The organism is Victivallis lenta, assembly GCF_009695545.1.
Lineage (GTDB): Bacteria > Verrucomicrobiota > Lentisphaeria > Victivallales > Victivallaceae > Victivallis > Victivallis lenta.
In genome coordinates this window covers 1-55,637 of sequence record NZ_VUNS01000004.1, presented here as the reverse complement: position 1 = coordinate 55,637, position 55,637 = coordinate 1, and the positions used below count along the sequence as shown (strand labels likewise).

At 60.7% G+C, this 55,637-nt stretch carries 53 protein-coding genes, 3 tRNA genes and 1 pseudogene (1 of these 57 running past the window's edge); 29 read left to right on the top strand and 28 right to left on the bottom strand.

From position 1 onward, the window contains the following. Together FYJ85_RS05410 and FYJ85_RS05405 are read left to right on the top strand one after the other, a co-directional pair. A protein-coding gene (locus FYJ85_RS05410; RefSeq protein WP_106054589.1) for an ABC transporter ATP-binding protein crosses the window boundary here: on the top strand, positions 1-253 show its 3' portion. Its footprint begins 1,784 nt before the window's first position; 253 of the gene's 2,037 nt are visible here — the last part of the coding sequence; the start codon falls outside the window, past its left edge; the stop codon is at positions 251-253. Then, the gene (locus tag FYJ85_RS05405; protein ID WP_154417216.1) at positions 246-1,514 is read left to right on the top strand and encodes a UDP-N-acetylmuramate--L-alanine ligase; all 1,269 of its coding nucleotides are present in this window, start codon (positions 246-248) and stop codon (positions 1,512-1,514) included. The genes FYJ85_RS05410 and FYJ85_RS05405 overlap by 8 nt, the downstream gene beginning before the upstream one ends. A 493-nt stretch (positions 1,515-2,007) precedes the next feature. On the opposite strand, the gene FYJ85_RS05400 is transcribed toward FYJ85_RS05405, so the two are convergent. The 5 genes and pseudogenes from FYJ85_RS05400 to FYJ85_RS05380 form a co-directional block, all read right to left on the bottom strand. After that, positions 2,008-2,904, bottom strand: coding sequence for an EamA family transporter (locus tag FYJ85_RS05400; RefSeq protein WP_154417215.1), 897 nt, complete (start codon positions 2,902-2,904; stop codon positions 2,008-2,010). A 635-nt stretch (positions 2,905-3,539) separates the two neighbouring features. Beyond that, positions 3,540-4,043 (bottom strand): annotated as a pseudogene (locus FYJ85_RS24370) (GH39 family glycosyl hydrolase); the annotation flags it as partial. A 190-nt stretch (positions 4,044-4,233) separates the two neighbouring features. Further along, complete coding sequence (locus FYJ85_RS05390) at positions 4,234-5,538, bottom strand: glycoside hydrolase family 28 protein (protein WP_154417213.1); 1,305 nt, start codon at positions 5,536-5,538, stop codon at positions 4,234-4,236. A 31-nt stretch (positions 5,539-5,569) separates the two neighbouring features. After that, positions 5,570-7,516, bottom strand: coding sequence for a hypothetical protein (locus tag FYJ85_RS05385; RefSeq protein ID WP_154417212.1), 1,947 nt, complete (start codon positions 7,514-7,516; stop codon positions 5,570-5,572). A gap of 14 nt (positions 7,517-7,530) precedes the next feature. Continuing rightward, positions 7,531-8,832: a GH39 family glycosyl hydrolase gene (locus FYJ85_RS05380; protein WP_154417211.1), complete on the bottom strand. Its 1,302-nt coding sequence runs from the start codon at positions 8,830-8,832 to the stop codon at positions 7,531-7,533. A gap of 134 nt (positions 8,833-8,966) precedes the next feature. Between FYJ85_RS05380 and FYJ85_RS05375 the strand changes: the two genes are divergently transcribed. The 5 genes from FYJ85_RS05375 to queC all read left to right on the top strand — a co-directional run bounded on the left by FYJ85_RS05375 (position 8,967) and on the right by queC (position 14,930). Next, entirely contained in the window at positions 8,967-10,049 is a 1,083-nt protein-coding gene (locus tag FYJ85_RS05375; RefSeq protein WP_106054595.1) for a GntR family transcriptional regulator, read from the top strand. Between the two features lie 106 nt (positions 10,050-10,155). Further along, positions 10,156-11,673: a sodium/proline symporter PutP gene (gene putP / locus FYJ85_RS05370; RefSeq protein WP_206212984.1), complete on the top strand. Its 1,518-nt coding sequence runs from the start codon at positions 10,156-10,158 to the stop codon at positions 11,671-11,673. A 13-nt stretch (positions 11,674-11,686) separates the two neighbouring features. Next, the gene (locus FYJ85_RS05365) at positions 11,687-13,369 is read left to right on the top strand and encodes a hypothetical protein (RefSeq protein WP_154417210.1); all 1,683 of its coding nucleotides are present in this window, start codon (positions 11,687-11,689) and stop codon (positions 13,367-13,369) included. A 39-nt stretch (positions 13,370-13,408) separates the two neighbouring features. Then, entirely contained in the window at positions 13,409-14,152 is a 744-nt protein-coding gene (locus tag FYJ85_RS05360; RefSeq protein ID WP_206212983.1) for an SIR2 family NAD-dependent protein deacylase, read from the top strand. Between the two features lie 91 nt (positions 14,153-14,243). Continuing rightward, positions 14,244-14,930, top strand: a complete 687-nt coding sequence (queC, locus tag FYJ85_RS05355) for a 7-cyano-7-deazaguanine synthase QueC (RefSeq protein WP_106055770.1) — start codon at positions 14,244-14,246, stop codon at positions 14,928-14,930. 80 nt (positions 14,931-15,010) lie between these two features. Here queC and FYJ85_RS05350 read toward each other — a convergent pair whose 3' ends face one another. Together FYJ85_RS05350 and FYJ85_RS05345 are read right to left on the bottom strand one after the other, a co-directional pair. Next, entirely contained in the window at positions 15,011-15,655 is a 645-nt protein-coding gene (locus tag FYJ85_RS05350; protein ID WP_106054598.1) for a GntR family transcriptional regulator, read from the bottom strand. Between the two features lies 1 nt (position 15,656). Beyond that, a complete protein-coding gene (locus FYJ85_RS05345; RefSeq protein WP_154417208.1) occupies positions 15,657-16,466 on the bottom strand; it encodes a nitroreductase family protein in 810 nt (269 codons plus the stop codon). A 644-nt stretch (positions 16,467-17,110) separates the two neighbouring features. Here FYJ85_RS05345 and FYJ85_RS05340 point away from each other — a divergent pair. Next, positions 17,111-17,893: an alpha/beta hydrolase gene (locus FYJ85_RS05340; RefSeq protein WP_106054600.1), complete on the top strand. Its 783-nt coding sequence runs from the start codon at positions 17,111-17,113 to the stop codon at positions 17,891-17,893. After that, positions 17,890-18,834, top strand: coding sequence for a sulfite exporter TauE/SafE family protein (locus FYJ85_RS05335; RefSeq protein WP_154417207.1), 945 nt, complete (start codon positions 17,890-17,892; stop codon positions 18,832-18,834). The genes FYJ85_RS05340 and FYJ85_RS05335 overlap by 4 nt, the downstream gene beginning before the upstream one ends. 45 nt (positions 18,835-18,879) lie before the next feature. On the opposite strand, the gene FYJ85_RS05330 is transcribed toward FYJ85_RS05335, so the two are convergent. The 9 genes from FYJ85_RS05330 to FYJ85_RS05290 all read right to left on the bottom strand — a co-directional run bounded on the left by FYJ85_RS05330 (position 18,880) and on the right by FYJ85_RS05290 (position 26,569). Then, positions 18,880-19,254: a CD225/dispanin family protein gene (locus FYJ85_RS05330; protein ID WP_106054602.1), complete on the bottom strand. Its 375-nt coding sequence runs from the start codon at positions 19,252-19,254 to the stop codon at positions 18,880-18,882. Positions 19,255-19,263: 9 nt separating this feature from the next. Continuing rightward, a complete protein-coding gene (locus FYJ85_RS05325; RefSeq protein WP_154417206.1) occupies positions 19,264-19,404 on the bottom strand; it encodes a hypothetical protein in 141 nt (46 codons plus the stop codon). Between the two features lie 83 nt (positions 19,405-19,487). Continuing rightward, on the bottom strand, positions 19,488-21,317 hold the full coding sequence (locus FYJ85_RS05320; protein WP_154417205.1) for a polysaccharide deacetylase family protein: 1,830 nt from the start codon (positions 21,315-21,317) through the stop codon (positions 19,488-19,490). 40 nt (positions 21,318-21,357) lie between these two features. Beyond that, positions 21,358-22,203, bottom strand: a complete 846-nt coding sequence (gene rfbD, locus FYJ85_RS05315) for a dTDP-4-dehydrorhamnose reductase (RefSeq protein ID WP_154417204.1) — start codon at positions 22,201-22,203, stop codon at positions 21,358-21,360. Positions 22,204-22,220: 17 nt separating this feature from the next. After that, on the bottom strand, positions 22,221-22,766 hold the full coding sequence (gene rfbC / locus FYJ85_RS05310; RefSeq protein ID WP_106054604.1) for a dTDP-4-dehydrorhamnose 3,5-epimerase: 546 nt from the start codon (positions 22,764-22,766) through the stop codon (positions 22,221-22,223). A 4-nt stretch (positions 22,767-22,770) separates the two neighbouring features. Continuing rightward, positions 22,771-23,637, bottom strand: a complete 867-nt coding sequence (gene rfbA, locus FYJ85_RS05305) for a glucose-1-phosphate thymidylyltransferase RfbA (RefSeq protein ID WP_106054605.1) — start codon at positions 23,635-23,637, stop codon at positions 22,771-22,773. After that, positions 23,634-24,707: a dTDP-glucose 4,6-dehydratase gene (gene rfbB, locus FYJ85_RS05300; protein ID WP_154417203.1), complete on the bottom strand. Its 1,074-nt coding sequence runs from the start codon at positions 24,705-24,707 to the stop codon at positions 23,634-23,636. Before rfbB ends, rfbA begins: the two co-directional genes overlap by 4 nt. A 122-nt stretch (positions 24,708-24,829) precedes the next feature. After that, on the bottom strand, positions 24,830-26,014 hold the full coding sequence (locus FYJ85_RS05295; RefSeq protein ID WP_154417202.1) for a DUF362 domain-containing protein: 1,185 nt from the start codon (positions 26,012-26,014) through the stop codon (positions 24,830-24,832). 3 nt (positions 26,015-26,017) lie between these two features. Next, on the bottom strand, positions 26,018-26,569 hold the full coding sequence (locus tag FYJ85_RS05290) for a hypothetical protein (protein WP_106054607.1): 552 nt from the start codon (positions 26,567-26,569) through the stop codon (positions 26,018-26,020). Positions 26,570-26,730: 161 nt separating this feature from the next. Between FYJ85_RS05290 and FYJ85_RS05285 the strand changes: the two genes are divergently transcribed. The 6 genes from FYJ85_RS05285 (at position 26,731) to FYJ85_RS05260 (ending at position 35,583) form a co-directional block, all read left to right on the top strand. Next, positions 26,731-29,730, top strand: a complete 3,000-nt coding sequence (locus FYJ85_RS05285; RefSeq protein WP_154417201.1) for a hypothetical protein — start codon at positions 26,731-26,733, stop codon at positions 29,728-29,730. A gap of 593 nt (positions 29,731-30,323) precedes the next feature. Beyond that, the gene (locus tag FYJ85_RS05280; protein WP_154417200.1) at positions 30,324-33,248 is read left to right on the top strand and encodes an autotransporter outer membrane beta-barrel domain-containing protein; all 2,925 of its coding nucleotides are present in this window, start codon (positions 30,324-30,326) and stop codon (positions 33,246-33,248) included. A gap of 27 nt (positions 33,249-33,275) precedes the next feature. Next, positions 33,276-33,416, top strand: a complete 141-nt coding sequence (locus tag FYJ85_RS05275) for a hypothetical protein (RefSeq protein ID WP_154417199.1) — start codon at positions 33,276-33,278, stop codon at positions 33,414-33,416. Then, complete coding sequence (locus tag FYJ85_RS05270) at positions 33,413-34,444, top strand: radical SAM protein (protein WP_154417198.1); 1,032 nt, start codon at positions 33,413-33,415, stop codon at positions 34,442-34,444. Before FYJ85_RS05275 ends, FYJ85_RS05270 begins: the two co-directional genes overlap by 4 nt. Beyond that, a complete protein-coding gene (locus FYJ85_RS05265; protein ID WP_154417197.1) occupies positions 34,441-35,316 on the top strand; it encodes a hypothetical protein in 876 nt (291 codons plus the stop codon). The genes FYJ85_RS05270 and FYJ85_RS05265 overlap by 4 nt, the downstream gene beginning before the upstream one ends. 12 nt (positions 35,317-35,328) lie before the next feature. Then, the gene (locus tag FYJ85_RS05260) at positions 35,329-35,583 is read left to right on the top strand and encodes an HPr-rel-A system PqqD family peptide chaperone (RefSeq protein WP_106054612.1); all 255 of its coding nucleotides are present in this window, start codon (positions 35,329-35,331) and stop codon (positions 35,581-35,583) included. 100 nt (positions 35,584-35,683) lie between these two features. Here FYJ85_RS05260 and rplQ read toward each other — a convergent pair whose 3' ends face one another. The 6 genes from rplQ to FYJ85_RS05230 all read right to left on the bottom strand — a co-directional run bounded on the left by rplQ (position 35,684) and on the right by FYJ85_RS05230 (position 39,010). Beyond that, entirely contained in the window at positions 35,684-36,235 is a 552-nt protein-coding gene (gene rplQ / locus FYJ85_RS24365) for a 50S ribosomal protein L17 (protein WP_154417196.1), read from the bottom strand. 2 nt (positions 36,236-36,237) lie between these two features. Continuing rightward, positions 36,238-37,254: a DNA-directed RNA polymerase subunit alpha gene (locus FYJ85_RS05250; RefSeq protein ID WP_106054614.1), complete on the bottom strand. Its 1,017-nt coding sequence runs from the start codon at positions 37,252-37,254 to the stop codon at positions 36,238-36,240. A 159-nt stretch (positions 37,255-37,413) separates the two neighbouring features. Then, complete coding sequence (rpsK, locus tag FYJ85_RS05245; RefSeq protein ID WP_106054615.1) at positions 37,414-37,860, bottom strand: 30S ribosomal protein S11; 447 nt, start codon at positions 37,858-37,860, stop codon at positions 37,414-37,416. A gap of 102 nt (positions 37,861-37,962) precedes the next feature. Then, complete coding sequence (rpsM, locus tag FYJ85_RS05240; protein WP_106054616.1) at positions 37,963-38,361, bottom strand: 30S ribosomal protein S13; 399 nt, start codon at positions 38,359-38,361, stop codon at positions 37,963-37,965. A 41-nt stretch (positions 38,362-38,402) separates the two neighbouring features. Continuing rightward, the gene (gene rpmJ, locus FYJ85_RS05235) at positions 38,403-38,519 is read right to left on the bottom strand and encodes a 50S ribosomal protein L36 (protein ID WP_106054617.1); all 117 of its coding nucleotides are present in this window, start codon (positions 38,517-38,519) and stop codon (positions 38,403-38,405) included. Positions 38,520-38,608: 89 nt separating this feature from the next. Further along, positions 38,609-39,010: a hypothetical protein gene (locus FYJ85_RS05230; protein ID WP_106054618.1), complete on the bottom strand. Its 402-nt coding sequence runs from the start codon at positions 39,008-39,010 to the stop codon at positions 38,609-38,611. 36 nt (positions 39,011-39,046) lie between these two features. On the opposite strand from FYJ85_RS05230, the gene FYJ85_RS05225 reads away from it, so the two are divergent. Together FYJ85_RS05225 and speE are read left to right on the top strand one after the other, a co-directional pair. Then, positions 39,047-40,495, top strand: a complete 1,449-nt coding sequence (locus FYJ85_RS05225) for an amidophosphoribosyltransferase (protein ID WP_154417195.1) — start codon at positions 39,047-39,049, stop codon at positions 40,493-40,495. Between the two features lie 15 nt (positions 40,496-40,510). Next, positions 40,511-41,344: a polyamine aminopropyltransferase gene (gene speE, locus FYJ85_RS05220; RefSeq protein WP_106054620.1), complete on the top strand. Its 834-nt coding sequence runs from the start codon at positions 40,511-40,513 to the stop codon at positions 41,342-41,344. A gap of 248 nt (positions 41,345-41,592) precedes the next feature. Here the strand turns inward: speE and FYJ85_RS05215 are convergent, their stop codons facing one another. The 4 genes from FYJ85_RS05215 to recJ form a co-directional block, all read right to left on the bottom strand. After that, positions 41,593-42,894 carry a TRAP transporter large permease gene (locus FYJ85_RS05215; protein WP_154417194.1) on the bottom strand — a complete coding sequence of 434 codons (1,302 nt, stop codon included), beginning with the start codon at positions 42,892-42,894 and terminating at the stop codon, positions 41,593-41,595. Next, positions 42,887-43,372: a TRAP transporter small permease gene (locus tag FYJ85_RS05210; RefSeq protein WP_154417193.1), complete on the bottom strand. Its 486-nt coding sequence runs from the start codon at positions 43,370-43,372 to the stop codon at positions 42,887-42,889. Before FYJ85_RS05210 ends, FYJ85_RS05215 begins: the two co-directional genes overlap by 8 nt. Then, a complete protein-coding gene (locus FYJ85_RS05205; protein ID WP_106054623.1) occupies positions 43,372-44,391 on the bottom strand; it encodes a TRAP transporter substrate-binding protein in 1,020 nt (339 codons plus the stop codon). The genes FYJ85_RS05210 and FYJ85_RS05205 overlap by 1 nt, the downstream gene beginning before the upstream one ends. Before the next feature lie 198 nt (positions 44,392-44,589). Then, positions 44,590-46,299, bottom strand: a complete 1,710-nt coding sequence (recJ, locus tag FYJ85_RS05200; protein WP_154417192.1) for a single-stranded-DNA-specific exonuclease RecJ — start codon at positions 46,297-46,299, stop codon at positions 44,590-44,592. Positions 46,300-46,500: 201 nt separating this feature from the next. On the opposite strand from recJ, the gene FYJ85_RS05195 reads away from it, so the two are divergent. From FYJ85_RS05195 to FYJ85_RS05170, 6 genes are all read left to right on the top strand, one after another. Beyond that, positions 46,501-46,586 (top strand) — tRNA-Leu (locus FYJ85_RS05195). A gap of 38 nt (positions 46,587-46,624) precedes the next feature. Continuing rightward, positions 46,625-46,698 (top strand) — tRNA-Gly (locus FYJ85_RS05190). 6 nt (positions 46,699-46,704) lie between these two features. Continuing rightward, a tRNA-Tyr gene (locus tag FYJ85_RS05185) sits at positions 46,705-46,789 on the top strand. A 489-nt stretch (positions 46,790-47,278) separates the two neighbouring features. Next, on the top strand, positions 47,279-47,995 hold the full coding sequence (locus FYJ85_RS05180) for a hypothetical protein (RefSeq protein ID WP_154417191.1): 717 nt from the start codon (positions 47,279-47,281) through the stop codon (positions 47,993-47,995). Then, positions 47,992-48,327 (top strand): hypothetical protein, encoded by a 336-nt coding sequence (locus FYJ85_RS05175; RefSeq protein ID WP_154417190.1) that lies wholly within the window; start codon positions 47,992-47,994, stop codon positions 48,325-48,327. Before FYJ85_RS05180 ends, FYJ85_RS05175 begins: the two co-directional genes overlap by 4 nt. Before the next feature lie 20 nt (positions 48,328-48,347). Beyond that, a complete protein-coding gene (locus FYJ85_RS05170; protein ID WP_154417189.1) occupies positions 48,348-49,691 on the top strand; it encodes a beta clamp domain-containing protein in 1,344 nt (447 codons plus the stop codon). 6 nt (positions 49,692-49,697) lie between these two features. On the opposite strand, the gene FYJ85_RS05165 is transcribed toward FYJ85_RS05170, so the two are convergent. Both FYJ85_RS05165 and FYJ85_RS05160 read right to left on the bottom strand, forming a co-directional pair. After that, the gene (locus tag FYJ85_RS05165; RefSeq protein ID WP_106052074.1) at positions 49,698-49,907 is read right to left on the bottom strand and encodes a BrnA antitoxin family protein; all 210 of its coding nucleotides are present in this window, start codon (positions 49,905-49,907) and stop codon (positions 49,698-49,700) included. A gap of 1 nt (position 49,908) precedes the next feature. Beyond that, the gene (locus tag FYJ85_RS05160) at positions 49,909-50,190 is read right to left on the bottom strand and encodes a BrnT family toxin (protein WP_106053551.1); all 282 of its coding nucleotides are present in this window, start codon (positions 50,188-50,190) and stop codon (positions 49,909-49,911) included. 66 nt (positions 50,191-50,256) lie between these two features. On the opposite strand from FYJ85_RS05160, the gene FYJ85_RS05155 reads away from it, so the two are divergent. From FYJ85_RS05155 to FYJ85_RS05130, 6 genes are all read left to right on the top strand, one after another. Next, entirely contained in the window at positions 50,257-50,688 is a 432-nt protein-coding gene (locus FYJ85_RS05155) for a hypothetical protein (protein WP_154417188.1), read from the top strand. After that, on the top strand, positions 50,673-51,491 hold the full coding sequence (locus FYJ85_RS05150; RefSeq protein ID WP_154417187.1) for a RecB family exonuclease: 819 nt from the start codon (positions 50,673-50,675) through the stop codon (positions 51,489-51,491). Before FYJ85_RS05155 ends, FYJ85_RS05150 begins: the two co-directional genes overlap by 16 nt. 1 nt (position 51,492) lies before the next feature. Next, complete coding sequence (locus FYJ85_RS05145) at positions 51,493-52,221, top strand: DUF932 domain-containing protein (RefSeq protein WP_154417186.1); 729 nt, start codon at positions 51,493-51,495, stop codon at positions 52,219-52,221. Positions 52,222-52,752: 531 nt separating this feature from the next. After that, positions 52,753-53,049 carry a helix-turn-helix transcriptional regulator gene (locus FYJ85_RS05140; RefSeq protein ID WP_154417185.1) on the top strand — a complete coding sequence of 99 codons (297 nt, stop codon included), beginning with the start codon at positions 52,753-52,755 and terminating at the stop codon, positions 53,047-53,049. Further along, the gene (locus FYJ85_RS05135) at positions 53,046-54,233 is read left to right on the top strand and encodes a hypothetical protein (RefSeq protein WP_154417184.1); all 1,188 of its coding nucleotides are present in this window, start codon (positions 53,046-53,048) and stop codon (positions 54,231-54,233) included. Before FYJ85_RS05140 ends, FYJ85_RS05135 begins: the two co-directional genes overlap by 4 nt. 124 nt (positions 54,234-54,357) lie before the next feature. Then, positions 54,358-55,494 (top strand): hypothetical protein, encoded by a 1,137-nt coding sequence (locus tag FYJ85_RS05130; RefSeq protein WP_154417183.1) that lies wholly within the window; start codon positions 54,358-54,360, stop codon positions 55,492-55,494. Positions 55,495-55,637 lie beyond the last annotated feature (143 nt).

Here is a 55,637-nt window from a genome sequence, read left to right as displayed (position 1 = left end):
CCTGATTCTCGACGAAGCGACGAGCGCGCTCGATACGGTGACTGAAAAGCTCGTGCAGGAGGCGCTGAATCGGGTGATGGCGAACCGTACGGTTTTCGCCATTGCGCACCGTCTTTCGACGATCCGCAACGCGAACCGCATCATCGTGCTCGAGAACGGCCGAATCGCCGAGGCGGGGACGCATGACGAGCTGATGGCGAAACACGGAATTTACTGCAAACTTTACAATACGCAGTTTCAGCTTGATGAGTGACCTGGCGCAGAAGATTCATTTCGTCGGGATCGGCGGAGCCGGAATGGCGCCGCTGGCCGAAATCATGCTGTCGCGCGGCGCGGCGGTCAGCGGTTCGGACCGGGAGTTGAACGCGAAGACCGCACTGCTTGCGGCACGCGGCGCGGCTGTCCGGGAAGGACATTCCGCCGGCTTCCTGCCGCCTGATGCGGGGCTTCTGGTCTACTCTTCGGCGGTGACCCCGGAGAATCCGGAACGGATGCGCGCGGCGGAGCTCGGCATCCCACAGATCCGCCGCGGCGAATTTCTGGCCCGGCTCGCGGCGCAATACCGGCGGCCGGTCGCCGTCTCCGGTTCCCACGGCAAGACCAGCATTTCCGCGATGCTGACCCATATCCTCGTCCATGCCGGGCGCAGGCCGGGGTTCCTGATCGGGGCGGCGGTGAAGGGCGCCCCTTCGGCTTCGGCCGGAGAGGGGGACGACCTTTTCGTGACGGAAGTGGATGAGTCGGACGGGACTCACACGCTCGTGCATCCGTATCTCGGCGTTGTGCCGAACGTCGAGGACGACCACAGTTGGAGCGTCGGCGGCGAGGCGCAGCTGTTTGCGAATTTCCGCCGCTTCGCGTCGCAGTGCAAACACCTGGTCTACTATGCCGGACTCCATACCGATGAATTGTTTGCATCGCACCCGGATGCGCTCCGTCTTGAATACCCGCTTCCCGGCAGCTTCGGCAGACGGTGGATCGGCTATCAGGCCTGGAATGCGCATCTGGCGATCCGGGCGGCGGTTTTGCTCGGCGTCGATGCGGCGGAGGCGGAGAAGGCGCTTGAGAGTTTCGGCGGCGTAGCACGCCGCATGGCGACCCGGTTCCAGTCGGAAAGGGTGACGGTTATCGAGGATTACGCACACCATCCGACCGAGCTGGCCAGTTCGATCGGGACGCTACGGGCCGGATATCCGGGGCATCATCTCCGGGTGGTTTTTCAGCCGCACCGTTATGCGCGGCTGCGGAAATATCTGCCGCAGCTCGCGGCGGAGCTGGCGAAGGCCGATTCGGCCATCGTGGTTCCGGTGTTCGCCGCCTGGTGCGAATCGGGTCCGGTCGGAGGTGCCGAGCTGGCTGCCGCCGCCGGAGCGGGAGCGCGCTATCTCGATGCGGAGTGGAAAGCGATTGCGGAAGCGGCGCTCGATTACCGGGGGACGCGGCCGCTGCTGCTTGCCGTGATCGGAGCCGGCGACATCGAACACATCTTTGAATATCTGCCCGGCGGAGAGTGACGGAACATTTTGCGGTTCCGACGCTTTTTTGTGCGGCCGCCTGTACACGCATAAAGGCGGCGGAGCCGCCGGCGGCTCCGGCACCTTGCCGGTCGGGGGTCCGGGGGCGACGCGCCCCGGCCGCCGGAGGCGAACTGCGGTCTGCCCGACCGGCTCACAAACCGAATCGAAGATTCGGACGGGGAGCCCGCACGGTCTGCTGCGCGGATGCGCAGAAAGACCGCGCCCCGGAAGGGGCGCGCCTCCCCAAAGCATGATATTGACCGGGCGCAGTTTAACGTGATGAGCTATCCCCAGCCGCAGTTGCGTGAAGTGGGCCGATCTGCCTGCACTCCCGTCAAGGCGGCGTAGCCGCCGGCGGCCCCGGCACCTTGCCGGTCGGGGGTCCGGGGGCGACGTCTTCAACTATATTATCTGGGCGAGATCGGCATTCCGGAATGTATGCCAGTCCGCAGACAACGCCGTGCGTACCGCCGACGCGCCTTCGGCGGCGTTACTTCAGCGAGATCAGCACGATGCCGCAAAGCGCGAGGCCGAGGCCGCCGAGCTGCAGAGGCTTCGGTTTCTCCTTCAGAACGAAGATGCTGTACAGCGTGAATGAGACGATGCAGCTCGACACCAGAACCGGATAACTGATCGCTCCCGCTCCCGCTTCAGCTACCAGATTCAGCCCGCGGTACATCAGCAGATACCCTGTGACCAGCCCGCTTCCGGAGAGGCATGCAATGTAACGCCACATCAGCGGATTCTTCAGCGCTGCCGTCCGGGCCGGCAGCGTCCGCCAGTCGGCGATCAGGAACGCGGTCAGCGTCCCGAGCGACGCCGCCAGGGAGCGGCTCACGCTGCCGACCGCCGCCGCTTCCGGAAAGTAGCTCGGCAGATTCGACAGATTCTGATTGATTCCGGCCAGCAGCAGCGAACCGACCGCAGCCCATTTCCAGCCGCTCCCCTGCACGCGGTTGTCGCGGGCCAGTCCGAAGAGCGCGAGCGCCGTCACGATCGCCGCCAGTCCGCCGAGGCGCGGTATGGTCAGCGCCACGCCGAAACAGAGCACGCCGACCAGGAACGGAAAGATCAGCGCGGACTGAATCGTCGCCCAGACGATCCCGTTCGGCCCGGTTTTCATCGCCCGGCTCATCAGCTGGATGACGAAGTAGTTGAAGAATCCCGAGCCGAAAATCGACGCCATCGTCCAGAATCGGATTGAAAACGCGCATTCAGGATCGGGACGGCAGTACAGCACCGCGCTGCTGATCAGCACCGACAGCACGGCCGAACACGCCTGCACCGTTCCGACCGGAAGATTCCGGCGCGCGGCGTGTCCCGCCACCGCGCCGATGATGACCCAGCAGGCGCCGGTGATGGCCAGCAGAATGATTCCGAGGATCATTTTCCGGCTGCAATCCCCGGGAGAAACCAGACGTTCGAGCTTGCGGTCGGCGTCAGGATCAGCTTGCCGTCCCGGAACTCCGGTTCAACCGGTTCGAGATCAAGTTCGCAATCGAGGCGCAGAAGCCGCATTGCGGAGAGGTCGGCGCCGGAGATGCCGAGTTCGATCGGTTCCGCATTTTTGAAGGAACTGACCAGGAGCGCCGCGTTTCCGCCCGGATCGCATCCGGCCAGCAGCCGGACGTTCTCCCGGTCCGAACCGGTCCGGCGGCGCTGCGGGAAATCGGTCAGGTCTCCGAACGCCTTCAGCGCGTAGTAGGTCTTGTACGGAACCGCGTATTTGTCGAAGACGCCCCAGCAGAGGCCGGCGGTGTAATAGCAGCCCATTGTGATCGGACCGTCCTGCCAGCCGGTCATCACCGAGGTCAGGAACGCGGCGGAGTCGATGCCGTGCAGGCCGTCCATCGCGCGATTGGCTTCGCGGCAGTAGAGCCGGTCGTTCCGGTATTGGCGCCAGTCCGCATTGAAATAATGCCATTCGTTCAGGTGCAGTTCGGTTCCCGGAAAGCCGCATTCGTCGAGCACGCGCCGCGCGATGCGGGGCTGTTCAAGCATCCAGCCGATATCGGCCGTATAGCTGTGCCAGCTGAAGAAGTCGAGCGGCGCGCCGGTTCTGCGGCACTCGGCGGCCAGGAGCCGCAGCTGGTGTTCGTTGAGCCCGCAGAAGGCGGGGCCGCCGATCATGAGCTTCGGGAAACGCCGCTTGATCCGCGCGGCGACGATGCCGTAGAACCGGATGAACTCCTCGAGGTCGGCGTTCCACATATTGTCGTGCAGATCGGGCTCGTTCCAGATCTCCCAGTAACGGATGTTCCAGTTGAAGCCGTTGTTCCACCCCTCGTTGTAGTGGCGGATGATGTGGATGCAGATGTCGGCCCACTTTTCGTAATCGTCGGGCGGATAGCTGTAATAGCGTTCGTTCGAGTGTTCGATGCTGGTGCCGAGCCGGTAGATGATGTCGGTTCCGCAGCGGCGGCAGTTCGCGATGTAGTCGTCGGTCTGCCGGAAATAGTAGCTGGAAGGATCGTCCGCGTCGGCCCCGGCGTTGCAGAAGATCTGCTGAATGTCGACGAGGCGCATGCCCGGATTGTCGAGCGGCGAATCGTGCAGCCGCGCATAGGGCAGCTTCATTGCCCGGTAGGCGTCGTTGAGGTTGCCGTGGGCGGTGAAGTTCGAGACCGGCGGCGCGAGGTTCGCTCCGTTTACTTTGCGGATGGTGCCGGCTTCCCTGGAAAAATCGGCGTATGCGTGTATCATGGCAGGTTTCCTGTTATTGTTCATCCGTTTCGTTGGAAAAATGACAACGGTTGAAGGTGAGGACGTTGCAGTTGCGGGCGGAAATATCGTGTTTCCAGCCGGATGCGGTTTCGTCATAATTGATCGAGACATCTGAGAATACGATATCGGATGTATGAGTGAGCTCGATGGCGTTGCAGGTGGATCTACATCCCCAGTGACCGTTTTCATCGCGGTCCGGCCGTGTGCCACAACCGCCATAGATAAGGGAAATGTTCTGAAAACGCAGACGTTCGATTTTTCCTTCTGTCGTTCCGCTGATAAAGCCGGTCAACTGTGCAGTTCCCGACACATTTGAGAAACGGATGTCCCGAATGGTTCGCCGACATGGTGACGGTTCGTCCTCGGCATTGTCAAGCTTGATGTTGAACGGGCGTTTTGCGTGAAGCTGCATATTGCAGAAATCGATATCGGAGATATCCACCCCGCGGCTTACCGAAGAATAGCGGGAGACCAGGCAGATTGCTGTTCGTGTCCGGAAGATCGAAATGCCGTTGAAGCAGCAGTGCCGGATCTCTCCGCCTCCGACTCCCACCCGGATTGCATTCGCAAAATAACTGCTGAGGATACAATTCGAAACAGTCACGTATTCACATGCGTGCATTGTTTTGAGCGGTTCGCTGTTTCCGCGCAGGGTGATGCAGTCATCGCCCGTTTCGATGATGCAGTCGCTGATCGTTACCTGACGGCAGCAGTCGATATCAATTCCGTCGTTGTTTATAACCCTGGGGTTGGAATGGATCCGGATCCCGTGAATGCCGACATTTTCGCAACCGTGCAGGAAACAGTGCCAATAGGTAGCCCCGGTCAACTCCACATCATGAATCGTAATATTGCTGCACTCGCAGAAGAAAAGCATCTGCCCCGGCCGGTCCGGTCGGCGCTTCAGAAACGGAGGAGTCACGCCGAGCGTATGATCCGGTTCGGTCAACCATGCCGAGTCGTTACCACAGATGCGCCCTCCGCCGCAGATGGCGATATCTTTTACTTCCACGGCTGCTATCAGGTGTCTGCCGCTCACGATCTCCGTTTGGAATACACGATTTTGCGGACAGAAATCATCTTTGTTATAATCCTCGGGATCGGGGCTGGCAAGCAGGGTTGCGCCGGGAGAAAGCAGAAGTCCGCCCCCGCTTCTCAGGTGGAGAGTTCCTGAGAGATAGGTTCCTGGCGGAAAGAATACCAGCCCGCCGGCATCGAGGGCAGCCTGAATCGCCTGTGTATCCTTTGTTACACCATCTCCGACAGCTCCGAATTCCTTCACATCGTTATACATCATAGATCCTCGCTTGATTGGTGGAACTTGTCCTTTATTGATTCAGTTTGATCCGCAGCACCAGCGGCCGCAGCGGCCGCAGCGCACGGGAAATGCGCAGTTCTCCGCCGTCGCGGACGAACTGCGCCGGTTCCCACTTTCCGTCCGGCAGCAGCGTTTCGACCGAGGCGGCTTTTTCCGCGGGGCCGGCCAGCTGCACTTCCGGCACGTCGTCGAGCGAAAGATCGATCAGGAGTGCGATCTCGTATCCTTCCGCCTTGCCGGTTTTGAGCAGGATTTCGTCGTCGCCGGGAAAATGCCACGGCAGGCCGCCGAACCGCTCGAAAATCTCCAGCAGCTGCGCCTTGCGGCTCTGGTTCAGCATGCTGAATGCGGCGAAGCCGTACTGCGTGACCGGCGAGGCGATCACGGCGATGCGGCCGCCGCCGGGGATTCGGCGAAAGGTCGCGCCCGGCATCATATACTCCTTCTCCGGACTGACGCCGGAGGAGGTATGGTAGAATTTCGAGAGCTCCTCGGTTCCCGGCAGCGGGGTCAGTTTCGCAAAACGGGCTTCCCGGTCGTTGGTCGCCGCGGCGGGGATCCGGTTCCCGTCCCGCGTCAGCTCGAACGTGACCGGCTTGCCGTTCCACGCCTCGGCCGCGACGCCGATGGCGGGGCCGAAGCCGCGTTCGCAGGCGGCGACGGCGGCCGGGCCGTCCAGCAGGCAGTTGTGCCGGGAGAAGAGCTCGTTCAGCTGCGCATCGCTCAATGCGTCGCAGTCGCTGCCGGCCAGCGTGACGATGCCGCCGGGAGAGGTCGTGAAGTGGAACGGGATGCCCATTTTGCCGAGGACTTGCGTGCTCCACGTCCGGTTCGAGTCGCTCCGGGACGCGAGCGGGAAGTTCAACGGCGGCGTTTCCGGCAGGACGGTCGCTGCGCCGGTCCATTCGACCGGCAGTTCGGCCAGCGCCTGATAGAAACGGACGTTCCGGGCGAGGGTGTCGCGGTAGAGCCGGCCGCTTTCCGGCTCCCAGCAGCCGCTCCGGCTCAGCCAGAATTTTCCGCCGCGGCACCCCTCGAGGATCGAGCAGGTCAGCTGCAGGTGCATCATGGCCGCGCTGGTCGAATAACGGTTGTGCGGAAAGGTGTCCGGTTCGGCCAGCAGCCGGCTTCCGGGCGGGCAGGCCGCGATCTGGCGGGCGGTGAACATGAGCCACTCCGGCACCGTGCGCAGCGATTCGTTCAGGTAACGGGCGTTGTTGATCCGGATCGTCAGCGGTTCGCCGGGCGCGGCGAGTATCCGGGCGATCGCCGGCGCGTGGCGCATATCCCGGCTGCAGGCGCAGAAGCTGCACGGCATCTCCGGGTCGGTCTCGTCGACGGCGCGGCGGATGACTCCGGCGAGTTCGATGAGCGACTGTTTGAGCAGCGCATCGTATTTCGCCGCGAGCGCCGCATCCTTCCCGAGAGCGGCGGCCAGCGTCTCCCGGTCGTAAGCCGTGCCCTGTTCGCGGTTGAAGCGCGCGAGGTGCAGCGGGCAGAAGCAGCCGTCCCGGCCGGTCAGCAGCCGGAAGTCGTCATCGACCATCAGGAAATCCGGCCGCAGCGCCGCGAGGCGGCGGACCGCGTCCCCGATGCAGGCGCGGAACGCTTCGTCGAGCGGGCAGAACATATACGGCCGCTCTCCGTCGGGAAGAACGATGCGCTGGAATTCCGAAGGCGTGTTCGGCACCCATCCGTGGCCGATGGTCGCCTGGATCAGGATTCCGACCGGCATGTCGGTTTTGCCGAGTGCGGCGCGGAACTGTTCGAAGCGTTCGCCGAGGACCTTCGCTTTATCCGCCGGCGGATTCCCCTCCGGCACGAGCGTCAGGATGAACGCGGTCCGGTTGATGCAGCCGCGCCGGAGGAGGTCGAGCGTGTCGGCGGCGAGCTCTTCGCGGTGTTCCGGCAGCATCGGCACGATATTCAGGAGCTCAAGAGGAGATTTCCCGCTCATGATACGGCTTCCTTTCAGGCTGTGGCGATGAGCCAGACGGCGGAGCCTTCGCCCGGGAGCGCGAGGACGTTTCCGGCGGGTTCGGCGGCGACCGGTTCGAGGTCGTGCTCCCGGTCGAGCAGATGCACCTGCATCCGTTCCGGCATGCCCCCCTCGAAGACGACGGAGACCGGCTTCGTGCTTTTGAAACGCGAGACGAGCACGGCGCCGTCGCCGGCCAGCACCGTGACCTCCGGCGACGGCGAGGCCGCGCGGAACCGGGCGCCGCCGGCCAGTTCGCCGAACGCCTTCAGCGCATGGTAGGTTTTGAACGGGATTCCGTAGTTGTCGAAGAGCCCCCAGCCCTGCATCACGGTGGCCGTATAATAGTTGCCGAGGTCGAGCGGCGTATCCTGCCAGCGGGTGAGGACGGAGACGGCGAAGGCCGCCGCATCGATGCCGTTGATGCCGTCCGCTCCGGTATGAACCTCCCGGCAGTAGCGGGCGTCGCTGCGGAGTTTTTTCCAGTCGGCGTTGAAGTAATGCCATTCGTTCAGGTGCAGCTCGGTGCCGGTGAAGCCCTTCGCGTCGAGCAGGGCGCGCACCCGGGCCGGCTGGGCGGCGATTTCGGCCGGGTCGGCCGTGTAGCAGTGCCAGCTGAAGAAGTCGAGCGGCGCGTCGGCGGCGCGGCAGGCGTCGAGAAAGGCGTTGATCCGTCCGGGGTCGCTGCAGGCATAGGCCGGGCCGCCGACCCTGACGCCGGGGAAACGTGCCTTGAGCTTTTTCGCGGTCAGGGCGTAGAGTTCGAAGTAGCGTTCGAGCGGCGCATTCCACATGTTGCCGGCGAGGTCGGGCTCGTTCCAGATTTCCCAGTAGCGGATGTTCCAGGCGAATCCGTCGTTCCACCCTTCGTTGTAGTGGCGCACGATGTTGACGCAGATGTCGCTCCACTTTTCGAAATCCTCCGGCGGGAATGCGTAATAGCGCCCGATTCCGTGTTCGATGCTGACGCCGAGCCGGTAGATGATATCGCTTCCGCAGCGGCGGCAGGTCGCCAGGTAGTCGTCGGTCTGCCGGAAATAGTAGTTCGCCTTGTCGGCGGCGTCCGCGTCGCAGTTGCCGAAGAGGAACGGCACGTCCACGAGACGCATGTTGCCGTTTTCGAGCGACGCGTCGTGCAGCCGCGCATACGGCGCGCGCAGCGCGGCGAAGTCCGCCGACAGATCGCGCGAGGCTTTCTCCGCAATCGGCGGCGGGGCGAGGTTGACTCCGTTCAGCCGGCGCACCGTACCGGCTTTCCGCGTGTAATCGATCGTGAGCTTCATCTGATGTTCCATCGTAATCTCCCGGATTGGATTTCCGTATATTATACCCGAACTTGCCGCAAATGTCAACAGTTGATTGATGATTATAGTGATTATTTGTCGCTTTTTCTTGTAATCCGCGACTTCCGGGATTATAATAAGGGATTATGGATGACAGGTTGACAATTGTTCCGGGTGCGAGCATCCGCTCGCAGGTGCTGGAGTTCTACCGCGAGGCGATCCGTTCCGGGCGGCTGTCGGAGGGGGCGGTGCTGCCGCCGGCGCGGAAGCTCGCCGCCGAAGTCGGGACGGCCGAGGCGAATGTGCATTATGCGATCGCCCAGCTGGCGCGGGAGGGGCTGATCGTCCGCCGCCCGAAGGTCGGGTCGATCGTGATCGGCCGCACCCGGATGCACCGGGTGGCGTTTTTTCTGCCCGAACTTTATACGCGCCGCGGCGAACGGTTCACGCGGCCGCTTGCGGAGCTGCTTGAGCGCGAGCTCGCGGCGCAGGGGATTCCGGAGTGCCAGGTGATCTACGACACCGCCTCCGGGGAGGGATGGAAGCTCCTTTCGCGGCTGGCCGCGTCGCGCCGCATTCAGGGCGTTGTGGTCCGCAGCATGACCGGCGGGGAGCTCGACCGGTTCGCGCGGCTGCCGGTCCCGTTCACGGCGATCACCGCGCTCGGCATTCCCGGCGGCGTCTCCTTTTTCACGGAACGGCTGGCCGATGCGATGGTCGAGGGGGTGAAGCGGCAGGGGTGCCGCACGGCCGGCATCATCCACCCCGGCGGCGGGGAGTCCTACCTCGCGCCGTTTTACCGGCGGCTCCGGACGGCGGCGGAGGCTTCCGGCATCGAGATCCGGCCCGGCTGGATCTTCGGGCGCGACGACTACGGCGCCGATATTCTCGACATCGACCACTTCGGCTATGTCGGCATCGGCAGGACCCTGTCGTCTCCGCAGCGCCCCGAAGCGGTCATGCTCTTTTCGGACGATCTTGTCGCGGGGGTCACCATGGGACTTTACGCCCGCGGGCTGCGCGTGCCGGGCGACCTGAAGCTCGTGGTGCACCGCACGGTCGAAAACCCGGTGATCTTTCCGTTCGACTGCATGCTCGTCGAACAGAGCATCGCGGAGCTGGTCCGGCTGCTGGTCGGCAAGCTGATCGACGGTTTCGAGGGGCGCGCGCCGCGGCAGGGGGAGCTTTCGATCCGCATCTCCCGGAACGACGGTGCGCCGGAGGCGTGATCTTTCCCGGTTTCCGTTCCGCGGTGCATTGACAAACCCGGCTTGCGATGGTACATTATCGCCTTACTGCTGTTTCACCGTCGAGTCTATTACAGGAGATGTTGTTTTGTATACGCCGATTTTTGCGATGACGCCCTACCAGATGACCTGGCAGACCTATCTCACGTTCGGACTTTATCTGCTGCTCATGATCGGTACCGGTCTCTATTTCTGCTGGCGCGCGAACAACAATCTCGAGGATTACCTGCTCGGCGGCCGCGGGCTCGGCAGCTGGGTCACGGCACTTTCGGCGCAGGCCAGCGACATGTCCGGCTGGCTGCTGATGGGGCTGCCCGGAGCGGTCTACTTTTTCGGCATCAACCAGATGTGGATCGCGGTCGGCCTGCTGGGCGGGACGCTGCTGAACTGGCTCATCGTCGCGCCGCGGCTGCGGGTCTACACCGGCATGATGGATTCGCTGACGCTCAACAGCTTCCTGGACCGCCGTTTCCGGGCGCCGAAGAACCTGATCCGCATCGCCGGGGCGGTTTTCACGCTCTTCTTCTTCACGGTCTACGCCGCGGCCGGCCTGGTCAGCGCCGGGAAGCTCTTCGAAACGATGTTCGGCATCGACTATGTCGCCGCCGTGCTGATCGGGGCGGGAGTCATGATCTTCTATACGCTGCTCGGCGGCTTTCTTGCGGTCTGCTGGACCGACCTGTTCCAGGGAATCCTGATGTTCCTCGCGATTGTGGTTCTGCCGATTTACGCGTACACGACGCTCCCGGCCGGCAGTATCGAGCAGGCGTTTGCGGCGCGGGACATCTCGTTTTCACTGCTGCCGCCGGAGCAGACGACTCCGGCCGCGCTGCTGGCGGTCGTGTCGCTCGCGGCGTGGGGGCTCGGCTATTTCGGGCAGCCGCACATCCTCGTGCGTTTCATGGGGATCAGATCGGTCCGGCTGTTTCCGCGCGCGACCGCCATCGCGATGGTGTGGGTCGTGATTTCGCTGGCCGGGGCGGTCTGGATCGGCGCGCTGGCGGCCCCGATGTTTCCGGGACTTGACAAGGTCAATTCCGAAAATGTCTTCATCTATATGATCGGGCGGCTGTTCCATCCGCTGCCGGGCGGAATCCTGCTGGCGGCGATCCTCGCGGCGATCATGTCGACGATCGACTCGCAGCTGCTGGTCTCCTCTTCGAGCCTGACCGACGACGTTTACAAACACCTGCTGCGGCCGCAATGCGGTGAGAGGGAGGAACTCTGGGTCAGCCGCTTTTCGGTGATCGTCATCACCGTGGTCGCCTGCGCGCTGGCCTTCGACCGCGACAGCTCGATCTTCGATCTCGTGACTTTCGCCTGGGGCGGCTTCGGCGCGATTTTCGGTCCGGCGGTTCTCTTTGCGCTCTACTCGAAGCGGATGACCTGGCTGCCGGTCTTCAGCGGCATGGTGGCCGGACTCGTCGTGCTGCTGGTCTGGAAGGCGTTCCACTGGAACGCGATGATGTACGAGATCGTGCCGGGGTTCATCGCGAACATCCTGACGATCCTTATCGTGGACCGTTTCGCCGGGCTGAAGAATCCGGAGACGGAAAGGGAGTTCGAAACCATGGTCGCCGAAATCAAGGCGTTCCGGACGGAATAAAGGTCATCTGCAAATGGGCGTGTACCGCGAAACGAACATACCGCGCTGGCTCGGCATCCTGACGCTGGCCGTCGCCTTCCTGATCCTGTTCGAGCCCTGGTTCCTCGGAATCCGGGAGCTGTTCCGGCTCGAGGGATTCTATGCCGTGCAGGCGGCGGAGTTTTCGCCGTCATCTTCGATCGTGACGGCGCACGGCGTGGCGATCCGCAACGCGTATCCGCTCTATCCGGCTCTGACGGCGCTGCTGAACCGCGGGTTCGGGCTGGAGATGGAGTTGGCGCTGCGGCTGCTTTCGGTCGTGATGGTGGCTGCTTCGGCGGCGGTGGTCTTTATCGCGGCGGCGAGCGAACGCTCTTCGCGGGCGGGTTTCGCGGCGGCGGCGATGTTTCTCGGGTCGAACCTGATTCTCGAGAAGGGGATCGACGGCGATCCGGCGACGATGAGCATGTTTCTGCTGCTGGCGGCCCAGCTGGTCTTTTTCCAGTTCGGTGTGCGCCGGACGAACTGGAGCATGGGGTGGATCTGTGCGCTCGGGCTGCTGGCGCTCGGATTTCTGGCCGGCGGCTTCTGGGTGATCCTGCTGTTCGTATTTCCGATGTTCTTCTTCCGGCGGCCGTTGTCGGTCAAGTCGAAGTTCCGCAAGGCCGGTTTCCCGATCGGCGTTGCGATTCTGGCCGGAACGGTTCTGCTCTGGGGGCTGCCGTACTGGGTGATGTCGCATACGGTGCCGCTCGAATCGCTCTGGTGGGCGGAAAATTCTTTTCTCGAATATCTGCTGAAGCTTCTCTGCTTTCCGGTCGAGTTCGCCGTCCGGCTGCTGCCGTGGACGCTGATCGCCTGGGTCCCGTTCTGCGTGGCGCTCCAGGCGCTGGACGAAACGCCGATTTTCAGCCGCTATCTGCGGACGCTGACGATCGCGACCTTCGGGCTGCTCTGGCTGCTGCCGGACAACGATCCGCGCGACTTTCTGTTCCTGCTCGGGCCGTTGTCGATTCTGGTCGGCATCAACTACGAGCTCGCAATGCGCCGGTACGGGCATACGTTCCGGAAATGGCTGATCCTCTGCGAATATTTCGCGGTCGGCGCGGCGGTCGCCATCGCGGTCGGCTGCTTCGCGCCGGAGGAGTTTCTGAGCAGTTTCATGAGTTTGACCCACACCTCCGATTTCAGCGATTCGTTCCACTACCGGGTGATCGCGGTGGGCGCTTCGGCCCTGCTGCTGCTGCTGGCCGCCTATCTGCACTGGGGGCGCCGGACCCGCCCGGTCTGGCTCATGCTGCTTTGCACGTCGGTCGCGGTGGGAATCTTCTTCTGGGTTGTTCTGCAGCCGTACCGGGCGCAGGACCGCGAAAAGCGGGAGTTCGGCCGAACCATCGCGGAAGCGATGAAGGCGGAGTCCTCCGGCCTCCTTTACAAAAGCAATATTCTCGATCTGTACGGGGAGCTGTTCTATTCCGGCAAAGAGGTGCGCAAGCTGCAGGAGCCGTTCCGCCTTCCGGCCGGAGAGAGGGTCGTCTATCTGCTCGGCACCGAGTTTCCGCAGCGTCCCGACCGGATCTGGACCAATCTGCTTCCGCCCGGTTACACCTACAAAAAACATCGGCTCGGACTCTGGAAGGGGGAACTGCGGCCGCAGGAAGAGGAGGAAGAGGAGGAGGAGGCTGCCTCCCCCCTTTCCCCCGTCTCCGCCCCGTGATGCTCCCCGGCGTGCCGGGCGATGGGAAAGCGAGTCATCATGTATGAGGAATTGAAACGGCTGCTCCGGGAATCGGAGCACACCGTCGCCTTCACCGGCGCCGGGATATCGACCCTCTCCGGCATCCGCGACTTTCGCGGCAAAAACGGCGTTTATCTCGAACCGTGGCACGGAAAACCGGTGGAGGAGATCCTGTCGCTCGACTGCTTCCTCGCCGAACCGCAGCTGTTCTACGGCTGGGCGAAGGAGTTCATTTACCGGCTGGACGATTTCCATCCCGCCGCCGTCCACCGTGTTCTGGCCCGGCTTGAGGAGGCCGGAAGGCTCGACTCGGTTTACACCCAGAATATCGACCTGCTGCACAGGAAGGCCGGGAGCCGCCGCGTTTTTGAACTTCACGGCAGTCCCGCGCAGCATCACTGCCTCCGGTGCAGCAGGATGTTCAGCTACCGCGAGATCGCTCCGCTGGTGCTGGACGACCGGATTCCGCGTTGTGAATGCGGCGGCCTGATCAAGCCGGATATCGTCTTTTACGGGGAAAATCTCGACGAAGCCCTGCTCGACCGGGCTTTTGCCGAGTTGGGGAGGGCCCGGCTGCTGCTGGTTCTCGGCAGCAGTCTCACGGTCCAGCCCGCCGCCTCCTTGCCGCTGGCGACCTGCCGCGGCGGCGGAAAAATCGTGATCGTCAATGCCCAGCCGACTCCGCTCGACCGTTACGCCGCCCTTCGTTACGACGATCTGCAGGCGGTTTTCGACGCGCTGGCGGCCGAGGCGTGGGAGTGAGGAAGAGCCCTTACGGGCCTTTCCGCATTTGTGCACCGTGCGTCTGTTGACCCCCGGCCGGAACGGGTGTATATTATCGCATCGGAAAGGAATCAAGATGAAGAAGGCTGTAGTTCTTTTAAGCGGCGGACTCGACTCCGCCACTGTTCTGGCGATTGCGAAATCGGAAAATTTCGAATGTTATGCGCTCTCGTTCGACTACGGGCAGCGCCATTTCTGCGAACTCGAAGCGGCGGAAAAGGTGGCGAAGCAGCTCGGCGCGGCAAAGCACAATACCGTGAAGATCGACCTGCGGCTCTGGGGCGGCTCCGCCCTGACCGACGATGCGCTGGAGGTGCCGGAGGCATCGGCGTCGCCCGGCGTCCCGATCACCTACGTTCCGGCCCGGAACCTGATCTTTCTGTCGTTCGCGACCGCATGGGCGGAGGTGCTCGGCGCCCGCGATATTTTCATCGGCGTCAACAGCGTCGATTATTCAGGGTATCCGGACTGCCGCCCCGCATTCATCGAGTCGTTCCGCGAAACCGCCCGGCTCGGCACCTGCGCCGTGGATGAAGGATGGAGCTACCGGATCAATGCTCCGCTTCAGAATCTGAGCAAGGCGCAGATCATCGAAACCGGCACCCGCCTCGGCGTCGATTACGCTCTGACCACGAGCTGTTACAATCCCGACTCCGAAGGCCGGAGCTGCGGGAAGTGCGACTCGTGCGCTCTGCGGATCGCCGGGTTCAGAGAGGCCGGGGTTCCCGATCCGACCCGGTATTCCGGGGCAGAATAGTGCGACGTTCACGCTGATACGGCTGAATCCGGAGGGGGGATAACGCCGGAAAGAGCGGGCGTTCGCCTCTCCTGAACAGGTCAGCTCCCGGGCGGCTGTGCCGGCGGCGCGATACCGGCGCCGTCCGCCCGGAAGCTGCGGAAGTGAAAATGTTCCGCCAGCAGCCGGGCGCTTTTCTCTTCGTCCCCTTCAAGCATGGCGGCGAGGAGTGCCGTGCGTTCGGCCTTCGGCTCTTCCGGCGTCGAGTAGGTCCGCATCGTGCGGAACGGGGCGCTCCGCCGGATCAGGTTCAGGATGATTTCGCGCAGGAAACGGTTGCCGCAGTACTCCGCTACAAGCCGGTGCATTGCTTCATCGACGGCGAGGGACTCCTCCGGCGCGGCGCTTTCGAGCCGGTCGAGCAGGGAGCGGATCTCGTCTTGCGGAATCCGGGGCAGCGTCGCGGCGAGCGCCGGCGGCTCGATCATGCTGCGGCATTCGAAGAGTTCCGCGATCTCCGCTTCGGTGGGACTGGTGACGCGCAGCCCGCGTTTCGGCAGCGCTTCAAGCAGCCCCTCCGTGGTCAGCCGCCGCAGCGCTTCACGCAACGGCGTGCGGCTGATGCCGAATTCGGCGGCGAGCGCCTCTTCGGTCAGCCGCGTGCCGGCCGGATATTTCCCGTTCAGGATTCGTTCGGTCAGCAGCCGGTAGGCCTGTTCGCTGAGATTGGTTTTCTCCAGCGCCATTTCACTCCACCCAGGTCACTTCGAGCGGATGCCGGGTCGGGATGCGCTTGTGGCGGTAACGCGGAATGCCGACCACGATCGCCCCGGTGACGACCTTCCCCTTCGGTAGCGCGAGAAGCCCGAGCGTCTGCGGATCGCCGGAGATCGCGGCGGCTTCCGCCCAGCCGGCCCAGCAGCTGCCGAGCCCGAGCATCGGCGCGTAGAGTTCGGCATAGGTCAGCATGAAGCGGCCGTTCTGGCGGAACATCGGCTTGGTGGCTTCGTCCATCAGCGTCAGGATCAGGTACGGCGCGTTGCGCAGCACGTTGTCCTTGCCGGTGGCGCGGTGGTAGGCGACCATCGATGCGAGGTGCGGGGCGAGATCCAGCCGCTGTTCGGCCCAGGCCATGGCGGCGGCGGTGATTTCCCGGAGCCTCTCCTTGTTGTGGATGATGTGGAAGCGGACGCCCTGCGTGTTGCCTCCCGTCGGAGCGATGCGGGCGATATCCAGCAGCTTGTCGATCGTTTCACGCGGCACGGGTTTATCCAGGAAGCCGCGGATGGAGCGGCGCGTGCGCAGGAAACAGGCGGCCTGCTCCGGCGTCGGCAGTTCGGCCGGGTCGAACGGCTTTTGTTCGGCGCGCGGGGTCCGGGTGTTGTCGAGCGCCTCGGTCGGGCAGACCGCCACGCAGTGACCGCACTCGATGCACTGGTCTTCGCGGACCTGCGGGCCGTTGTCGCCCATCTCAAGCACGCAGGTCGGGCAGTCGATGATGCAGAACCCGCACCTGACGCATTTCCCGGAATCGACCTCGATGAAATTCTGGCTCATAATTGTTCTCCTAAGTTCCCCAAAAAGTTGCCCCCCTTCGGCCACGGGCCTCGGGTCTTTTGGGCCGAATGCCCAAAAGCTTCGGGTACTTTTCGGGGGCCCCGCTCTACGGTGTTCCGTGCGGCTCCGCCGTACTCACACCTCCGAGAAAGGCATTGTTAATATTTTTCCCAAAAAGTTGCCCCCCTTCCTCCTTCGCCGAGGCTGCGGAGGACAAGTCGGGCTTGTCATCCACAGCGCTTGCGCGACGGATGATACTTTTCGGGGGCCCCGCTCTACGGTGTTCCGTGCGGCTCCGCCGTACTCACACCTCCGAGAAAGGCATTGTTAATGTTTCGATGGCATTAACATACCATCTCCTGGATTCCCCGAAAAGTTGCCCTCTCGGCTGTAGGCCTCAAGGTTTCAGGTTCGTTTTCCTCCTCATGCAGCGGCCGTGTCCGGCCGCATTGTTACAATACCCGCTTTCCGCCGGAATGTCAATCGCATCGGCGGAGGAAACCTGAAAAAGCCGGTTTGTCCGGGTTTTCCGAACCGAATTCTGCGGAAAATCCTGTTTTTCATTTGCGTTTTCTCAAATAATGTATACTGTATACAATAATATGCTTTTTTGAATCTTGCAACCCGATGGAGGGAAAACAGCCATGAGAAGCGAATGGGACGATCTCGGGATTCCGAATGAGGATGCCTACCATCCGGTTGAAACGGCGGACTTCGGCGGGCGCGGACGAACGGATCAGCAGCTGTATCTCCGGATTCCGAAGCGGGGGACGGCGTTTCCGGCGGTGGTCTGGTTCCACGGCGGGGGGCTGACCGGCGGCGGCCGGGAAGTGCCGGATGCGCTTTTCGACGGCCGGATGGCGGTAATTGAGGCGCGATACCGGCTGAGCCCCGAGTTTCCGGCTCCGGCGGCATTGGCCGATGCGGTCGCGGCGACGGCCTGGACGCTGAAACGCGCCGAAGCGCGCGGCATCGATCCGGAGCGGGTGTTCGTCGGCGGCATGTCGGCGGGGGCGTGGCTCGCCGCCATGACCGGAATGGACCGGTCGTACCTGGCCGCATACGGCATCGATTCGCGCAAACTGGCCGGGCTGCTGCTGGTCAGCGGACAGATGACCACTCATTTTCAGCTTAAAATCGACCTGCACTATCCGCAGAGCCAGTTTGAGCCGGTGATCGACCGCTATGCGCCGCTCGGCCATCTGTCGCCGGAGTTGCCGCCGATCCTGCTGGTGACCGGCGAATCCGGGCTCGACATGCCGGGGAGGCCGGAGGAGAACGCGCTGATGGCGGCGAGCCTCGCGGCGCTCGGGCATCCGCTGGTTCGCTGTTTCCACATCGCCGGAGCCGACCACGGCGGCGCGTTCGACCGCTGCGAACCGTTCCTGACTGATTTCATCGCCGAAGCGTCGGAGGCGCGCCGATGAACCAGCTGCTGTGGATCGCCGGCCCGCTGATCGGGCTGGTCGGCATGATGTCGGGCGGCTTCTGGGGAGTCGGCTGCGGCTGGATTGTGGTTCCGGCCATGCTGATCCTCGGGTTTGAACCGTTCGATGCGGTCGGCATCAGCCTGCTTCAGATGGTTCCGGCCACAATCCCGACCGTGGTTCGGCAGTTTCCGGAGATCGGCTGGAAGAAGGATCAGCCGGGGCGGCTTGTGGTGATTCCGCTGGCGGCCGGCGCGATCGGCGCTTCGTTTTTCGGCAAGCTGCTGAATGAGGAATTGTTCCGCTTTTTCGGCAGCCCGGATGTGCTGCAATGGATGCTGGCCGGTTTCATCCTGTTGATCGGTGTGCAGACCGCCTGTTCCACCACCCGGGTCTACGCCGATGAATTCGGGGCGTTTCCGCCGAAGAAACGGTTCGGCGTGTTCGGAACCGGGGTGGCGACGGGGGTTTTGTCGTCGATGCTCGGACTCGGCGGCGGAATCCTGATGCGTCCGCTTCTGACTTCGGTGTTCCGGGTTCCGGAACATTACACGAGCCGGATTGTGCGACTCATGGTGACGCTGACCACTCTTTCAGGCGGATTGACTTATCTGTTCCACGCCGATGCGGTGGCATGGCAGGTGCTTTGGGGAGCAATGCTGGTGGCGGCTGGCGGTTTCGTCGGGTTTCCGCTCGGGGTGCGGATGCACCGGATCGCGTTTGATACCGGATATGCGCAGTACATCCACAAGAGTTTTTCGATTGTGGCCGGGACGATGTTCGTGAGCACGCTGCTGAACGTGACGGGCTGCCGGGAGGCCAGCCGGATTGCGATGATTGCGATTGCGGCGGGCATGACGGCGGGGCTGGTCGTTTTTACGCTTTATGCGGCGGGGCATCCGAAGAAGGGAGGAAGCCCGCAGCCGCTGACGGATGCGTAAAAGGCGGCGGTCGTTCAATTGCCGCGCTTTTCTCCTTCCGGCTTTCTATGGGTTCGACGCGGCTCCGGCAAACAGCAGGAGCAGGAACGGAACGAAGAACATGAGAAGCTGGGACAGGATGACCAGCATGATCAGTCCGGCGAAGACCAGACACGCGATCAGGGAAAAACGCTTTGAGCTTTTCGCCGCTTTCTCCGCCGCGTCGAAGTTGCCGGCCGCCGCGTAGCTGGAGGCCTGGCAGGCCAGGACGATTGCCGCGATGCCGAAGGGCTGACAGCAGCAGACCGTGGTGAGGATCGCCCACACGAGGCCGCTGTCGAAGGAGACCGGCGGCGTTGACTGCCGCCGGCAGGGTTCTCCGCAGAGCGGGCAGGACCGGGCCGCCTCTTCGAGTCTGGTTCCGCATTTCGAACAAAACATTTCCGCTCCTTACTTGGAATTGAGGATGATCAGAATGAACAGCTGGCCGATGCCGCGAATATGCTCGCCGCAGTGTTGAAGGGCCGGCAGCAGAACAGCGTTACCGGAATTTCCGCCCGCCTTCAGGTTTTCTTCCGCATTTCGAACCACACATGCCACCCCCCTCCGGCCGTTTCAATATAAGCCGGCAGAGGAGGGTTTGCAAGCGGAGGATGAAAAAAGCGTATCCGTCCTTATTGCTGCACGAATTCGACCGGGAGATTCGGATTGCTGCCCTTGGAGACCGAAATCATGTGCGGCCCGCCGTTCGCCTTGTAGAGCACGACGAGACGGTTCAGCCCTTTCAGGGCCTTGATCCGTTCCGGCAGCGATTTGACTTCAATCCTGCTGCCGTTCAAATAGACACCCAGAACATCCCGGGAGCCGACGTGGAGTTTCCAGCCGTCGATCGCGGCCTCCGCCCGGAAGGTGAGGGCGACGGCGACCTGCTCCTTCTCCTTCTTCGGGATCTGCACGAGGTACGGCAGATTCCATTCGCCGGCTTTGAGCGGTTCCCAGTTGGAGAGCGATTCCTGCGGATTCGAGGCCGCGGCGAGCAGCTCCGGCGTGAAGGATTCCGGGGGAAGGGGGCCGAGGGCAAGCGCCGTGTCGCGCGGAACCGCTTCGGCGAACTGCGGCAGCTCGTCGGTCGTGGCGACCCAGAGCCGCTGCGGTTTTTCATCGAGTTCGAAGTCCACTTCCGCCGCGGCGAACAGCCTGCCGCACTGGTACAGCGCGGTTTTCCGCTGTTCCGTGAAATTGACCGAGTAGGTGACGGTCGAGCCCGGGGCGATCAGCTCGGCGCTTTTTCGCGGAACCCGTTCGTCGGTCGTGATCAGCAGCGGCAGCCGGAAAGCGACCGTGACGTTCGTGAGCGGGAGCTTGCCCTGGTTGGCCAGCGTCAGCGTGACTCTCTCTTCTTCGAGATTCATCTGCAGCGAGACCGCGACGGCCGGGAATTTTTTCGGCTTGACCAGGTCGCTGCCGTTGGTGACGACCAGGTCGATCTTCTCCGGCATGGCGAGCGTGTGCGGCAGTCTGACCCGGGTTTTCCCGTCCGCCGTGGCCGGCGTCACCGCCGCCCAGAGCGGCGTATCGGAACCGAGCGCGGCCGGAGTCGGCCCGGCCAGAAGGAAGATTGCGCGGTTGCCTTCCACACGCTTCTCAATTCGCGTATGCTGCGCCGCGTAACGGTAGGCGTTGTATTCGTTTTCATTGCAGTACCACCAGTCGGGACGGTTCGCATATTTCGCAAAAATCCCGTCGAGTGTTTCAAACCCTTTGTCGTCCTGCCAGGTGTGCAGTCCGAGCGTCGCGTGGAAATAATCGCCGGGCTTCATGCTCTTGAGCCGTTTTTCGATCTCGCTGTCGAACCTTTCCGCCGAGGGGTGACGGTCGTCGATCGAGAACAGGCTGCTGACCGACCAGCTGCCGGCCGGGAGCCCGTATTCCTCCTCAAGATTCGGGAAATATTCGGGGGAGCCGAGTTCGCCGGAGCGGTACAGCGCTTCACCGATCCGCAGCGGGCTCAGGCTGTCGCTGCCGTTTTTATAGGCGCAGTACGGCAGGACGAAGGCGTTGACCGGCTGGTTGGTCCGGGCTTCGTATTCGGCCCGGTTCTGCAGGATCTGGCGCGAAACTTCGTTCGGAATCAGCGTGGCCAGATTCGGATGGTTCAGGGTATGGTTGCCGACCGAGTGCCCCTTCCGGGTCAGCAGCGGCAGGGTCTCGTCATAGAATTTGTCATCCCGGGCGACGAGGAAGAAGGTCCCCTTGAAACCGTGCTTCGCAAGCAGCTCGGCCATTCTCGCATGTTTCGGATTGCTGTCGTCCCAGCGGGTCGAAAACGCGAAATGCTTTCCTGCCGGGAGCGGGAGAAGAGTGAGTTTTGCCTCTTTTGCCGCCTCCGGCGTTGCGAAAGTCAGCTTGACTTCGCGTGTGTATTCCGGCAGGGCGAGCGGATTGGCCGAGAGAACGGCGGAGAACGCCAATGCGCACATCAGGACATATGATTTCAATGTCATTTTTCCTCCTTTGGCATGGGATCGGTTGTCAGGGGAATTTTCAAAGACCGGATTTCAGGAACTCCGCCAGCGCTTCACGCCATTCCGGCATCGGAGGCAGCCCGCACAATCGCAGCATCCGTTTTTCCAGCCGCGAATTCGCCGGCCTCGGGGCCGGGCGCGGAAACTCCGCGGTCGTGCATGGAGTTACTTTCTGCTCGATTCCGCGCTGCCGGAAGATTTCGCGGGCGAAATCATACCAGCTCGCCTCTCCTTCGCAGGTCAGGTGAAAGGTTCCGGCCAGCAGCGGCCGTTCGAGAATTCCGCGCAGCGCGTCGGCCACGGCGAGCGTGCTGGTCGGGTTGCCGCGCTGGTCATCGACAACCTTCAGTTCCGGGCGGCTGCCGTCGGCCAGCTTCAGCATCGCATGCACGAAGCTCGGGCCGCCGGGACCGTAGAGCCAGCTGATCCGGCAGATCACATGGTTCGGGCAGCAGTGCCGGATCAGCTCTTCCCCGGCGAATTTGCTTTGCCCGTAAACGGTCGCTCCCCCGGTCGGGAGGTCGAATTCATGGTACGGCCGCGGGCTTGCCCCGTCGAACACGTAGTCGGTCGAAATTGCGATCAGCCGGGCATGATACCGGCTGCAGGCCGCCGCCACGTTGGCGGAGCCGAGCGCATTGAGCTTGAAGGCGAGATCCTGATTGCTCTCGCAGTTGTCGACGGCGGTCATGGCCGCGCAGTGAATGACCGCGTCAGGCTTCTCCTTCGCCATCAGAGCGTCGAATTTCGTTTCGTCGGTGATGTCGCCTTCCGGCAGGTCGGTCGGAATCAGGGTGAAGCCGGCGAGCTTGCGCTGCAGGGTCCGGCCGAGCATTCCGTTTGCTCCTGTGATCAGAATCCGCATTGTGTCAGTTTTCCCCATTACAGATATTCGGCTTCGTCGAACGGGACGCCTTTGCGGTCCTTCTCCGACAACAGGTAATTTTCCGGCGGAATCTGCCAGTCGATGCCGAGTTTCGGATCGTCGAACCGGATCGAACGTTCATGCGTCGGCGCGTAGATGTTGTCGCACTTGTATGCGAAGGTCGCCGTCGCCGACAGCACGGCGAATCCGTGCGCCATGCCGCGCGGCGCGAAAAGCTGGCGCTTGTTTTCGCCCGAAAGCTCGACTGCGACATTCCGGCCGAAGGTTGGCGACCCTTTGCGGATGTCGACGACGATGTCGAGCACGGTCCCCTCGATGACCCGCACAAGCTTCGCCTGCGTGTAGGGCGGCATCTGATAGTGGAGTCCGCGCAATACGCCGTAGGTCGAGAACGATTCATTGTCCTGGACAAAGTCGGCTTCGATTCCGGCTGCGGCGAATGCCGCTTTGTTCCAGGATTCGAAGAAATATCCGCGCGCATCGCCGAACACCTTCGGTTCGATGATTTTCACGCCTTCGATTGGAGTTTCGATGATGTTCATGGAGTCAGCCTTTGATGATCCGGGCCAGATACTGCCCGTAATCCGTTTTCATTAAATCACGGGCGCTTTCGAGTACTTCGTCCGTGCTGAGCCAGTGGTTGTCCCACGCGATTTCCTCGAGGCAGGCGACCTGAAGCCCCTGCCGCAATTCGATGGTCCGGATAAAGTTGCCGGCGTCGAGCAGGCTTTCGTGCGTGCCGGTGTCGAGCCAGGCGTAGCCGCGCCCGAGCCGCTCGACATGGAGCGTGCCCGCTTCGAGATAAGCTGAATTGACGCTCGTGATTTCGAGTTCGCCGCGCGCGGAGGGCCGGATGCTCTCCGCAATCGAAATGACGTTGTTGTCGTAAAAATAAAGTCCGGTCACCGCGTAGTTCGATTTCGGCTTCGCGGGTTTCTCCTCGATCGAAACGGCCTGTCCGTTGCCGTCGAATTCAACCACGCCGAACCGCTCCGGGTCGGAGACGTAATAGCCGAAGACGGTTGCTCCGCACTCCCTGCGCACGGCCTTGAGCAGGAGGTCCTGCAGGTTGGCGCCGTGGAAGATATTGTCTCCGAGCACAAGCGCCACGGAATCCTTCCCGATGAATTTCTTGCCGATCAGGAAGGCCTGGGCCAGACCGTCCGGAGACGGCTGCACCGCATAGGTCAGATTGATGCCGAACCGCGAACCGTCTCCGAGCAGCCGGATGAATCCGGCCTGGTCCTCCGGCGTGGTGATGATGAGGATGTCGCGGATCTGCGCCAGCATCAGCACCGACAGCGGATAGTAGATCATCGGCTTGTCGTAAACCGGCAGCAGCTGTTTGGAGACGCCGAGCGTCACCGGGTGGAGGCGCGAGCCGGCGCCCCCGGCCAGAACGATTCCCTTCATCGTCCTTTCCCTCCCAGGCCGAGCCGTTCGCGGGAGTAGGAGCCGTCCTGCACGCGTCTGCACCAGCCGTCTTTGTTGGCCAGGTACCACTCCACGGTTTTGCGGATGCCGCTGTCGAAGGTCTCCTGCGGCTTCCAGCCGAGCTCGCGGCCGATTTTGGCGGCATCGATCGCGTAGCGCAGATCATGCCCGGGCCGGTCGGCCACGAAGGTGATCTGTTCACGGTAGGACCTGCCGTCGTCGCGGGGACGCAGTTCGTCGAGCAGTGCGCAGATGGTTTCGACCACCTCGATGTTCTTCTTTTCGTTGTGGCCGCCGATGTTGTAGGTTTCGCCCGGAACGCCGCGCGTCGCCACGAGATAGAGGGCGCGGGCGTGGTCCTCCACATAGAGCCAGTCGCGGATCTGCGCTCCGGTTCCGTAGACCGGCAGCGGTTTTCCGTCGAGGGCATTCAGAATCACGAGCGGAATGAGCTTTTCGGGGAAGTGGTAAGGGCCGTAGTTGTTGGAGCAGTTCGTCACGATCGTCGGCAGCCGGAAAGTGCGTTTCCAGGCCCGGACCAGATGGTCGCTGGCCGCCTTGCTGGCCGAATAGGGCGACGACGGAGCGTATGGCGTGCTTTCGCGGAAGAAATCCTCCGGCCCCTCAAGGTCGCCGTAAACCTCGTCCGTCGAGATGTGGTGGAAACGGAACTCCCGTTTCGCCTCTTCGGAGAGCGTATCGAAATAACTCCGGGCCGCCTCGAGCAGCGTATAGGTTCCGACGATGTTGGTCTGGATGAATTCGCCGGGGCCGTCGATCGAACGGTCGACGTGCGATTCGGCGGCGAGATGCATGACGATGTCGGGCCGGAAATCCGTGAAGATCCGGTCCAGCGCCCTGCGGTCGCAGATATCGGCCTGTTCGAAGCGGTAACGCGGATCGGCGGAGACTTCCGCCAGCGATTCGAGGTTGCCGGCGTAGGTTAGCTTGTCAATCACGCACACGGCGTCGGCGGTATTGCCGATGATGGATCGGACCACTGCCGAACCGATGAAACCGGCTCCTCCGGTTACGATGATTTTTTTCATGAGCTGATGTTCCCGGGACAATTTCCTGTTTCCGTGATTCCTATTCAACTGTATAACATAATTCCGGATTGCGGATATTTCAATCGGCGGAGACGAATCAATTGAAATAACCGCTTTCGCTCCTACCTTTTGACGGCTCCCGCCAGGCGCGCCGCCAGTGTGCGGAGGCGCGGCGTCAGGATGAACCGTTCGAGAAAGGTCGGATTCACGCTGATCGCCTTGACCGGACAGAACTCGTGACAGCAGTAGCACTTGATGCAGACGGCCGGGTTTGCGACCGCGGCCTTTGCCGGGTCGATGGCCGGCGGCCGGACCGGGCAGCCGTCGCGGCAGCGCATGCATTTGACGCATTTCGCCCGGTCGATATGCGGCACCGCCTTCCAGTGGCGCTGAACGAAGTCGAGGCATTTCCGCGGCAGCGGCAGCAGCCGGAGCGGACTGTCGAGCTGCCGGATCGACTTGAAATCGGCACAGAGCAGCTCTTCGTGCGTTGCGCCGGCGAGAGTGATCTCCCGGAAATCGGTTGTGCCGAAACCGCGCTTCCGCGCGGCGGTGAGCAGCGGGACCGTGCCGGTGTCGAGATTCATGGCGCGGAAAGTCACCATGTCGAGCGCAACGGTTTCGGCTGAGGCGGCGAGGAAACCGAGGCGGCGCGGCGTTCCGCCGGAGGGACCTTCGCCCTCCATGCCCACCACGGCGTCCATGATGTTCAGTGCGGGGGGCAGGCAGACGGCGAGGTCGAGCTGGAGTTCGGCCAGCCATTCGCGGGTCCTGAGCCGGTAGTGGTATTCGCTCTTGCTTGTTCCCGGCAGGTAGCCGTAGAGATTCTTGACTGCGCCGGTCGCAACCATCTGGACGTGGGTTTTGGCTTTCGGCAGGTTGATGATCTTGTCCATTCCGGCGAGCGGGGCGCCGAGCTGAATCCGGCGCGCGACGCGGGCCTGCGGGAATTCACAGCCGGCCGGCGTGTCGAGGTCGGCCCATTCGAGGTTGAGGCGGCTGATCACTTCTCCGATTCCGGTCGTCCTGAGCACCGCTTCGCGCGAGCCGCAGCCGGAACTGTCGCCGACGAAGCAGCGTCCGCCGGCTTCGAGCACGAGCCGGGCGGCCGCTTCCACCACGGCGGGATGGGTGGTCACCGCGGCGTCGGGCGGAAACGGCCCGAGCAGATTCGGCTTCAGCAGGACCTTTTCCCCGGGGCTGACGAACGCTTCCATGCCGCCGAGCGGTGCGAGCAGCTCGCGCAGTTCGGCGGTGAGACCGGATTCGTAGGAGAGGACTTTGCGGACCGAAACGAGAGCGGCCATCGGCTACTTGGCTTCGTCAATCGCTTTGGCGGCGGCGGCGAGTTTGTCCCAGATCGCCGCGTTCGGATTCTTGACCTCTTTCTTCAGGGCCTCGATGACGCCGGCGCAGTTTTCGGCCTTCAGGTCGACGACCTGGACCTTGCCGCTGACGAAGAGTACGGCCACCTTTCCGTCCGGCCGGATCGACGGTTTTTCGAATGCGAGCGGAGTCGTGGTCGGGGCGGCGACGGCGCCGGTGCCGTTCAGCGCGGCGCCGAAATAGGCGTAGCCGCTGTTCGCATCGGTGATTTTATCCGGGATCTGCTGCTCGGCGCCGAGCCCGTGGTACGGATTCGCCAGCGTTCTGACCGGCAAATTCAGTTCGGAGAGCGTCGGATATTTCCGGTTGTCGCCCAGGTAGCGGGCCGCGGTCAGGAAAATATTGCTCAGGTTGCTGAGGCTGACCGTCTGCTGTGCCTTGATGCGGGTGTTCTGAAGGATCGAGAGCGCGTCGGCGTTGGCCTGCGCCGCCAGCAGCGAACAGCCGGCGAGAATGGCGAAAAGAAATTTTTTCATGATGATGGTCTCCCGTTAAGCCTGCGGAGCGTTCTGCCCCGCTATTACATAATATCACCGCATCCCGGTTTTCGCAACTTGAATTTGCATTTTTGTTCGAAGTGTGATAGATTGTTTACCTGATAGTTTACTCAGCGGAAAATCCGCGTTGCGGGGGGAGTATGGAGTTCCGGGAACCGAAATTGCTGTTTGACGCCGCCGACTACGAGCTGGTGCGCGCCGTGGATGAGGCCGTGGCCGGTTATCGCGCGCGCGGCGGCCGCCCGCCCGAATTCGCGCAGGATCTGCATCCGCGCGGCATCCGGGAGCTTGCGGAGCCGCGCGCGGTCCGGATGACCCGGACCATGCTGCGGCTGCTCGACACCTTCGAGGCCGGCGTTCCGGCCATGGAGGAGCGTCTCGCCGCGCTGCAGGCGCTCCGCGACGAGGTCATCGAGGGGCTCGACGTGCTGCTGCGCTACAACACGGCCCGCGCGCTTCTGCAGGTCATCAAGGACCTGGTCCGCGAGCGGGTCGATCCGTTGCGGAGACTGCGCCTCGCGCACGACATGCGCACGGCGATGCTCGGCAATCCGCTGTTCATCCGCCGGCTGCTGCGCCGGTACCATCTGGTCGAAATGCCGGAGAACTGGACGCCGGTCACCTTTGACCAGCATGTGCACGACGCGAATACGAAGGGGCGCAAGTCGCCGACCCACCTTATCATGGATGCGTGGATCAAGGGCATCGTCAAGCTGCAGGTCATCTACTACAACTACGTTCCGCGCGAGGCGGCCGAAGAGCTGCTGCGGGCGGCGCGGATCATGAATGTCGACGTCCGCATCGGGGTTGAATTCCGTTCGCTGTTCCGCGGCCGGTTCATCGAGATGATCTGGGCGCCGCGCGGATTTTCGGGCGTCAACGATTATCTGAAGTTCCTCGACCGGCCGAAAACCGAGGAATTCACGCGGAAGTGCCGCAAGGCCGCGAACTTCCGCCGCAAGGTCGTGCTCGACATTCTCGACGAATTCAACCGCGAGGGGAGGGGCCGGCTCAACGCTTTTTACGGCATCGACCTCCCGCCGGTTTCGAAGGAGGAGTTTCTCGCGTCCGTGCAGTACGGGCAGCCGTCGATCGAACATATCGGGGAGCTGCTGGTGACGCTGGTGCGCAGGCAGCTGCTGACCCGGCTGGAGGCGCTCGAAGCCGAAAAGGAGCGCAAGAGCGGCGAGGAATCCCGGCTGAGCGAGCTGCGCGCCCGGCTCGGCGCGCTCTCCGGCGAACTGCTGCGCGCCCGGTATATCGACCGGACCCGCTGGGATCTGCCGCCTGCGAAAATGGACGACCTGCCCGAGATCAACCGCAGCAGCCCGTACGAGCTCATCACCGAACTGCACAAGGTTGCCTCCGGATTTCGCATGACGTTGAATCTGAGCGGACTCCATCTTGAGGACGTGATCGAAATTCTTTACGACTGCCGCGGGGAAATCACGACGCTCGAAATTTTCAACCTGAAGGACGACGTCGCCGGAGAGCGCCCGGACGACGACCTCATCAACCAGCTGCGGCACGCTCTGAACAGCGGAAGCGTCTTCAAGCTCAAGAACCTGATCCGGCGCGCGATCAACCGGGTGACCGATTCGGACCGGAGCGACCGGACCGGACGGGTCGAAAAGCTGCGGCAGATTCTGCGCGACATGTCGGGATTCCTCGAGTTCTATCTGCGCGCTCCGCTCGATGCGTCGCTCGGCAGCGATTCGGCCAGCCGTCCGTCGCGGCAGGTGCACGGCATGGGGTTTGTGGTGGTCGACACGCTTTCAGGACCGGTGCGGCGGGCGATCCGGCACGGGATGCTGCCGGAGCTGAAGCTGCTCGAGGTCGTTTCATCGGTCTACCGGCAGCTCAGCTGCCTGCCGCGCGAGGGGCACGGCTTCTGGAACCGGGTCGGCCGCTGTTTCGGGTTCGGTTACGACGTCCGGGTGAAGTGGGAGTGTCCGGACCCGGCGCAGACCATCGACCGCGGCGTCGGGAATCTTGCGACGCTGGGAGGCTTCGCGTCCCCGCCTCCCGAGAGTCCGCTGACGCGCCCGGTCGCGACGCTCGGCGAATACTGGCACTACCTGAACAGCAACATCAAGATCGCGGTCAAGATCCTGATCGGGTTTCTGGCGGCGTTCCTGACTTTCTATTACGGTTCCTACGACTGGTGGTTCCTGACCTATTTCGGTGCGGTGATCTGGCTCGGCATCACGGGAGTGCGGAACATTATCCAGTCGGTGCTGGCCGGCGGCGGGCTGCGGAGTTCTCCGCTGCTCAAGTGGAACGATTTCATCTCGTGGCAGCGGGTGGCGGATTCGCTCTTCTACACCGGGCTTTCGGTGCCGATCCTGGATTGGCTGGTCAAAACGGTGATCCTGAACAACTGGCTCGGCTGGACAGCGGAGTCGCAGCCGGTCCTGGTGTTCACCGGCATTGCGTTTGCGAACGGCTTCTATATCATGGGGCATAATCTGCTGCGCGCATTTCCGAAGGCGGCGGTCTGGGGGAACTGGCTGCGGGCTCCGTTGTCGATTCCGCTGGCGCTGCTTTTCAACTTCTTGCTGGGGGGCGTGCTCGGCCTGCTCGGCGTGCGGGGGATTGAAATGATTCTGCAGCAGTGGGCGGCGATCCTCTCGAAACTCGCGTCGGACGTGATCGGCGGCGTCATCGAGGCCCGGGCCGACCGGACGCGCAACATCACGGCGCGGCTCGCGGATATCCGCACCAAGCTGCGCGAACTCTTCGCGCTGATTTCGAAGCTCGAGCTCCTGCTGCCGGAGGCGGATCTGCCGGAGCTCATGAAAGCGCACGACGCATTCCCCGGGCTTTCGGAGCTCAAGCGGAACAATCTTATGAAACTCTTCTACGTCAATGCGCTGGACATCATGTATATCTGGATGCGGCAGCCGCAGGCGGTCACGGCGATGCGGATCATCATGTCGCGGCTGAGTCCGGAGGAGCGGCTGCAGTTCGTCAAGTCGCAGGATATTCTCAAGCGCGAAAAGAGCATTTCAAAGATGTTTCTGGCCGGGCTGGTCGGCAGGAACTTCACGCGTCCGCTCGCCTTCTATCTCGCCTACTACCGCGACTACCTGAAGGAGCTCCGGCAGTTCGACCCGGTTCGCGGCCGCCGGAAGGAGTGACGCCGCGGTTGATGCCGGATGGCAGCCTGTCCATGATCCCGGCTCCGCCCGCTTCCTTGCGGGATGAGTCCGGATATTCTCCGGAGAAGCCGGAAACATCCGGTGACGAAAGTTCCCGGTTTTGAATTCCGGGAGTCGGCGCATCGGCAGGGAAAACGGCTTTTCTGCAACACGATACAGCGGTCCCGCGGGGTATCCCCGCGGGACCGCTTTTCCATATCCGGACGATTGGCCGAATCGCGGCAGGAAGAGAAAAAGTACAATTTTCTGTTTGGAAAGAGTTGACATTTAAATTGAAAAATGACATAATATTATTTCGTGAGAATATGACTTTATCATAAAATCAGGAAAGGTGATGATTTTATTCACTTTCCTGGTGCGGATAATGTATCATATTTTCTTTTAATTGGTTAGCGTTTCCGTTTTTTATGTGTCCGCGCCGGCGGGACAGCTTAAATCTTTATGCTGTTTTCGGCATTTCGATGCAGGGGACGTTTTTTCGCCATCCGGACGCAGCCGGGCGAGGCGGCGGCATTTCGGTTGGGATTTATCGCTGATGAAAATGTGGGAGAATCTAATTCAAAGGTGTCGAGATGAGTCAATTGATCTGGAAACGCAGAAAATGGGGTGAAATTACCGCCGGGAACGCCGGGGAAGATGAGTCCGGGGATGATTCGAGGCGGATTGCCGCCGGGAACGGAAGAGCTGAAGCTGCCGGGGGGTGGCTGGAGCGGGCGGAGAGGACGGCGGTTGCCGCCGTCGAACCCGTTTCCGCCGAGCCCGTTTCCGCCGAACCGGCTGGCATTCAAGCCGCTTGGAGCTGGATCGGGTATGAAGTTGCGGATACGGGCCGTAACGCTGCGGAACCTGTGCCGGCGCCGGAACTGACTGTCCAGGCAGGAATCGATGCGGGGTTCTCCCGGCTCCTGCCGGTCGCGGGCCGGACTGATGCGGAGATATCTTCTGCGGAAACTTTGCATATGGCCGCGAACGTTGAAACGCCTGAGGATATGGCCGAAACCGCGGCATTCAATCCCGCATTCGGGAAAAAGGCGGTTCTTTCGGAGGGCGCGGAGGAAACTCCGGAGGGGGAGGCGGCGGAAGTCATGGTTCCCGACGCCGCTCCGGAACCGGCCGTTCCGCCTGCCGGTTCCGCCGGGGCCGCATCGCTGGAGCCGCAGGATCACTATGTGATCGGCCGGAACACCTCCACGGCGGAAAGCATCGACATCTCCATTCCGGGCGGCGTTCAGTACAGGGATTTTTACGGGGGCGGCTACAACGGCGATGTTCACGGCGGCATTTCCCTGACTTTTTCCTCCGTGACCATGTCAAATCTGTATGCGGCCGGTTATAACTGCACCGTCGATGACGGCCTGACCGTAAATATCGAGAAGGACGGCCATGCCGTGATTGCGGAGAGGCTGATCGGGAGAAGCGATTCAAGTTTTCAGAATGTGACGGTGAACGGTGCGACCGTGCTGAATGTCGGCGGCACCCTTTCGGTCGGCGGCGTGCTCTCCGGCTTCGACTCCATTCAGGTGCAGGGAAACCTCTCCGTCGGCGGGGAGCTCAAGGGCTTCGACGAGATCCGGGTTTCCGGAGCGGTGATGGAGGTGGGCTCTCTGATATTCGACGGGAGCGGAGATTCGTTGAATCTCGCCGTTTCCGATCCCGTTGCGCCGGGGATGGAGCTCCCGGCGGACTCGGAGGCGCGCCGGGATGCAATTCAGAATATCGCGGACAATTATGCCGTCCTGAAACTTGACCGGCTGGATAATTCCGCCGGCGGAACGATCATCGTCACGTTCGACGGCAGTCTGGCGGATGTGGAGTGGGTCCGGATCAGAGTCATCGATTATACCGGCTCCCCGGATGCGGCAGTGGATTACGGCGATTTTCGTTTCGCCGGTTCACACGGCGTACTGGCCGTGAGCGATAACGATCTTTACCTCGTCGTCGAAGGGGTCAGGGAGCATGTCGTTGTGGCGAGCAACTACGCGACGATTTCCGACGCCATGATCGCGATTAAGGATATGTCGTACGAAGCCGGCATCGTCGAACAGCCCGCGCTGATCAGCGTGGAGACCGGCAGACATGTCCTCGAGGCGGATGATGTCATCAAGAACTGCCGGATTTCCGGCGAGGGGGAGGAAGGTGCGGTGCTGACTGCGGCCGGCAGCCTCTATCTCGGCAGCCATTGGGTGACGCTGGACCATCTTGCGGTCGAATTTTCCGGGGAATCCAATCTGTACGGCGGCAGCCTCTGGGAGAATGCCGCATATTCGGCGGCAGGCCATGACATTGCATCTGACGTCGTGCTGGACAGTGTCGTTTTCACCAATCTCCAACAGATTTTCGGCGGCGGCGCGGTCACGGGCAAGTCCATGGCCGATTTCACCGGCGACCTGGCTCTGACGGTTTCTGGCGCGACCTCGGCCGGCCAGGTGTATGCCGGGTTTGAAATCGACACTTCCCGCATGGTTTATCATACCGGCGAAACCGTTCTGACCTTGAATACGACCGGCAGCGTCACATCGGTCCGCGGCGGAGTCGTCCGGAACGGTACTCTGGAGGTGGAGGGGTCGAGCCGGATTGCGATTCTCGGCGCCGGAAGCGGCAAGGTTTCCGTCATCGGCGATTATGTCGCTTATTCGTCCGCGACGGGTGCGGCGACGGTGAAGCGGACCGGAGACACGAGCGTGACGATCGACGCTCCCGGCTCCGCCTTCGGCACTGTTTCCGGAGCCGGGGCGAGTTTCGGGGGGTACTATCAGCTGGTCGGAAATTCGGCTGTGGAGATCCGCGGCGGCAGCTTCACCGGGGATATCTACGGCGGCGCCATGGCGACGAGTTTCGGATATGCCGCGCAGACGCATATTCTGGGGAATACATCGGTATCCATCGACTGCGGCGGCAGCCTCGTCAATATCGGCGACTTGAATATCTATGCCTGTTCGTACGGCAAAGGCAGCGTTTCCGGGGATGCGACGGTCACGTTTTCCGGCGACGGAAACAATCTGGATTTTTCCGGATATGTGGTCGGTGACTCCTCCGCGGCGACGACCATGATCAGCTTTGTGGAGGGGAGTTCTTCGCTGGTGTTCGACCGTTTCACCGGGAATTTCAATGCCGTCAGCATCGCGGGATTCGACCGCATCGTCATCTCCGGCAGCAGCGTCCGGTGGACTGCGATGGAGCGGAATCTGAGCGATGTAACGGACTGGGAGTTCGAACTCGGCGATCCCTCCCGGGCATCGCTGACGGCCGACCTGTTCGCCGGAAACGACTTTTCCGGGGACACGATCAGGCTCACCTTCGAGGAAGAGGCGATTTCCGGCTCCGGCTGGACGGTGATCGATGCCGGAGACGCCGGCTGGTTCACGAATCTGGCGGACGCCTCCGTATGGTTCAACGGCGTCGAGGCCGAGTGGAAGGAGGGCGCCTGGTGCGCCGGCGGATTCAGGCTTTCCGCCGGGGACGATAACGATCTCAGGCTCACCAGGCAGCTTGCATAATCAATCAGGGAATGGAACAGTTGAAAAATGGAAGAAGAGTTGTTTTCGTATGAGAAGCCGGAGCTGGTTCTGCCGGAGTCGGGAATTGTCCGCGGAGAGAGCTGTCTGAACGGGATCGTGAATGAGGATGCCGGCTGCGATACCGATTTTGCGCCGGAGTTTCAGTGAACAGCAGTTCGGCCCCCGACAAAGCCGTTCTGTATATAACCAGCCGGTGCAACCTGAATTGCCCGTTCTGCTACTGTCGCGAGTTTGCCGGGAATCGGGAACCCGATCTCCCGGCGGCGGAGTGGCTCCGGTTTCTGGATGAGCTCGGCCGGGAGAAGGTCTTCCGGGTCGACATTCTCGGCGGAGAACCTTTCTGCCGCCCGGACCTGTTGCGCCTGCTGGAACGGGTCCGGGCAAACCGGATGCGGTTCTGCATTTACAGCAACGGCGTTTTGATCACGCGCGAGCAGGCCGGATATCTCGGCCGCTCCGGCCGGTGCGACCGGGTTCAGCTTTCGATCGACGGCTTCGAAGCGACCCACGATTCGGTCCGGGGGCGCGGCATGTGGAAGAAGGCGCTGGCCGGAGCCGCTTTGCTGCACCGGTACGGCGTTCCCGTCACGGTCAATGTGACGGTCGGCGCATTCAATTCCGCCGAGGCTGTCGGACTGGCTCATTTCCTGAACCGGCAGGAGTATATCGACCGGATCATCTTCAGCCGGGTTTCGGCTGTCGGCCGGGAGTGGCCGGAGCGCCTGCGTCCGCTCACCATCCCGGAGACGGCACGGCTGATCCGGCAGTTCGAACGGGATCGGAAAGAGCTGCCCAAGGTTCTCCCCGGTTCTTTCGTCTACCGCTTCCTGAATGAAATACGGCGGGGAGCCGCCGGCGGCTCTCCGGCCCGCAGATGCGGCGAAGTGTGGAACACGCTTGCCGTCCGGGCTGACGGAGTCATGATTCCATGCCGGGCCTGTGATCGGAAGGTGCTGGGCCGGATCAATGCCGACTCCGTCGCCCGAATCTGGCGGAATTCGGCCGAACGCAAAGCCCTGCTCTGGCAGATCGGAACGGGAAGGGCGGAGCTGCCTGAACCCTCCTGCGATGCCGGGTGCGAGTTTGCCTGGTACTGCCGCCAGTATTGTCCGTCCGGCGCGGGAGGGCGCATTTGCCGGAAGGAGTTGAAAAAACTGCTGAAGGATCTGCTGTGAAGAGCTGTTTTCTTAATTTGCGCATTGCTTCCGGTGCGGTCAGCTGGGAGGCCCGTGGGGATGCCGCCGCTTCGATCCTGGGAAAATTGGCGGCGGTTTTGGAGTTGCGGCCGGAACCGGTTCCGGCCGTACCCGCAACTGCCGTGTTGATCTCTCCCCCTTCTCCTGCGCCCGGAGACGGAAAATTCATCGCGGCGGAACACGGCTTTCGCCTCTTCGAGGGAGGGGAGGCCGGGGCGTATATCCTGCAGACCGACCCGAGAGCGGCAGAGAGCCGAGTCGCCTGGGCGAATTGCTGCAAGTTTCTGCTGGCCGCAGGGTTGCTGGGGCCGGGAGGAAGGAGGCGTTTTCTGCTCCTGCACGGCGCGCTGCTGGAGCACTCCGGCAGCGCAGCCGTCCTGCTGGCGCCCGGAGGAACCGGAAAAAGCACGACCCTGCGCCGTCATCGGCTGCACGGCGGAGGCGGCTGCGCCGATGACTGGCTTCTGTTGTGCGAAGACGGAGAGGCATTTGCCGCGTACCCGCTGCCGACCTGGAGCGAATACGGCCGTCTCTGCGACCGTCGTTTTCCGGCGGAGCACGGTCTGCCGGTCAGATGGCTGCTGGTATTGTCGCGTTCGGAACGGGGTGTCGGCTATGCCGGAGCCATTCCGGCCGCCGAATGGAAAGCTGCATTGCTGAATTCGGCCGAGCACGCCTCCTGGCAGCCGCTGCGGCTGCTGCCGCAGGAGACGGGCAGGAAGATCAGGCTCGGCAATGCGGCGCTGATCGGCCGGCTGGCCCGAAGCTTTTTTCCGCTGGCATATTACGCCGATCTCAACGACATTCCCGGGAGCGTTCTGGATGCGGTCGTCTCCCGGCGCAACCGATAAGGAATTCCTCTCATGTTTCTGAATCCGCAAATCGTGTTCCGCAGGGAGTTTGACGGCAGCGGGCTGCTGTTTCACCCCGATACCGGTGAAGTATTCGCTCTGAACCCCACGGCTGCCGCGATCTGCGAACTGATCGCGGCCGGGGAACGGGACGAGGCTGAACTTCTGAACTCACTCGCCCGCAGCACCCGGCTGCCGCCGGAGGCGCCGGCCGATCTGCGGACCTTCCTGGCGCAGCTGCGCCGGCGGGGATTCCTGACGGAGTGACCCGTTTCCCGCTTCGATACGCCGGAAGGCGGGCGGCGGACAAAAAAACAGACTCCGGAATCTCTTCCGGAGTCGTTCTGAAGGGAACCGGTGAAACCGGTTATTCGGCTTTCGGAGCTTCCATCGCCTTGGCTTCGGCCTCTTCGGCCTTCACTTCCGGCTTCAGCTCTTCCGCCTTGGCCTCTTCGGCCTTGACGGTTTCCGCCGCGACTTCTTCGAGCTTGGCTTCGGCCTTCTTGGACTTCGGCGCCTTCTTGGCGGTTTCTTTCTTTCCGGCCTTCTCTTCCTTCACTTTGGCCTTTTCGACCAGCTGAAGGAGGCACATTTCGGTCGCATCGCCGCGACGCACGCCGAGCTTCAGAATCCGGGTATAGCCGCCGTTGCGGCCCTCGTAGGACGGGGCGATCTCATCGAACAGGAGCTTGACGGCATCCTTGTCGCGCAGCTTCGCAACCGCGATGCGGCGGCGGTGCAGGTCGCCCTTCTTGCCGATCGTGATCAGCTTCTCGGCGAAGCGGCGCGCCTCTTTGGCCTTGACCAGCGTCGTCTGAATCTGGCCGTTGGTGAAGAGGCTGCTGACCATGTTGGCCAGCATCGCACGGCGATGAGCGCTCGAACGGCCGACCTTGAACGTATGAACTCTATGACGCATAATTACTTGCTCTCCTCAGCTTCGGAACGGACCCGAACCGATTCCGCTTCGAGAGCGGTCATCAGCCGATCGCTGAAGGTCATCCCCAGCTCAAGCCCGAGTTTTTCGATTTTTTCTTTGATTTCATCCAGCGATTTCTTGCCGAAGTTCCGGTATTTGAGCATCCGGCTCTCCGACTTGGTGCAAAGCTCGCCGATCAGCTTGATGTTCGCACTGTTGAGGCAGTTCATCGCCCGGACCGACAGATCCAGGATCTCGACGTCGTGCGACAGGAGCTTGAACATCTTGGACTCTTCCTCGGTCAGGACCACATCCTTTTCGACGACCTGATTGCCCATGAAGGGCTGCAGATGGTCGCGCAGAATCCGGGCCGCTTCTTCGAGGGCCGCCTGCGGAGTGATCCGCCCGTCGGTCCAGATCTCGAGTTCGAGGCTGTCCATTTCGGTCTCTTCGCCGACGCGCGCCGCGCCGACCTGATAGTTGACCCGGGTGACCGGGCTGAACAGGCAGTCGACCGGAATCGTTCCGATCGCCCGCGGAGCGGTATTCTTTTCAGCGGGCAGGTAACCTTTGCCCTTGATCACCTCGATCTCGGCGCGGAAGGGCAGGGACTTGTCCAGCGTGCAGATCAGCTGCTCGGGATTGAGCACCTCGACCGTGCTGTCGCAGACGATGTCCGCGGCAGTCACCGCACCGGCCTTGTCCTTGCGGATCTCGAGCGTCTTCGGCCCGTCGGCGTGAAGATTCAGCCGGACGCACTTCAGATTCAGCACGATCTCCGTGACATCCTCGAGCACGTTGTCCAGCGCGTCGAATTCATGCTTCGCGCCGTCAATGCGCACCGAGCAGATCGCCGCTCCCTCCAGAGAAGAGAGCAGAACCCGCCGCAGCGAATTTCCGAGCGTATGACCGTATCCGCGCTGAAACGGCGCCGCGATGAACTTGGCGTAATTCTCGGTCGAGCTCGCATCATCGACGATGATCGACTTAGGCATCGGAAAACCGATCGCAGCAGTCATATTTTTCCTCCAACTTGATTATGCCTGCAGGCATCTTTATCAATATAACGAACCACCGGAGAGGTCCGGCAATGCGGCTGATTCCAATTCATCCGCACGGTGGGAAACCGTGCTGCAACCTCAGGCCGCAGGCCGGAACTCCCATCCGAACCCATCGGGTCAGACCCGGCGGCGTTTCGGAGGACGGCAGCCGTTGTGCGGCACAGGGGTGATGTCTTTGATCGTGCTGATTTCAAGCCCGGCGGCCGCAATGCCGCGGACCGCGGATTCGCGGCCCGCGCCCGGTCCCTTGATCCGGACTTCGACTTCCTTCATGCCGAGGAGCTGAGCCTTCTTCGCCGCATCGCCGGCGATGACCTGCGCGGCATAGGCCGTGCTCTTGCGCGAGCCCTTGAAGCCGTTCTTGCCGCCGGTGGACCAGCAGAGCACGTTGCCGTGCAGATCGGTGAAGGTCACTTTCGTATTGTTGAACGTCGCCAGCACATAGGCGATACCGCTCGGAATGAAGCGGCCGCTCTTGCCGCGCTGCTTGATGACCGGCGCGGCGGCAACCGGCGCTTCGGCCGCGACTTCCGCAGCCTCGGTGTTTTTCACTTCTTCAGCCATATTCTGTATTTTTCCTGATTAAAAATGATCTCTAATTCATCGAACCTGTCCGGTGCTCAGGCCGCTTGTTTCATGCGGCCCGCCTCCCGGAGAACGGCTTCCTCAGCCCTTGGCGGCCAGGCGGCGCTGGGTTTTGTCGCGGATCGCGCCGATCGTGATCTTCTTGCCTTTGCGGGTACGCGCATTGGTCTTCGTGCGCTGGCCGCGGACCGGCAGGCTGCGGCGGTGGCGCACGCCGCGGTAGCAGTTGATCTGCTGCAGGCGGCGGATGTCCGCGGCCAGCATGCGGCGCAGATCGCCTTCCACGACGATGTCGTCCTGAAGGATTTTCGTGATCGCGGCGATCTGATCCGGAGTCAGGTCTTTCGCCTTCAGGTCTTCCGGAATCTGGACCCTCTCGATGATTTCGAGCGCTTTGGCCGGCCCGATGCCGTAGAGATAGCGCAGCGAGAACGCGATGCGCTTGTTGCCCGGGATGTCAACACCAATGATACGAGGCATAACTGTCTATTCCTATCCGTTAAAATTGACGCTTTTAAAATTCAGCCCTGACGCTGCTTGTGACGCGCGTCGCGGGAGCAGATGACCCGGATCGTGCCGTTGCGCTTGATGATCTGGCAGAATTCGCATCTGCGCTTCACCGATGCCCTGACTTTCATAACTCGTTACCCCACTTTTGAAGCATATACCAAATACGACAAAACGCAAACAAGGTACCCTTTCCCACTCCCGAGTTCCGGTTTCGCCGTTATCGGAAGGAGGTCCGCGGTGCCGAGCCTGCAACCTTTTCGCCGGTCACGCCTCCACGAGCGGTGGAATATGCGATATGGAAACGCTCCAGCATAATTTTTGATTTCTTAAAATATCTCCGCATGGCGGAAAATGCAAGGTTTCCGGACTGTTTTCCCCGTTTTTTTTCGATTTTTTCATGTTCCGGAGAAAATCCGTCGTTCCTTTTCGGGTTTTCGATTGACTTAAACGGTTTCAGCCTGTAAATTAAATACATGGCCGTTGTTGTCGGCCGCGATTCGGTCCGGTTTGGCATTTTGCGCGGTTTCGCCGTTTCCCATGCGGAAAGAATATGTTTTTTTGTGGATGAACCGAGGTGGAACCGTTTCATGGAATCGTTTTTTGAGAAAATGGAAATCATGCAATATCATCAAAACATAAGCTTCGGGGATTAACCATGGGCGGATTTTTCGGCGTCGTCGCGGACCATGACTGTGTGTGCGACCTTTTCTACGGAACGGACTACCACTCTCACCTGGGAACCAAACGCGGCGGGCTTGCCGTGTGCGACCGCGAAGGGCGCATCACCCGCAGAATTCACGACATCACGAATGCGCAGTTCCGCTCGAAATTCGATGACGACATCGATAAGTTCATCGGCCGCGCCGGGATCGGCATCATCAGCGATTACGAAGACCAGCCGCTCATCATTTCGAGCAAATTCGGCAATTTCGCGATCGTGACCGTGGGGAAGATCAACAATATCGACGAGATCGCCGACGCCGCCTTCCGGTCCGGCGTCAGCCATTTTTCGGAGTCGAACGACGGAGAGCTGAATCCGACCGAGATCGTCGCCATGCTGATCAACCGGAAGGAGACGCTGGTTGAAGGCATCCGGTATGCGCAGCACATGATCGACGGGTCGTGTTCGATCCTGGTCCTGATCGAAGGGCGCGTTTACGCCGCCCGGGACCGCTTCGGACGCACGCCGGTCATGATCGGCGAAAAGACCGGCGCATACGCGGTCACCATGGAAACGACCGCGCTGCCGAACCTCGATTACCATCTGAAACATGAGCTCGGTCCCGGCGAGATCGTCGAAATCACCGAAGGGGGCGTCATCCAGAAGCACGCGCCGGGCGACACGACGAAAATCTGCACATTCTTCTGGGTTTACTACGGATATCCGTCCAGCAGCTACGAAGGCATCAACACCGAGTCGGCCCGCTACCGCAACGGTGAAAGCATGGCGGCCGACGACAGGGATGACACGATTCCTGAGATCGATTCGGTCTGCGGCATTCCGGATTCCGGCATCGCCCATGCGATCGGCTACTCGAACGCGGCCGGCAAGCCGTATCGCCGCAGCTTCGTCAAATACACTCCGACCTGGCCGCGGAGCTTCATGCCGCAGAACCAGTCGGTCCGCGACCTGATTGCGCGCATGAAACTGATCCCGGTGCAGACCGAGATCCAGAACAAGCGCATGCTGTTCTGCGACGATTCGATCGTGCGCGGCACCCAGCTGAAGGATACCGTGATCCGTCTGTACGAGCGCGGTGCGAAGGCGGTCCATATGCGTTCGGCCTGCCCGCCGCTGCTGTTCGGCTGTAAATTCCTGAACTTTTCGCGTTCGCGCTGCGAGCTCGACCTGGCGGCGCGGCGCGCGATTGCGAAGCTCGAGGAGCGCGAGCTCACCGACGAGATCATCGAGGGGTATCTCGAGTTCGGCTCGCCGAAGTATTACGCGATGGTCGAGGAGATCCGCAAGGAGCTGAATCTGAACACGCTGAAGTTCCAGAAGCTCGAAAAACTGATCGAGGCGATCGGCGTCGATCCCTCGAAGGTCTGCACCTACTGCTGGAACGGCCGCGATGTTGAAATGAGCACGGAGAAATTCGAATAGAAGAGGAGGCGCGAGATGGCTGATTTCTGGGTGACCGAGGCGATGAACGGCTTCGGCATGACGGTTCAGGTGACGGAGGAGTTGTGCAGCAAGCGGTCCGAATTCCAGAAGATCGACGTCTATCAGACTTCGAAGCTCGGCCGCATGCTGCTGCTGGACGGCATCATCCAGCTGACCGAATTCGATGAGTTCGCCTATCATGAGATGCTGGCCCACATTCCGCTCTTCGCGCATGAGAATCCGAAGCGGCTGCTGGTGGTCGGCGGCGGCGACGGCGGCGTGCTGCGTGAGGCGGGGAAGCATCCGGAGCTCGAGGTCATGGACATCTGCGAAATCGATGCGGAGGTCATCGAGACCGCGAAGAAGTTTTTTCCGAACGTCTCCTGCGGCTACGACGACCCGCGCGTTGCGGTTCATATCGCCGACGGCAGCGAATTCATCAAGGACAGGCCGGGCTATTACGACGTGATCATCGTCGATTCGACCGATCCGGGCGGTCCCGGTGCGCCGCTGTTCGGCGAGCAGTTCTACCGCGACATGAAGAAAGCGCTGCGTCCGGGCGGCGTGATTGCGACGCAGGCGGAATCGCCGTATCTGCTGCCGGATATCGTGCAGCGGCTCTATAAGGTGTCGGAGCAGGTGTTCCGGTCGGTCGGCTATGCGTCGATCCTCGTGCCGACCTATCCGACCGGAACCATCGGCGCCTGCGTGGCGGGCGACCGCGACGACATCGCGTCGCCGGCGCGCCCGGTTCCGCCGGAGTTGGCCGCGAAGCTCAGGTATTACAACTCGAAGATTCACGAGGCCGCGTTCGCGAATCCGTCTTTCGTGAAACGGCTCTTCGACTGATTTGCGCGGACGGCGTATTCGGACAGGGCCGGATGCGCCGGTCACATCCGGCGGGCGGCGGCAGTGTCCCCGGAGTTCCGCCGGCGCTTTCTGTCCCGCTTCGGTGCCGGACGGCCCTTGAATTCGTCGGGAACAAGCGGAATTTCCGCCTGATGCGTTCCAGCAACGTCTCTTCCATCGGAAGACTGCTACGGGGGAGCTGCAAGCGGGTTTCGAGGCTCATTTCGCTGCTCTTTGCGCGTTTCCGGTTATTTCAGCAGTCCCGCGATATCCGGGAGCCACATCGAGAGGGCCGGAATGAAGGTGATCAGCAGCAGCGCGAAAAGCATTGCGCCGAAGAACGGCAGCATCGGGCGGGTTACCGCGGTGATGGAAGTCTTGCCGATGCCGCAGCCGAGGAACAGGCAGGAACCGACCGGCGGCGTGCATAATCCGATGCAGAGATTCGCGATCATCATGATGCCGAACTGGATGTCGCTCATGCCGAGATTCCGTACCACCGGCAGGAAGATCGGCGTGAAGATCAGGACCGCCGGCGTCATGTCCATGAAGGTTCCGACGAACAGCAGCAGCAGATTGATGATCAGCAGCAGCACGATCCGGTTTTCCGTGATTGCCACCAGCCCGGAGCTGATCGTCTGCGGAATGTTGGAGATGGTCATGATCCAGCTCATGGCGGAGCTCACTGCGATCAGGAACATGACGACCGCGGTCGTGACGCCCGTCTGGCGCAGGATTTCCGGCAGGTCGCGGAATTTCACCTCCCGGTAGACGAAGAGTGCGAGGACGAGCGAGTAGGCGACCGCCACGGCGGCGGCCTCGGTCGCGGTGAAGATGCCGCCGAGAATGCCGCCGATGATGACCACCATCAGGAATAAGCTCAGGAAAGCGCGGCGGAAGGTCAGCCAGATCACGGCGAACGGCGCTTTGTCTCCGCCCCGGTAGCCGTGCCGGAGCGCGTAGACGACGCAGACCGCCATGATGCAGAGCCCCATCAGAATGCCCGGAATCACCCCGGCGATGAAGATTGCGGCGATGGAGACCGTGCCGCAGGCCACCGCATAGACGATCATGATGTTCGACGGCGGGATGATGAGTCCGGTCGTGGCGGCGGTTGTGGTGACCGCCACGTTGAATTCGCGGTTGTAGCCTTTGCGGTTCATCTCCGGAATCATAAAACCGCCGACGCTTGACACCGCGGCTGTGGCCGAGCCCGAAATCGAGCCGAACAGCATGCAGGTCAGCGTGTTCACATAGGCTAGCCCGCCCGGAAAGCGGCCGACCAGTGCCCCGGCGAAATCAATGAGCCGCCGCGCCATTCCGCCGCGTCCCATCAGGATGCCGGAGAGCACGAAGAACGGAATTGCCAGCAGGGAAAACGAGCTTACGCCGTTGACCATGCGGTCCGCCACGATCATTTCGCTCGAAGCCATGCCGCCGTTGGCGAAAACCGCCGCGAGCGTCGCGGTTCCGATCGCCACCGCGACGGGAACGTTGCTCAGCAGAAGCGTCAGGAATACGACGACAAGGACAATGGCGACATCACTCATCTGATTTCCTCCTGAGGTCGTCTTTCAGGTTGCAGCATTCGAAGAGAAGAATGAAGAGCCCGCTGACCGGCAGCGGCAGGAACTGGACCACGTCCGACACCTGAAGCGCCGGAAGCACGTTCCAGTGCCGGATCGCCTGCAGCACCAGCTTGATTCCGCCGACTTCGAAGACGATCAGCACGAAGAGCAGCGTTACGATATGGATGAACAGCGTCATTTTCGGTTTCACTCCGCCCGAAAAGCGCTCGGCCAGGATGTCGATCCCGAGATGAGCGCGCGCCTCGAACGCCGCGGCGATGCCGAGAAAGCTGACCCAGACCAGGAGAACGGTCGCAAGCTCTTCGGTCCACTTGATCTGCGCGCCCCAGAGGTAGCGCGACGCAACGCCGAGCAGCACGTCGATCACAAGCGCGCCGACCGCAGCCGCCAGCAGGAAATTCAGCAGCCGCAGCGCATGTTTCTTCATGGTTCGCAGCATTATTTCACCTCTTCGATTTCACGGACCAGCGCCGCGGTTTCCGGCGGGAGCCCGTCGTAGAGCGGTTTCATCTTTTCCGCGAACTCCTTCCGGTCGACGTCGATGAATTCGACGCCGAGCTCTTCGGCTTTGCGGCGCGCCTGCTTTTCGGATTCGATCCAGAGTTCGCGCTGGTAGAGGCTGGATTCCGCGGCGGCCTTTTCGATCCACTCCTGCTGCTGCGGCGTCAGCGACTCCCAGGTCGCCCGGCTGATGACCAGCATGTCCGGCACGCGGGAGTGTTCGCTGAAGGTGAAGTATCTGCAGACCTCCATATGGCGCCCGGTATCGAAGCTCGGCAGGTTGTTTTCGGCTCCGTCCACGGTTCCCTGCGAGAGGGCGGTGTAAAGCTCGCCCCACGGAATCGGCGTCGGCGCGCCGCCGAAACTGCTGACCATATCCATCGCGCAGCGGCTCTGCTGAGTCCGGATCTTCAGCCCTTTCACATCGTCGGCCTTGCGGATGGGTTTGCGGGTGGTGTAGAAGCTGCGCAGCCCCGCGTCGTAGTAGGCGAGTCCGCGCATGCCGGGGAGCATGTCGCCGACTTTGCGCCCGATCGGCCCGTTCATAACCTTCCAGAAGTGTTCCCCGTCGCGGAAAAGATACGGTACGCTGAAGGCGACGATCTCCGGCACACTCGACTCCAGCACGGCCGTCGAGGTTTTGGAGAGGTCGATCTGGTTGTTCTGCACCTGTTTGAGGCACTCGGCCTCGGAACCGATCATGCCGGACGGATAAATCTGGATTTCGAGTTTTCCGCCGGAGAGTTCATGCACCCGTTCCGCCATCCGGCTCATCGCCATATGCACCGGGTGGTCGGTCGGAAGTCCGTGCCCGAGCTTCAGGATTCGCGCGCTCCCGTCTGCGGTTCCGCGCAGGGACGAACGGACGTGCCACGCATAACCGAGCGACAGCAGCAGCACGGCGATCAGGGTTCCCCCGACCAGTTGCGATGTCAATGGTGAAAACGGTCTGGACATAACGGATTCCTTCCATGAGACCGGCAGACCGGGGTCATGCCGCAGTTCACTACCTCTCTAATATAACCGCAGCGGCGCCGCCTTGTCAACGGGGAATCCGGGAGATTTCCGCAGTTTTGCCGTTTTTTCAGCCTGGAGACACGAAAAACGCCGCTTCTCCGGCAGGCGGAGAGGCGGCGCGTTGAAGTGCTTTTCTGCTCAGTACACCTCGCGCACGTCGATGATGTTGAGCTGCGGAATCTCGACTCCCTGATGCACGTTGAGCTGCGGCGTGGCGAGAATATCGAGGGTTTTTCCGTAGAATTTCGAGCTCGGGCGGTTGAATGCGATGAAATCGCTCTGCCCGGTGCGGCTGCGCAGCAGCCCGCGGGTGTGCGAACCGCCGACCGTCGAACAGCGGACGATCTGCACCTCGTTGAACCGGTAGACCGGTTTGACGTTGCTGTGGCCGAATGGCGAAAGCAGCGCCAGGTATTTGAAGAATTCCGGAGTCAGCTCATGCAGCTGGGCTTCTCCGTCGTAGCGGATCACGTCCTCGAGATCGGCCGAGGAGATCTGCTTGCGGATCTCCCGATCCATCGCGTCGAAGAAATCCGCGATGCGGTCGGCCTTGAGCCCGATTCCGACCGCCATCGGGTGGCCGCCGTACCGGTCGAGCAGATCCGCCGTGTGGCTCAGCACTTCGACGAGGTTCAGGCAGGCGACGCTGCGGCCGGAGCCGTAGGCGACGTCGCCCTGAATGGTCAGCACGATGGTCGGCCGATTGTAGTCGCGCGCCAGGCGCGAGGCGACGATTCCGATGACGCCCTGATGCCAGTCGCGCCCGGCGACAAGCAGCGAATAGTCGCTCTGCCAGGCGAGGTTGCGCTCGATCTGCTCGCAGGCTTCCTGGTAGATCTCCTGCTCCTTCTCCTGCCGGATGCGGTTGAACGACTCGAGCTGCGAGGCGCACTTGTAGGCGTCGACGATATGCTCGGATTCAAGCAGCTGCAGCGCGACGTTCGCATCGCCGACCCTGCCGGCGGCGTTGATGCGCGGCGCCATGCGGAAAGTGATGTCGGCCGGGGTCAGCTCGGAGCGCAGCTTCGAACTTTCGATCAGGGCCCGGACACCGGGGCGAATCTGCCGCCGCAGCGCTTCGATGCCGTATTTGACCATGATCCGGTTTTCGCCGAGGAGCGGAACGATATCGGCGACGGTTCCGAGGGCGACATAGTCGAGCACCTCTTCGAGCCGGGTCTGGAATCCGCCGAGATTGTGTTCGCGCCCGTATTTGATGAAGGCGTGAGAGAGCTTGAAGGCGGCTCCGGCTCCGGCGAGGAGCTGGAGGTCTTCGAGTTCGGGATAGACCTTCGGGTTGATGATCGCGATGGCGTTCGGCAGCTGCTGTCCGGCCTCGTGATGGTCGGTGACGATGACGTCGATGCCGCGGCGCACGGCCTCGTCGACGGCGTTGCAGCTGGTGATGCCGCAGTCGACGGTGACGAGCACGCTGGCGGGTCCGAAGGTGTCGAGCGCCTTCTGGAGCGATTCCGGCGTGAAGCCGTACCCGTCGTCGAACCGGTGCGGAATGAACGAGTGGACATCTGCGCCGTTCTGCCGCAGGACGAGGGCGAGCAGAGCGCTGGCGGTAATGCCGTCAGTGTCGTAGTCGCCGTGGATCAGAATGGTTTCTTTGTTGGCGATGGCGTCCCACAACCGTTTGGCGGCATCCTGAATACCGGGGAACCGGTAAGGGTCGCTGAGGTTGGCGAGACGCGGATTCAGAAAATCCTGGACTTCCTCTTCCTTGATGCCTCGTGCGGCAAAGAAGAGGGCGATCGGGCGAGGCAGAGCGAATTTGCGCTGTATCGCATCGACGAGAGGATCCAGATTATTCCCGGCAAGTTTCCAATTTTTTACACCCATGTTTCTCTTTCCGAATTAATTCATTTTATACAATAGCGCCGAAAAGGGGATATGTCCAAGATAAAAAAATCTTTTTTTGATTTTTTCTGAGGGGAGGGGGTTGCAATTTAAAAAAATACATGTACATTAGGTTATATCGAAGCTGAACTGCGAGTAAGGAAGATCCTTTCCTGCGGGATAAGCTCGAAGGTTGATTGCAGTGCCGTCGTGGCGGAATGGCAGACGCGCTAGGTTCAGGTCCTAGTTCTTTCATCGGAGTGAGGGTTCAACTCCCTCCGACGGCACCATTTTTTTCGGTACGGTAAAACGGCCGTGTCGACTGTATGCGGGTATGGCATAACGGCTGTGCACCAGCCTTCCAAGCTGGTTATACGGGTTCGACCCCCGTTACCCGCTCCAAACACTGGTGGGATTCCCGAGTGGCCAAAGGGGGCAGACTGTAAATCTGCTGTCACCGACTTCGATGGTTCGAATCCATCTCCCACCACCATCTTGATTATGAACGAGTTACGAGTAAAAATCGTAGCTCGTTTTTTTGTGTCTGGTTTCCTGATTTCACTCCATTTCACCTCGTGTCATCATGAATTCCCGGATAATTCCCGGATAAAAATTTGAGGGGAATAGATGGGCTGCTGCGTTCTATTCTGCATATCGCCAATAGGGGGCGCCTGATGTGTCAGGAGAAACTTTTGCCAGGTCAGGATATCTGCGATTTGCTGCTGATCCTCTCTAACGTTCCGGCATCATAAATATCTTGGTGATCAATCAGTCAAATGCTGCGCATTTGAAATGCTGAGGCCCTAAGCCCGGGAATTTCCGGGGAAATTAAGAATAAACAGAGTATCGACATTGCTTTTTATATCGATATTATCCTATTCACCCTCGTTTCCCTGTTATTTTTCCTTAAAAACAGCCGTTTTTGCGGCACAATATGTTGGAGGAGAAAACTACCATTCATAACCCCCCAACAGGAGGCTCCATGACTTCAGCTACCCTTAACCGTTTCGGATTCGGCATTGTCCTTGCCGGATTGCTCGCCGCGCTCGTGCTTGCGGGCGCATCACTCATTCCCCGGCACCTGCCGGAAGAGAAACAACGGCAGCCATCCCCGGAAGAACTGGACCGGCTGGCGAAGCCGTACTTCGACCGGGCCGCCGCGAACGTCCCGGCGGCGGCGAAGGAACTTTCCAGCGCAGGGAATCTGGCTTTCCTCGCGTACCTCATGGTATGGCGGCCCGAATCGGTGCAGCCGTATCTGGAAACGGTACTGGAGAGGCCCATCCTTCAGCCCTGCCGGGCCGGTGCGCAGGTCTACGGCTTCGACCTCAATACGGCAGCGTTTCTGACCGGCCTGAAAAACTCCGGGGCTGAATATGCGGACGCCTCGCTGCAGGCTGCCGGAGGGCTGGTCTTGGAATCGCTGTTCCTGAAGCCGACGCTTGCGGCGTTCCACCGGGTGACGGGGAGCTGTGCCGCGCTTGCCGGTTCCTGGGGAAGCGGAGCCGCCTGCGCCGCGCTGGACGGTCCGCTCCTGATCTGCGACATCGCCGGGCTTATGATGGCGGCGGGCGGAACGGTTATGTGTGGTTACGAGCTCTGGCAGGCCCGGATCACTCTCCCACAGGAGTTGAGCGCCGTCCTTCATCAGTCAATCTTGGAGTGCCGGGAACTCTGCCGGAAGGAGGTGCGCCGATGAAGTTGATTCTGCTGCTGGCTCTGGCGGTGTTGATGCCGCCGACCTATGCCGGACGCGCCCGGCCCCGTCTGCCGCTGATACGGGAACTTGTCCGAAAAACTCCGTGGCAGAACATTGCGGCGGGAGGCGCGGCAGCCGGGACCGTCATTGTGGCCAGTAAAGTCGGTAACGGCATGGAGAATGGCTTGCAGACGGTGGCCCGTAAGAATCCCGACGCATTCGCAAGTTGCGTCACGCCGCTGCGGCTTCCGTTTCAGGTGGCGTTCTATATTTTGATCGGGAGCGGCGTCATCCTGATTGTCCGGCTGTGTTTTAGAAGGAACAAACGATAACCATATAGGAGGAATTGAGCATGAAGATTACCGGAAAAAAGTTGGCCGAAGCATTGAGTGCTTTGGGGAAATTGATCACTCGCACTTCCCCCGTCGAACTGCATCAAGCCGTATTGCTCGAAGCGCGCGACGGGCAGTTGAGTTTGCGCACGGTCGCACAGGACGAGAGCCTTACCGTCACGATCCCGGCGGAAGGCGCTGTCGACTTCAGGCATGCCGTCCATTACACCAGGCTCCGGGAACTCACCCGGAATCCTGCCGGAACAGTTACGTTCATGGAACTGAATGACGGCTTTGCGGCACAGCTCGAATGTCGGCGGAAGATCGTTACGCACGCTCTGCCCGTGCTGAACATCGACTGGCCGGAGGCCGAGGCAGCTCCTGCCGAAGCGGAAACAGTGGCGCTGCCGGAAAACTTCACGGCGCTGCTGTCCGAAGCGGCTCCGCTCGTAAACCGTAACGAGGCGCGGCACCAGTTGCGCGGGATTCACCTCTGTCCGGAGGGGATCGCCGCAACGGATGGCAAACAGCTTTTGCATCTGCCGTTGGACTGGACGTTGAAGAGTCCGGTCACGCTGCCGTTTCCGTTGGCGCTGCTGACCGCGAAGCCGGAGGTTCCCGGAACGCTGACGGTCTGGAAGCTGAAGGACATTCAGTTTTTCAAGATCGAAGTCGGCGGTTTTCTCTGGAGCGGCAAAGCAGTGTCCGGCAGCTATCCGGAGTGGCGGAAGGTGATTCCCGAAGCGTCGGCGCTCAATTATGCGATTGCATTCACCCCGGAACAGGCGGCGCAGTTGACCGGCTTCCTGAAAACGGTTCCTGACCATGAGCCGTTTCACGCCATTGAGCTGAACGTGGTTCCGGGCGGCGTTACCGTGATCCCGAACAACTTCCCGGATATGGAGCTGCGGTTGAAGGCGACGGTGATCGGCGCTCAGTCCCGCGCGGTGCTGGCGCTCAACAAGTATATCCTGCTGCGGATGCTCCAGCAGGGCTACACGAAGTTCCGGGCGCATTCGGACGGCAGGATACCGGTCATCGCCGAGGGCGGCAGCGGCCGGTATCTTGCCATGCCGATTCACATATTGCCCAAACATCAACCTGAAAAGGAGACAAGCAAAATGGAAAACATCAAACGCATCGAACACACTGAAACCGCATCCGTGGAGGCTGCTGAGCCGATGAATCCGATGGAGGAGCTGAATCACTCCATCGAGGACCTGCGCGGCAAGCTCAGAACGCTGCTCGACGAATCGGTGCTGCTGGCCCGCAAGGTCAAAGAGGCCGTGCTTCAGCAGAAGCAGCGTGAGCGCGAGTTCGTTCAGGCAAAGCGCGCCATCGAACGCATCAGAATGGCGATCTGAAGTCCATCAGCTCCATTTGATATTCGGTTTTACCTTGCGTTTGGCGCAGTCGGTCAAAAACGAATTGATAAGCGTCTGGTACGGCAGTGACACTTCGCTTGCCAGCGATTTGAAATACTCCACGGTCGCCGGGTCAAGCCGGATTGTCACCGCTGTTTTCCGGGGCTTCACATAAGGGTTTTTGACTGCATTGGAAAAATCGTATTCCGCTCTCATTTCATTTCCTCCTCTTGTAGGTGGAACTTTCATTCCGGGTTGCTTTCCGTGCGGAAATGATCCGGATCACATCGTCATTGGCGCGATAACAGTGGCAGACCACTAAAATCCGCAAAATGGAACTCATTCCCAACAGGATGAAACGGTCTTCATCCTCCGAATGGTCGGGATCAAAAATCTGCAGCGCATCTTCATCCTGAAATACCGTTGCAGCTTCCTGAAAAGTGATTCCATGTTTTTGCTGATTGGTTGCCGCCTTATTTTCATCCCATTCAAAATTCATTCGCGCCTCCGTCGTCAGTATCAATATAACGTAAATACAAAATATTTCAATAGGAAATCGAAAAAAATGTTGAAACTCAATGCGTCGTATTCGAAGAAGGTTCCGGCTGGAGAGGAATATTCCAGCCAGAGCTATCATGCTTCAGTCGAAGTGGAACTGCCGGACGGGTTAAGCCCGGATCAGTTGCAGACCCGGATTCATGAAACGTTCGATTTGGTACGAAACTCCGTTGAAGCGGAATTGCACGGAAAAACTTCCGCGAATTACGGCGGGCGTCCGGCAGCCGGAGCACCGCGAAACGGTTCTCAACGCAGCAGGTCAGGGGCACGTCAGAACGAGGTTCCGGCAAGCCCGAAACAGCTTTCGTATCTGCTTGATCTCGCCCGGCAGCGCGGCATCACTCCGCAGCAGATCGCGGCCCGTTTTCAGGTGCCGGACATCCAGCATCTGACCCGGCAGCAGTGTTCGGATCAGATCGACGAATGGAGGGCGGCGTAATGGCGACGCTCGATGAACTGCGGCAGGAACCGCACTGGTCGTATTCGGCGTTGAATACGTATCTCAACATCTGTCAGGCGCAATTCATGTACCGGTACGTGGATCAGGCCGAGGTCGAACGGACTTCGGTCTGCTTACCATTCGGCAAGGCGTTTCATTCAGCGTTGACCGCTCAGGCGTGGGAGTGCATGATGGGCGGCTCGCTGACCCGTGATGAAATCGTTGACCGGTTTGAAGAGGCGTTCAAAATCGAAGCCGAGGCGACGCCGAACCTGATCTACAAGGAAGGCGAGAACTTCGACACGGTGATCGATCTTGCCGTGAAGATGCTGGATGCGGCGCTGGCGAACTGGTCGGATTACTACACGATCAAGGGCGTTGCCCAGGCGTTCAGAATCGACGTTCCCGGTTTGGACAAGCCCCTGATCGGCGAGTTCGATCTGGTGGTTCAGGATGGGCGGGACGCCTGTATCGTGGACTGGAAAACCTCCGCGAGCCGCTGGCCTGCCGGGAAAGCCGATCGCGATTTGCAGGCGACCGTGTTCAGCTACGCCTATGAGAAGCAGAACGGCACGGCTCCGCTCTTTCGGTTCGATGTCATCACCAAGACAAAGAATCCGGGTTGTGAGAGCCACTACACCAGTCGCGGCTTTCATGACTTCCGGCGCTTCGAGGCATTGGCGAACCGGGCGCAGTACGCGATCAGCAAAGGCGTGTTCCTGCCGAATGAAACATCGTTCGCCTGTAACGAATGTCCGTATCGGGATCGTTGCGGGCAGTGGCATCTGAAGAAATGGAGGTGAGATGATGGGATTGACGATGTGTGAAGGAAAGTTCGTCGGGCGCGACGAAATCGCACTGGTGCCGACTCCGACCGCTACCGCGAGCTGGAAGCCGGTACCGCACTGTGAGGTGATCGACGCCGTAACCGATGTGGTCAAGGCGCACAACTGGCAGATTCTCGATGAACAGTACGGCCTGGCCCGTGACGGTCAGCGGATGTTCGGATTCATGCGGATCAATAAAACGCATTCGCCGGAATGGAGCCGGTGTATCGGCATCCGTAATTCGCACGATCAGAGTATCGCGGTTGGACTGGCGGCGGGGCTTTGTGTAAAAGTGTGCAGCAACCTCATGCTGGGCGGCAGCATGGTTTTGAAGCGGCGGCATACCTCGCGGATTGAGCTGAACGGCCTTGTCCTTGAAGCGGTCGAAGAACTCGAAACGGAGTTCCTGACGCTTGAAACTGTGGCCGAGGATTTGAAGTGTCTGTACGTTCGGGAAGATGCTGCCCGTATCGCTATCGTGAAAGCAGCAGAAGCCGGGGCCGTTAACTCCTCGGACATTCTGCCGATCTTCAGGGAGTTCAAAGAACCGCAGCATGAAGAGTTCGCCGAGCCGACCCGCTGGAGTCTGTTGAATGCGTTCACCGAAAACGCCAAGAAATACAGCCCCGCCCGCGCTGACGTCTGTTATCGTGGACTGACACGCCTCTTCGGACTCGACGGCCAGCCGCCGACCTTATGGAAATAACTACGGCACTTGCAGCCGGGCTCACCACGCGCCGAACGGCGCGACAAACGGAAGCCCCTCCGGGAAAGTGATGCGCCCCCGGAGGTACAAAGCATCCCGGCGAAGAGAAATCAAAACCTCTTCGCCGGTTTTCTTTTTTTTAGATATGAAGAGCTGTAATGGCTGCTTTTTGGCCCGGACGCTTCGGACGCATAAATCAAAATCCTTATCCGGATGTAATAGAATTTATGGCTGATTGGCTTGGGGGAATTTGAAAATGGTAATCGGGGAAGTTATCTCATGAAAACTTAAGGTACGTCATAAGGAAAATTCAATTTTATACTTTAAGTATAAAATTGGGAATCCAAAAATTGACGAAAAACCAAGGCGATTTTTGGGAGGAAGCTCTTTTCACAAGAACTTCCTCTTTTTTTTATGTAATAGCAGCTTTTATTTTCAATTTTATTCATTTTTACCGCTCCCGCTTTCTTGAAGCATAAAAATTGATCCGGAAATAGGTCCGGCAATTAAAACTTCAGAAAAGGAGGTAAAATGCTTCGAACTGAATTAATCACCGCCATCAATGGGATTCTCAATTCAGATCCCGGTATTACTGCCGAGGAAAAGGAGCGGATTCTCAAAGCGTGCCGTCCCCCAAAGGCCGGGCCACCCATCACAGCCAGGGAAGCAATGAAAATGTTGGAGATCAGCCGGCCAACCCTGCGCTCTTATGTCCATCAGGGATTGCTGCATCAAATCAACATCACCGCCAGAAAGGTACGATTTGACAGGGGAGAGGTGGAACACCTTGCCAACTATGGAATGAACACGAAGGAGTTTGAAAAATGAGCATCCAAGAAGAAATTGTAAACGAAAGCCGGAAAATCAACATGTCGGACCTCCAGTTTAACGCGTTGCTCGGCACGATACTCGCCGATGCATATATCGGCGCGTCAGGGGCGACGACGGCCCGTGTTCAGTGGAACCACAGCAGCAAACAGCATGAATACTGTCTTCACAAGTACGAAACGCTGCAAAAATTCGCCACCAATCTCCCGCGCCGGAAACCCAACCCCGGTTACGGAGAAGAATGGAGCTGCCTCTCTCTGAAGGCGACGCATCTGTATTTCCTGCTGCGGCAGCTCTGTTATTCCGACAAACGGAAGCGTATCACTCCGGAGTATCTGGAATTGATTACGCATCCGATTGCGCTGGCCTGGATGATAATGGACAACGGCAGCCGACAGAAGGGAACCAATTCCGCCGACCTCTCCATGCACGCCTTCCCGAAGGAAGATGTTGAACTGTTTCAGCAATGGCTGGCCGAGAAGTGGGGCGTTGTCGGCATCATCCAGACGGTTCATCACTCCAGCACGGGTAAAGAGGGCCGGGTGCTGCGTTTCAACAAGGAAGCGTTTCTGAAGCTCTCCGCTTTGATTACTCCGTATGTTCATGAGTCCATGCGTTACAAGACTGAGATTCTCACTAAGACCTGCCCGGTTTGCGGAACGGTATTCACGATGACGCACTCCGACTGGTGCTCCCCGGAGTGTGCGGAGGTCGGCAGAAAACAGCATAATCGCGAATACTGGCTGAAGAATAAAGAGCACTTCAGTGAAAAAGCACGGGAATGGAAAAAAGCCCACCGCGAAGAGATCAATGCCAGAGCCCGTGAAGCATACCGTACTTTGTCGCCGGAAAAGCGGCAGGAGCTGAATGAATATGCAGCCCGCTACCGGGCAGAGAACCGGGAAAGGATCAATGCCTATAGACGGGAACGCCGTAAGAGGCTGAAAGGTGATCCTGATCATGAAGCCAAGCTGAAAGAGGAACGGAGGCGTTACTACGAACGGAAGAAGGCGGACCCGGAACGATACCAGAAGAAATTGGCGATGGCCCGGGAACGCCGTAAGAGGCCTGAAGTCAGAGCGAAGGAAGCCGCCTATCTGCGCAAAAGACGGGCCGCTCTCCGTGCCGCTCTCGCAGCCAATGTGCCGAACGAGCCGCAGAAGCCGGAGAGCAGTCAGGGCTGATTCTGGCCGCTGAGCAACGGTGTCATCCCCGCAGAGCCGAACTACTCTGCGGGGATTTTTTCAAGAGAAAACAAAATACGAGAGTCAGGACATTGAGTACGAGTTCCTTGACATCGGTAACGAGATGATGTCGGCCTCGATTTTCTGGGGCTTCGCCCGGTACACCGGCACACCCAAAACCACCGACACAACATTAGCATTGCTGTGGAACCGCTCCAGCCAGGCCGAGTGGGTGATCCGCTGCGAGCACTGCAACAAGTTCAACATCCCGAACCCGGAACAGGACCTGCTGAAGATGATCGGCAAGCGCGGCCCGGTATGCGCCAAGTGCGGACAGCCGGTGTTTCCGAAGAACGGCGGCTACGTGCACGCCAGACCGGAACGCCAGTTGTCGTTTCCCGGATATCACATCTCGCAGACCGTCCATCCGCTGCACATCCTGTCGCAGGCCAAGTGGAACAGGCTGCTGGACAAGATCGAGAACTATGCGCCGCTGGCGCTGTACAACGAAGTGTTCGGGTGGCCCTACGATGCAGCCACCAGCCCATTGACCATGTCCGACCTGCAGAAGGCCACTCACGACATCTCCGTGCAGCGTCCGGCTGATGTGCGCGGACTGAAGCACCTGTACTCGTACATCACGGTTGCAGTGGACTGGTCAGGCGGTTCCATGGTCAGCGATTCGTACACCGCGTATGCCGTGCTGGGGCTGCGGCGGGATTCGGACCTGATCGACGTGCTGTACGGGAAGCGCATCAAGCACGGCGTCACTCCTACCGATGAAGCGAACGAGATCATGGACTGGATACGGGGAACCGGGGCCGACGCCTTCACGTACGACAACGGCGGGGCCGGGTTCGCCCGTCTGGAGATCATGAACCATCAGGGATTGCGGGAGACACCGGGGCTGGTCGTCATTCCCATCAACTACGTCAGGCCCCGTGCCGGTGACGTGATGGTTCCCCATACCGGGATGCGGGAATCGGACCTGTACTACTACACCCTGGATAAAAGCCGCTCTCTGGCGATCACAGTGATGTCCATCAAGGCGACCCGTGTCAGAGTACCCAAATTCGCCGAGACCGATGAGAAGGCCTTCCAGCGCGATTTGCTGGCCCTTCGGGAGGACCCCAACTCAAATTATTTTGGTTCTTCTGCACTTTGTGCAAAAAACGGGAAGAGAATAGCCGGCCCCCCTGTGCAGTTTTCGGAAAACTTTGAGGAAAAGAAGCGACTGGCCACATCAGCCTCTATGTTTTAGTTTGCACTTGCGAACTACGCAGAAAAATGACTTCATCGCTCAAAACGGTTCCGGGATATTGCTTGACGTCGTATTCCGGGATGTCGTAGGTCGCATTGGTCTTGAGGCGCGTGACAAAATCCACACCGGAGAGATTCCATTTA

Excerpts from the sequence above, each read along its gene's own strand:
- FYJ85_RS05330 (WP_106054602.1), bottom strand. The coding sequence starts at position 19,254 with ATGTTTTGTTCGAAATGCGGAACCAGACTCGAAGAGGCGGCCCGGTCC.
- FYJ85_RS05145 (WP_154417186.1), top strand. The coding sequence starts at position 51,493 with ATGATGGGATTGACGATGTGTGAAGGAAAGTTCGTCGGGCGCGACGAA.
- FYJ85_RS05250 (WP_106054614.1), bottom strand. The coding sequence starts at position 37,254 with ATGACTGCTGCGATCGGTTTTCCGATGCCTAAGTCGATCATCGTCGAT.
- FYJ85_RS05155 (WP_154417188.1), top strand. The coding sequence starts at position 50,257 with ATGTTGAAACTCAATGCGTCGTATTCGAAGAAGGTTCCGGCTGGAGAG.
- FYJ85_RS05165 (WP_106052074.1), bottom strand. The coding sequence starts at position 49,907 with ATGAGAGCGGAATACGATTTTTCCAATGCAGTCAAAAACCCTTATGTG.
- FYJ85_RS05170 (WP_154417189.1), top strand. The coding sequence starts at position 48,348 with ATGAAGATTACCGGAAAAAAGTTGGCCGAAGCATTGAGTGCTTTGGGG.
- FYJ85_RS05380 (WP_154417211.1), bottom strand. The coding sequence starts at position 8,832 with ATGGAACATCAGATGAAGCTCACGATCGATTACACGCGGAAAGCCGGT.
- FYJ85_RS05290 (WP_106054607.1), bottom strand. The coding sequence starts at position 26,569 with ATGAAAAAATTTCTTTTCGCCATTCTCGCCGGCTGTTCGCTGCTGGCG.
- FYJ85_RS05175 (WP_154417190.1), top strand. The coding sequence starts at position 47,992 with ATGAAGTTGATTCTGCTGCTGGCTCTGGCGGTGTTGATGCCGCCGACC.
- FYJ85_RS05180 (WP_154417191.1), top strand. The coding sequence starts at position 47,279 with ATGACTTCAGCTACCCTTAACCGTTTCGGATTCGGCATTGTCCTTGCC.
- FYJ85_RS05260 (WP_106054612.1), top strand. The coding sequence starts at position 35,329 with ATGTTTCTGAATCCGCAAATCGTGTTCCGCAGGGAGTTTGACGGCAGC.
- FYJ85_RS05275 (WP_154417199.1), top strand. The coding sequence starts at position 33,276 with ATGGAAGAAGAGTTGTTTTCGTATGAGAAGCCGGAGCTGGTTCTGCCG.
- rfbA (WP_106054605.1), bottom strand. The coding sequence starts at position 23,637 with ATGAAGGGAATCGTTCTGGCCGGGGGCGCCGGCTCGCGCCTCCACCCG.
- FYJ85_RS05130 (WP_154417183.1), top strand. The coding sequence starts at position 54,358 with ATGATGTCGGCCTCGATTTTCTGGGGCTTCGCCCGGTACACCGGCACA.
- FYJ85_RS05335 (WP_154417207.1), top strand. The coding sequence starts at position 17,890 with ATGAACCAGCTGCTGTGGATCGCCGGCCCGCTGATCGGGCTGGTCGGC.
- FYJ85_RS05400 (WP_154417215.1), bottom strand. The coding sequence starts at position 2,904 with ATGATCCTCGGAATCATTCTGCTGGCCATCACCGGCGCCTGCTGGGTC.
- FYJ85_RS05225 (WP_154417195.1), top strand. The coding sequence starts at position 39,047 with ATGGGCGGATTTTTCGGCGTCGTCGCGGACCATGACTGTGTGTGCGAC.
- FYJ85_RS05135 (WP_154417184.1), top strand. The coding sequence starts at position 53,046 with ATGAGCATCCAAGAAGAAATTGTAAACGAAAGCCGGAAAATCAACATG.
- rpsM (WP_106054616.1), bottom strand. The coding sequence starts at position 38,361 with ATGCCTCGTATCATTGGTGTTGACATCCCGGGCAACAAGCGCATCGCG.
- FYJ85_RS05320 (WP_154417205.1), bottom strand. The coding sequence starts at position 21,317 with ATGACATTGAAATCATATGTCCTGATGTGCGCATTGGCGTTCTCCGCC.
- FYJ85_RS05210 (WP_154417193.1), bottom strand. The coding sequence starts at position 43,372 with ATGCTGCGAACCATGAAGAAACATGCGCTGCGGCTGCTGAATTTCCTG.
- FYJ85_RS05405 (WP_154417216.1), top strand. The coding sequence starts at position 246 with ATGAGTGACCTGGCGCAGAAGATTCATTTCGTCGGGATCGGCGGAGCC.
- FYJ85_RS05385 (WP_154417212.1), bottom strand. The coding sequence starts at position 7,516 with ATGAGCGGGAAATCTCCTCTTGAGCTCCTGAATATCGTGCCGATGCTG.
- rfbC (WP_106054604.1), bottom strand. The coding sequence starts at position 22,766 with ATGAACATCATCGAAACTCCAATCGAAGGCGTGAAAATCATCGAACCG.
- FYJ85_RS05285 (WP_154417201.1), top strand. The coding sequence starts at position 26,731 with ATGGAGTTCCGGGAACCGAAATTGCTGTTTGACGCCGCCGACTACGAG.
- FYJ85_RS05150 (WP_154417187.1), top strand. The coding sequence starts at position 50,673 with ATGGAGGGCGGCGTAATGGCGACGCTCGATGAACTGCGGCAGGAACCG.
- FYJ85_RS05350 (WP_106054598.1), bottom strand. The coding sequence starts at position 15,655 with ATGGCGCTGGAGAAAACCAATCTCAGCGAACAGGCCTACCGGCTGCTG.
- FYJ85_RS05340 (WP_106054600.1), top strand. The coding sequence starts at position 17,111 with ATGAGAAGCGAATGGGACGATCTCGGGATTCCGAATGAGGATGCCTAC.
- FYJ85_RS05345 (WP_154417208.1), bottom strand. The coding sequence starts at position 16,466 with ATGAGCCAGAATTTCATCGAGGTCGATTCCGGGAAATGCGTCAGGTGC.
- FYJ85_RS05365 (WP_154417210.1), top strand. The coding sequence starts at position 11,687 with ATGGGCGTGTACCGCGAAACGAACATACCGCGCTGGCTCGGCATCCTG.
- FYJ85_RS05360 (WP_206212983.1), top strand. The coding sequence starts at position 13,409 with ATGTATGAGGAATTGAAACGGCTGCTCCGGGAATCGGAGCACACCGTC.
- rpmJ (WP_106054617.1), bottom strand. The coding sequence starts at position 38,519 with ATGAAAGTCAGGGCATCGGTGAAGCGCAGATGCGAATTCTGCCAGATC.
- FYJ85_RS05215 (WP_154417194.1), bottom strand. The coding sequence starts at position 42,894 with ATGAGTGATGTCGCCATTGTCCTTGTCGTCGTATTCCTGACGCTTCTG.
- FYJ85_RS05375 (WP_106054595.1), top strand. The coding sequence starts at position 8,967 with ATGGATGACAGGTTGACAATTGTTCCGGGTGCGAGCATCCGCTCGCAG.
- FYJ85_RS05205 (WP_106054623.1), bottom strand. The coding sequence starts at position 44,391 with ATGTCCAGACCGTTTTCACCATTGACATCGCAACTGGTCGGGGGAACC.
- FYJ85_RS05295 (WP_154417202.1), bottom strand. The coding sequence starts at position 26,014 with ATGGCCGCTCTCGTTTCGGTCCGCAAAGTCCTCTCCTACGAATCCGGT.
- rfbD (WP_154417204.1), bottom strand. The coding sequence starts at position 22,203 with ATGCGGATTCTGATCACAGGAGCAAACGGAATGCTCGGCCGGACCCTG.
- FYJ85_RS05230 (WP_106054618.1), bottom strand. The coding sequence starts at position 39,010 with ATGATTTCCATTTTCTCAAAAAACGATTCCATGAAACGGTTCCACCTC.
- FYJ85_RS05140 (WP_154417185.1), top strand. The coding sequence starts at position 52,753 with ATGCTTCGAACTGAATTAATCACCGCCATCAATGGGATTCTCAATTCA.
- FYJ85_RS05390 (WP_154417213.1), bottom strand. The coding sequence starts at position 5,538 with ATGATGTATAACGATGTGAAGGAATTCGGAGCTGTCGGAGATGGTGTA.
- speE (WP_106054620.1), top strand. The coding sequence starts at position 40,511 with ATGGCTGATTTCTGGGTGACCGAGGCGATGAACGGCTTCGGCATGACG.
- rfbB (WP_154417203.1), bottom strand. The coding sequence starts at position 24,707 with ATGAAAAAAATCATCGTAACCGGAGGAGCCGGTTTCATCGGTTCGGCA.
- FYJ85_RS05280 (WP_154417200.1), top strand. The coding sequence starts at position 30,324 with ATGAGTCAATTGATCTGGAAACGCAGAAAATGGGGTGAAATTACCGCC.
- recJ (WP_154417192.1), bottom strand. The coding sequence starts at position 46,299 with ATGGGTGTAAAAAATTGGAAACTTGCCGGGAATAATCTGGATCCTCTC.
- FYJ85_RS05160 (WP_106053551.1), bottom strand. The coding sequence starts at position 50,190 with ATGAATTTTGAATGGGATGAAAATAAGGCGGCAACCAATCAGCAAAAA.
- rpsK (WP_106054615.1), bottom strand. The coding sequence starts at position 37,860 with ATGGCTGAAGAAGTGAAAAACACCGAGGCTGCGGAAGTCGCGGCCGAA.
- rplQ (WP_154417196.1), bottom strand. The coding sequence starts at position 36,235 with ATGCGTCATAGAGTTCATACGTTCAAGGTCGGCCGTTCGAGCGCTCAT.